Source organism: Streptosporangium jomthongense (assembly GCF_042650425.1).
Classification (GTDB): Bacteria; Actinomycetota; Actinomycetes; order Streptosporangiales; family Streptosporangiaceae; genus Streptosporangium.
Window position 1 is genome coordinate 144,136 of sequence record NZ_JBHSBC010000048.1, and the last position, 57,671, is coordinate 201,806.

Below are 57,671 nucleotides of genomic sequence, written 5' to 3' on the forward strand. Positions count from 1 at the left end.
GCACCCGGCCCGTGTTGACCATGAAGTAGTGCAGCAGCTTGAACTCCGTCGGCGAGAGCCGTACGGCCTTGCCCGCGCGCCAGACCTGGTGCGCCTCCTCGTCCAGCTCCAGGTCGGCGACCTTCAACCGGACAGGAAGGTCCAGATCCCCCCTCGTACGGCGCAGCACGGCCCGGATGCGGGCCAGGACCTCCTCAAGACTGAACGGCTTGGTCACGTAGTCGTCGGCGACCCGCAGGCCGGTGACCTTGTCGTCGGTCGCGTCCCTGGCGGTCAGGAAGAGGACGGGGATCTGCCCGCCCATCGCCCGCAGCCGCCCGGCGACCGTGAACCCGTCCATGTCCGGCAGCATCACGTCCAGCACGACCAGGTCGGGGCGGATCCGCTCGGCGAAGTGCACGGCCTCCCTGCCGTCCGCCGCCGTCACCACCTCGAAGCCGGATCTGCGCAGGCTGACGGAGAGCAGCTCGCGGATGTTCGGCTCGTCGTCGACGATCAGCAACCTGGCTTCGACCTTGTCCAGCACATCACGAGGCTTGCTCACCCCCCTGGAACGCAGCTCAGGTCCGGCTGAACGTTTCCTGAGAGAGGAGATCGTCATCGTCGGACCCCGCCCTCGTTGATCGCGGTCGCGGTCACGGAGCCGTCCGCGCCCTTGGCGCCCTGCACGACGACCGTGCCGCCCGTGGTCAGGTCGCCTACCTTGCCCTGCTTGGAGATCCGCACGTTCGTCTGGTCGGTGGTGTTCACGGTGACGACGGTCCCGTCCTGCTGCTGAAGGTAGACCTTGCCGCCCTCGACCTTCTGCACGGTGCCGACGGTCACACCCCCCTGACCGCCCCGCTGTCCGTTGCCGAACCCGCCCTGGCCGTTCCCCTGGCCACTGCTTTGGCCGCTGCCTTGGCCGCCGAACCCACCGCGTCCGCCGTAACCGCCGGGAACCCCGTAACCACCGGGGCCCTGCCGCATCGCGGCGGTCCGGTCGCCGGTCGGCCCGCCGAACGCCTTCTGCGCCTGGATGCCCACGATCACCCCGACGACGAGCGCGAGGGCCGCGCCGAGCACCAGCGTGAGTCTGGAGATCCCGCGCTTACGCCCGGCCGCGAGCTCACCGTCCAGGTCGCCCTTGAACGGGGAGGTCTCAAGCAACTCCCGCGCCGGGGTCCTGTCGTCCGCGCCGTCGCCCATCTCTTCTCCTCGCGTAGGTCGTACAGGTCGTCTGTGGCTCACTCGTGGCGCAGTGCCTCGATGGGCCTGAGCTTGGCCGCCCGGTTCGCCGGATAACCGCCGAAGAACAGCCCGATGCCCACGGAGACACCCAGGGCCAGCACGATCGACGACGGCACGAGCACCGGTTCGATGCCGGCGATCGTGAAGCGGGTGCCGACGAAGGCGATCGCGACACCCGTCAGCCCGCCGAGCAGGCTCAGCACCGTCGCCTCAAGCAGGAACTGGCCGAGGATGGCGCTCCTGGGCGCGCCGATCGCCTTCCTGATGCCGATCTCCCTGGTCCGCTCGGTCACGGTGACCAGCATGATGTTCGTGATGCCGATGCCGCCGACGAGCAGCGAGATCGCGGCGACCGCGCCGAGCAGGCTGGTGAAGATCCCCACGGTCGAACTGACCGTCTCCTGCAGGGTCGCCTGGTTCAGGATGCGGTAGTCCGCGCTACCCGTCGGGGTGATGCCGTGGCGCTGGTTGAGCACCGCGGTCACCTCGTTCTGCGCCGAGGTGGTCGTGTCGGACCCGGTCGCCTGCACCACGATCGAGCTGAGCGCGCCGAAGCCCGTCAGGCTCTGCTGTACGGCGGGCAGCGGCACGATGGCCACGTCGTCGGCGTCCTGGAAGCCGAAGCCGGAGGAACCCGACGTCTTCAGCACCCCGATCACCGTGAACGGCACCCCGGAGACGCTGACCTGCTCGCCGACCGGGCTGGTCGTGCCGAACAGCTCGTCGGCGACCGTCTTGCCGATCACCATGACCTTCCGCGCCGCGAGCACGTCGTCGTTGACGAAGTAGGAGCCGGTCTCGACGGGCTTGTTCATCGCCTCGAAGTAGCTGGGGTAGGTGCCGACGAGCTGGGAGATCGTGTGACTGGCCCCGTCCCGTACGGCGGTCGCCGAACCGGTGCTCACCACCGGGGAGACGCTCCTGGCCGAGGGCACCTGCTCGGGGTCGGCCAGCGCCTTGGCGTCGTCGAGGGTGAGCTGCCTGGCCTGGGTACGGGGGCCGTTGCCCTGCCGGGAGGACCCGACCCCGACGGGGCCGCCGATCCCGCCCCCGGCGAAGGAGGCGGAGACGGTCAGGGTGTTGGCCCCGAGCCGCTGGATGCTCTTCTGGATGCTCTGCGAGGCGCCCTCGCCGAAGGCGACCAGCAGGATCACCGCGGCGACCCCGATCAGGATGCCCAGGGTGGTCAGGAAGCTGCGCAGCTTGTTGGCGGCGAGGCCGCGCAGCGCGAAGCGCAGGATCTCCAGCCTGCTCACGAGGCGCCTCCCGGCGTGGACTGGAGCCTGACGGCCGAACGGGGCGGGGGGCCGCCGACCGGCGCCTGGCGGCGGTCGTCCACGATCAGCCCGTCCACCAGGCGGATGACCCGCTTGGCGTGTGCGGCGACGTCGTCCTCGTGGGTGATGAGCACGATCGTACGGCCGGACTCGCTCAGCCCGTCGAGGATCTCCAGCACGTCCCCGGTCGCCTTGGTGTCGAGGTTGCCGGTCGGCTCGTCGGCGAGCAGCAGGGCCGGGGAGGTGACCAGCGCCCTGGCCACGGCGACGCGCTGCTGCTGGCCGCCGGACAGTTCGTTGGGCTCGTGCCGTACCCGGTCGGACAGGCCGACCTGCTCCAGGGCGGCCAGCGCGCGGGCCCGGCGCTCCTGGGCGGTGACCCCGCCGTAGGCCATGGGCAGTTCGACGTTGGCCAGCGCGCTCATCCTCGGGATGAGGTTGAACGACTGGAAGACGAACCCGATCTTGCGGTTGCGCAGGATGGCGAGCCTGCGTTCGTCGAGGCTCCCGACGTCCACGCCGTCGATGAGGTAGCTGCCGGAGGAGGGGACGTCCAGGCAGCCCAGGATGTTCATGAGCGTGGACTTACCCGAGCCCGAGGCGCCCATGACGGCCACGTAGTCACCCCGCTCGACGGTGAGCGAGACCCCGCGCAGGGCCCTGACCTCGGCGTCGCCCCTGCCGTACACCTTGGTGATGTCGGTGAGCGCCAGGACGGGGGCGGTCATCTGACGCCCCCGAGCCCACCGCCACCGCGGTTGCCACCGCCGAGGCCGGGGAAGCCGCCCTGCTGGTTGGTCCCGGTCGCGGCCGGGCGGACGACCTGGTCGCCCTCGGCGAGTCCGGAGGTGATCTCGGTGAGCGTGTCGCCCCTGACCCCGACCTCAACCTGTACGGGGGTCTGGGCGCCGTTGCGCAGGACGGTCACGGTGCTGCGTCCGCCTGTCGTGGTGACCACGGTCGAGGGGACGGCCAGCACGTTCTCCGCCTGTCCCACGGCGACCTTGACCGTGGCCGTCTGGCCGAGCCTGATCTCGGTGGGCACCTGGACGAAGGAGATCGTCACCGGATACTGGACGACGTTGTTGCTGGTCGCGGCGGTCGGCTGGATCTGGGTGACCTTGCCGGTCGCGGTGACGCCGGGCAGCGCGTCGAACGTGACGGCGGCGCTCTGACCGATCTTGAGCTTGGTGATGTCCGACTCGGTGAAGGTGCCGACGAGCTGGAGTTTTCGGGTGTCGGCCAGCTCGACGAACCCGGTCGAGCTTGATCCGGTCGAGCCGCTCGCCGTCCTCGACGAGCCTCCCGAGGAGCCCGTCGAGGAGCCCGAGGAGCCGGAGGAACCCGAGGAACTCGCGGAGCCGCCGCTCGCGGGGCCGCCGACCGTGCCGTTGACGGCGGTGACCGTACCGGCGAACGGCGCCTTGATGACGGTCGCCGCCACCGTGCGTTCGGCCGCCCGGTAGGTGTTCCTGGCGTTGACGTACTGGGCGTAGAGGGCGGCGGTCGAGGTGTCGTCGTCCGCGGAGTCGAGTGCCGCGGCGGCGGCGTCCAGGCTCTCCCGCGCCGCGCTGTCGTCCAGCCTGGCCAGGATCTGCCCCTTCCTGACCTTGTCCCCCACCTCGACGTAGATCTTCTTGACGGTGCCGTTCGTCCCGAAGCCCAGCGAGCGGGCCTGGGCGCTCTCCACGGCGCCCGACGCGGAGACCGAGGCGGTCACCGTACTCCGGGTCACCGTGACGGCCCGCGCCGCACCGCCCGCGGCCGAGGTGGCGTCCGCGGAGGAGGAGGTGGATCCCCCGAGAGAGGAGAAGGCGATTCCCACGCCGCCCAGCAACAGGACCGCCAGGGTCCCGTTCACGAGCAGCGTCCTACGCCTGGTCGACAGCTTCACAGCGCTCGACCCTGGCGTATCAGTCTTGGGCTAAACCCAACTCTTGCTGAGTGTTTCCTGCAAGCCTTCCACCGATATGGACATACAGGAAATATTCAGGTTTTTGTGAGCAGGTAGTGAATCGGGCACGCCAAGATGGTCCGCCATGAGACCGACCAACCTCCCGAAACCCGCGCGCGTAGGAGGACTCGCCCTGGCCGCCCTCGTCCTCGTGGGCGCGGGCGTGTTCTACGCCCTCGACGACGGCGCCGAGCGGGCTCCCCGGGTCGAACTCGTCGCCACCCGGCGCGGAACCGTGACCGCCGCGGTCTCGGCGGCGGGCAACACCGTGGACGAACGGACCAGGGAACTGGCCTTCGGCGGTTCGGGAACGGTCAGGAAGGTCTACGTCAAGGCCGGGGACAAGGTACGCAGGGGCGAGGTGCTCGCCGCCATCGGCTCGGCACCGGCCCGCGAACGGTACAGCGCGGCCAAGGCACAGCTCGCGGCGGCCCAGGAGGCCCTGGACGCCGCCGAGGATAGAGCCGCCTCCCCCACCCCGGCCCAGCCCCAAGGGCAGTCCCAGGGCCAGGGCCAGTCCCAAGGGCAGTCCCAGGGCCAAAGTCAGGGTCAGGGCCAGGCCGGTTCCGGCACGGCCGGTGGAGCGCAGTGTCCACCGGCCTCCCCAGCCCCGTCCCCGACCGGTACGGCCACGCCGAACCCCTCACCCGGGCGCAGCCGTACGGCCGAGCCCGGCCGGACACTGGTGCCGGGCGGCACCCCCTCCCCCACTGTGCCCTCCACCGTGACCCCCACCGTGACCCCCACCGAGGCCCCGGCCGTCACCCCGACCGCCCTGCCCAGTGGCGGAGCGGGCCGGGCCGGGGCGGGTGCGGTCGTACCCGCCGGATACCTCGTCAAGACCGGGCCCACCGCCGTACCGACACCGACATCGACGCCGACCACCAGGGCGAGGCGGCACGGCGGGGGGTCGGGCCACCCCGCGCCCGCCCTCACCGTCACCGTCACCGTGACCGCGACGGTCACGGTCACCGCGATCCCCGAGGTCACCCCGACCCGCTCCGGCCCCTCGAACCCGGCCCCCACGGCCCCGGAGGCGACCCCCACCGCGAAGCCCACCCCGAGGCCCACCACCAAGCCCGGTGAGAAGCCCGGTGGAAAGCCCACCGCGAGGCCCACAGGAAAGCCCACCCCCGGCCCCACCACGTGCACCGGCACAGGCACAGGAAACGGCAACGGAAACGGCCAGGGCACCGGGCAGGGCGCCAAGCGCGGCACCGGTCAGAACGCCCAGGGCCAGGACGCCTCCCGCCTTCGGAACGGCGGCGCAAAAGGCACGGACGGCATCGGCGGCGGGCAGGGGGCGCTCAGCGTCGACCAGGCACAGGCCCAGGTCAAGCGGGCGCAGGCCGAGCTGACCGACGCCCGCGAGGAGCTGAACGGGGTCCGGATCACCGCCCCCGCCGCCGGAACCGTGATGTCCGTCGCGGGCGCCGTCGGGGACGAGGCGGGCACCGGCGCCTTCGTCACCCTCGGCGACCTCGACGAACTCCAGATCGAGGCACTGTTCACCGAGTCGGACATCGGCAGCCTCAAGCTGGGGCAGCGCGCCACGATCACCCTGGCCACCCGGGACGGCAAGAAGTACGACGGCACGGTCACCCACATCGCGCCGACCGCGACGACCACCGGCCAGCTCGTGAGGTACGGCGTCACGATCGCCTTCGACGAGGCCCCCGCCGACCTTCTGGTGGGCCAGACCGCCACGGTCACCGTCACCGTCGCCCAGTCCCAGGCCGCCCTCTACCTGCCCGCGCAGGCCGTACGGACCAAGGACGGCGTCTCGCGGGTCACCGTGCAGGGCGGCGGCGAGCGTGTGGTGACGACGGGCGTGCGGAGCGACCAGTACGTCGAGATCACCTCGGGCCTCGCGGAGAACGACCGGGTGGTCCTGCCCACCGGAGCCACCGCCGACGGCTTCCCCGACGGCACCTGGCCCGGCGGCCTCTCGTAACCCGCCCCGGCCGGGCGGAGGGACCGTGCTGTCTCACCGTCCGGCCGCCGGCTCATCCCGTACCGCCCCGTCCAGCCCGACGTGTCCGGCTTTCCGTCCGGCCGTCGGGGTGGTCAGGCCGAGTCGGGGGCGAGGGGGAGGGTCACCCGGAAGGTCGAGCCCTTGCCGAGGTCGGAGTCCACGGCGACGGCGCCACCGTGGGCGTCCACGATGGCGGCCACGATGGCCAGGCCGAGGCCGCTGCCGCCGTCCTCCGGGGCGCGACGGCCCCGGGAGGAGTCGACCCGGTAGAACCGTTCGAAGACCCGCTCGCACTGCTCCGCGCTGAGCCCGGGCCCCTCGTCGGTCACCTCGACGACCGCCATGGAACCCTGTGCCGACAGCGTCATGCGGACCGGGGTGCCGTCCGGGGTGTGGGTCAGGGCGTTGTTCATCAGGTTGCCGACGACCTGGCGCAGCCGTACCTCGTCGCCGGAGACGATGAGGGCGGCGCCGTCCACGGTGAGCGTGACCTCACGGGAGGGCGCGAGGATGCGGGCGTCGTGGGTGGCGTCGGCGGCGATGGCGAGCAGGTCGACGGGGCGCATGGCCATGGGCCGCTGCTGGTCGAGTCTGGCCAGCATCAACAGGTCGTCCACGAGCAGGCCCATCCTGACCGCCTCCGACTCGACCCGGCGCATCAGCGGCGCGGGATCGACCTCGGGGGCCTGCCGGTAGAACTCGGCGAACCCCCTGATCGACGTCAGCGGCGTGCGGAGCTCGTGGGAGGCGTCGGCGACGAACCTGCGCATGCGCTCCTCCGAGCGGCGGGCCGACAGCTCCGACTCCGACCTGGCCTCGAAGGCGGACTCGATCTGGGCGAGCATGCTGTTCAGTGACTGGCCGAGCCTGCCGACCTCGGTCGCCGGGTTGGCCGCGGGGACACGACGGCTCAGGTCACCGGCCGCGATGGCCTGGGCGGTGCGCTCGATCTCCTCAAGCGGGCGCATGCTCCGCCTGATGATCACCACGCCGACCCCGGCGAGCATCAGCATGAGGCCGCCCCCGCCGAGCAGTTCGACCAGGGCGAGCTGGCCGACGATCTGCCTGACCTCGGACATGTCCACGGCCACCACGACGCTTCCGCCGTCGTCGAGGGGGAAGCGGTGGACCCGCCACTCGTCGATCTCGAACGGGTAGCTCCTCACGAAGGCCGGCAGGTGGGGGCCCCGTTTGTTCTCCACGTCGGTGCCCTGGAGCAGCAGGTCGATCTCACCGTGCGGGTCGCGGATCTCCACCCGGGTGTCGGACGGCACCGGCCTGCCGACCAGTGTGGAGGGGCCGTTGCGGTGCAGACGGCGTATCACGCTGTCCGCGTTCAGCTGCGCCTGGCTGTCCACCCGGTCGATGAGATAGCCCCGCATGATCGAGACACTGCCGAAGCCGATCAACGCCAGCGCGATGGTGAGCAGGACGAGGACGACGGCGATCAGTTTGACCCTGAGCGGAGCGGCTCCGATCATCGGCCTCATCAGTGTCCCGGGGGCAGCCGGAGCACGTACCCGACGCCGCGCAGGGTGTGGATCAACCGGGGATCGGCGTTGTCGATCTTCCTGCGGAGCACCGAGACGTAGGACTCGACGATTCCGACGTCCCCCCGGAAGTCGTAGTCCCACACGTGGTCCAGGATCTGCGCCTTCGACAGCACCCGTCCCGCGTTGACCATGAAGTAGCGCAGCAGTTTGAACTCCGTCGGCGACAGCGAGACCGGCTTGCCTCCGCGCCACACCTCGTGGCTCTCCTCGTCGAGCTCGATGTCGGCGAAGGTGAGCCGGGGCGGCCTGGCGAACAGGTCCCCCGCCCCCGTACGGCGCAGCACCGCCCTGATGCGCGCCACGACCTCCTCAAGGCTGAACGGCTTGGTCACGTAGTCGTCCCCGCCCGCCGTCAGCCCACGGATCTTGTCCTCGGTGGCGTCGCGAGCGGTCAGGAAGAGCACGGGCGTGTCGCTGCCGCCGCCGCGCAACCGCCGTACGACGTCGAAGCCGTCCATGTCGGGAAGCATGACGTCGAGCACGATGAGATCGGGACGATAACGCTGAACCGCGGCGACGGCCTCGGTGCCGCTGCCCGCCGTGTTCACCCCGAATCCGGCGAACCGCAGGCTGGCGGCCAGCAGTTCGAGGATGTTGGGCTCGTCCTCGACGATCAGGAGGCGAGCCTCGGGAGAATCGGTCACGGGTTTATCTTCACTCGCCCACATGAAAAAGGAGTTAATTGGTCAATACTGAGGTTAACCCCACGATGTGCCTGGCGATCGCAAGACTGGAGGTCGCGGCCGGTGAGGGGGCGTTTCTCACCAGCGCCACCCGGCCGTGCACGTCGACGGCGAAGTCGTCCAGCATGCTCCCGTCCCCTGCCACGGCCTGGGCCCGTACGCCGCCGGTCGTCCTGACCAGGTCGGAACCGGTCAGTTCGGGGACGTAGCGGCGCGCCGCCGTCAGGAACGAGCCCTTGAACATCGAGCCGGTCACCTCCCGGACCCCGGTGCGCCAGTGGCGGGCGGCCAGTTTCCTGGTGCCCTTCCAGGTCAGGATCCTGCGCAGGTCGGTGAGATCGATGTCACGCCAGGAGTAACCCTCAAGCGCCAGCGCCATGACCGCGTTGGGGCCGACCAGCACCTCACCGTCGATCCTGCGGGTCAGGTGCACGCCCAAGAAGGGGTAGCGGGGGTCGGGAACCGGATAGATCAGGCCCCTGACCAGGTCCTTCGAGGCCCCGGCCAGCGCGTAGTACTCACCGCGGAAGGGCACGATCCGCACGTTCCCCGTCGCCTTCGCCATCCTGGCGACGTTGTCGGTGCCGAGCCCGGCGCAGACGACCAGGCGGTCGAAGGCGAGTCTGCGCCGTCCCGCGATCACCTCGACGCCCCGGGCGGTCTCCCGCAGCGCGCGCACCGGGTGGGACAGCAGCACCGAGCCGCCCGTCTCCTCCACGTCCTTGGCCAAGCGGCGGGCGACCGCGGGGAAGTCGGCGATGGCGGTGCGCGGGGAGTGCACCGCGGCCACCCCGACGGCGTGCGGCTCGATCTCGCGCAGCCCGAGCGCGTCCAGTTCGGCGATTCCGGGGACCCCGTTCTCGCGGGCCCGTTCGGCGATGGCGTTCAGCCCGGCGCGTTCCGAGGGGGTCGAGGCGATCACGAGCTTGCCGACCTCGTCGTAGGCGATGGCGTGCTCGGCGCAGTACTCCCTGAGCAGGGCCATCCCGTCCCGGCAGAGTTCGGCCTTGAGCGAGCCCGGCTTGTAGTAGATGCCCGCGTGGACCACTCCGCTGTTGTGGCCGGTCTGGTGCGCCCCGACGCGGTCCTCCTTTTCGAGGACGGTCACCGTGGCCCCGTGCGTCAGCGCCAGCTCCCTGGCGACGGCCAGGCCAACGATCCCCGCACCGACGACCCCGACCTTCACGTCCCTACCTCCCTGATCGCCGCCGGAACGCCCATGTGCGAAAGCTAGCGCCATCCTTCTCCTGACGTGAAGGACTTACCGCGCCTTATTGGGCCTTGCTGGGGATCGTAACCATACGTTCGCGGCGCTCCAGTCGGGGCACCGCGACCCGCGCGTCCCTCAGTGGGAGGCCGCGATGATCGCTGTAGCATTTTCCCCGCTCAGCGCCTGATCCCCCCGGCCAGGTGTCCTTCGGATCGGGGGAGAACAGATGGAGAGACCGCGTTCCCGGGCGTGCCTGAGTGCCGCCCTCCTCTGCGTGACCACATGGACCTGTGCGACCGCCTGGGCCGCCGTCGACGTCCCCCCGGCCTCGGCGTCCCCGGCGCCCGTCCCGACTCCGGCCTCGGTCCCCGCCTCGGATTCGGCCTCAGGGTCGGTCTCGGGCTCGGCGGTCTCGACTCCGGCCGCAGGCCCGGTTCCGGGACCGGGCTCAGCGGCTCCGGCCCCGGAACCGGGGTCCGCTCCCGCGTGCAAGCTGGTCAACGGTGGGTTCGAGGAGCCCGGCAGTCTGCACGGACAGGGCAACCTGCGCTCCGGTCTGCCCGGGTGGAGCACCTCGGCCGATGACGGTCTCATCGAGATCTGGGGCCCGGACGTGCCCTCCGTACGGCCCGACACGGGCAGGCAGTTCGCCGAGGTCAACGGTACGGCGACCGCCACCCTCTCCCAGGACGTCAGGACCGTGCCCGGCGCGACGCTGACCTGGCACCTCGCGCACCGGGGGCGTTCCGCGGGCGAGGACGTCCTCCAGCTCAGGATCGGCGGGGTCACCCAGGTCCCCATGGGCCAGAACACCTCGGACATAGCCGACGACAACGCGGGGTGGGGCCACTACACGGGCAGGTACTCGGTCCCGCCGGGCCAGACCGTCACCCGGTTCGAGTTCGTCTCCATCTCCACGGCCGGCGACCAGCCGGACCAGGGCAATCTTCTCGACTCGGTGGAGATCTCGTGCGAGCCCCCGTGCGTGCGAAACGTGCCGCCGACCTCGCCCTACCTGTTGCTGACCGGCCCGGCGAACAGCGAACTGACCGGCGGCCTCTCCTCCTCCGACCCGGAGGGCGGCGAGATCACCTACCTCCTGGACGGCGCCGCGAGCCCCCAGGTGTCGATCACCTCGGAGGGCCGGGTGACGCTCAGGCCGATGGCCCCGGCGATCTGGGAGGTCCCGGTCAAAGCCTGTGACCGGGACGGTTCGTGCACGAAGGGCCGGATCGTCGCGGTCATCTCCGCCCCGGCCACCCCCGCCGTCTCCGCTCCGGCCGTCTCCACCCCGACCGGCCCGGCCGTCTCCACTCCCGCCTCCACGACCTCGACCACTCCGGCCACCACTGGCACCGCCACGACTCCGGCCTCCACGGCCCCGGCCGCTTCGGCCCCCGAGACCACCGGCGATCCAGCCGAGCGCGCTGAGACCACCGAGACCACCGGAATCACCCAGGCCGCCACCGCTGACACCGTCACGACCCCGGCCACGCTCGCCGTACCCCCCGCCGGAGGGTGATCGACGGTCGGCCGGGTCAACGCATCCGGCCGACCATCGCCCGCAGCCTGCGCACGTCCCGTAGCCGTGCCTCGTAGGTCGCGCCGACCACCACGAGCAGCAGCCCGCCCAGCGCCATCGGCACCCAGCGCGGCACGGTCACCATGGCCCGCGCGATCCACGGCGAGAGTTCGTGCAGGACGACGACGGCCAGGGTGAGGCCGCCGAGCAGCGCGGGAGCCTGCAGCCGTGCCCGCGCCCCGACCAGCAGAACGACCAGGCAGACCGTGCCGAGCAGCAACGGCCTGACCCATCCCGTCCCGTTGAGCGTCGCGACCGCGCTGGGCAGCAGGCTTGAGCCGAGGGCCGGGCCGTACGAGAGCCAGGAGGAACGGGCCCTCCCACGCGCCCGCCACCAGCCGAACCCCAGCAGGACCAGCGAGAACGGCACCGTGTAGGCCTCGACCACCGTGATGTCCGAGGCCAGCAGCCGCAGCCAGGAGGCCGTGAGCAGCAGGGCCGTCCCCGCGTATCCCGCCCGGCGCCGGTCGGGACGCAACGCCGTACCGGTCATCATCACCCCGGCGACGGCGCAGGCCAGCGAGGCCGTCGCGAGGCCGTCGGCGGCGAGCGCCAGACCGGCCAGGGCCAGGGCGTATCCGGCCGCCTCCGTCCCGGCCGCGAACGTCTCCTTTCTGAAGCGGCCCGCGACGGCCGCCGCGACGCAGGCCACGGCGAGCACGCCGAACGCCGCCGTCCGCGCGGGCCAGTCGAGCGCCAGGCCCACGGCCAGCGCCTGCGCCCCGGCGAGCAGCGTCGCCGTACAGGCGCCCCCTGCCCGCACCCACCGCTCCCGCCCGAGGAACGCGGTCGCCGCCGCGACCAGTGCCACGACCGGCAGCGTGACCAGCGTGGCGGTCTGGGCGACGAGCGACCAGGAGAGCGCCAGCGACGCCGTCCACAGTCCGGTCACCGCGCCGAACCTCCACCCGGTACGGCCACGCGCCGCCGCCCACGCCGCGGGCCCCAGCCCCACGACGAACAGCCCGACCTCCACCGGGTACGGCAGACCGACCGAGAGCGGCAGCGTCGCCAGGAGCACCGGCAGTGCGACCAGGGCCGCCTTGGACGCCGTCCCGCGCCCCGCCACCTGCCAGGAGACCGTGACCGCCGTGACCGTGAGCAGGGCCGCGACCACCACGAGGATCGGAAGGTGAGCCGACAGGAACCGCTGCCCCGTCCACGGGAAGAACAACGGGCGGTAGAAGCCGACGATCCCGGCGAGGGGAACGGCGATCGACGACACCGCGCACGCGCCGAGTGTCGCCCCCAGCCCCAGCCCGGCCCCCCACCTGGGGTCACGCCGGACCACCGGACTCCCGCCCTTGGGCTCCTCCTTGGCGCCGTCCTCCTCGGAGTCGGAAGGCGCCTCCTCGACGGCTTCCGAAGTGGCGGCCTCCGGGATGACAGCCTCCGGAGTGACGGCGGCGCCGTACACCAGGCAGGCGGCCACCGCGAGCACGGAGCCGGTCGCCAGGGCGAGCGCGAGGCCCTCGGCCGCCGGCTGCAGGCCCGTCCCCGCCGCGACCGCCCAGATCAGGCCGGTCGCCGAGAGCACCGCCATGACCAGCGCGACAGCCCGTACCCCCGGCTCCCGGCCCGCGACCGTCGCCACGGCCCACGCCACCAGCGCCACGGCCAGCGCGGCGTACGTCTCGGTCCGCCCGGCGAGCGCGGTGACGACACCGATCAGCGTCACCGGTACGGCTGTCGCCGCGAGGGCCCGCGCCCACCACACCCCGCCCGTCAGGGTCATGCGGGCCACGAGCGCCACGGCCAGGACCGACGGGACGACGAGGGCGGCCGAACGGCCGAGCGCGAAGGCACCGGGAACGGCGAGCACCGCGACCGCACCCGTCACCACGGCGCACAGGCCCAGCGACCGCCGGGTGCTCTCCCCGCGAGGACCGGTGACCGGCCACCGCACGGCCGCCACCGCCAGGGCCGTGGCCAGCAGGGCGGGAACGACCGCGGCGGAGGCGAGCGGTCCGGCCCACCCGTCGTCGAGGACGGCGGGCCACGCCCACACCCGCTCCAGCAGCCCGAACGGCATGAGCACCTCGGCGGCGACCCAGGGCACGACGGGCAGCGCCGTGAGCCCTGCCACGGCCCCCGCCGAGACGGCTCCGGCCCGGCGGATCCGCGCGTTCAGGCCCGGCAGGTACAGCGCGACCGCGACGGCCACGAGCGCCCCCAGGGTGTACGGCACACCCCGCCACCCGGAGGGCAGCGACGGCCAGACCGGGGCGGCCAGGCCCATGGTCAGCGCGAGCGCCGACCCGGCGGTGAGGAACCCGAGCGCGACCCGCCCGGCCCGTCCGGCGACGACGAGTCCGAGGGCGGCCAGGCCGACGAGCAACACGCCCCTGACCAGGGCGACGGCCGGTCCCCCACCGGTGAACTCCAGCACCGAGTCCAGGAGTCCGTAGAGCACGCCCAGCGTCCACGTCACTCCGAAGCAGACCCTGGCCGTCGCCCACCCGTTCTTCGTCTTCCCCTCCGATGTCCTGAGCAGCAGCAGGAGGGCGGCGTCGAGTGCGGCGTCCGCCGCCAGGGAGGCGGTGAACCACGGCGCCGTCGTGTCGAACGCGAGCAACGGCAGCGGGATCTGGGCGAACACGACGGCCACGGGGAGCGGCAGCCGCAACGGCAGCAGCCGGGAGTATCCGGCCATGGACAACGCGACCAGTCCGACCAGCGCGGCGGCGTAGTGGCGCGCCTGCGGGCCGTCCGCGCCGAACAGCCCCGCCTGCCGGGCCGCGTAGCCGTCCAGCAGGAGCAGCGCGACGCCGAACATCGCGATCGTCTCCGCGGTCGCGTCCAGTTTCCTGCTCGTGAGGAACCTCGGCGCGGCGAGGGTGAGGGCGGTGACCCCGGCCAGGATGGCGGCTCGTCCGCCGATGCCGATGTGCCCCCAGCTGACCACGGTGAACACCACGGCCGCGACGATCAGCAGCAGCCCGCCGAGGGTGAGCAGCAGGTTCTGCACCGCCTTGGGGGAGAAGTCCCTGCGGGGAGCGGCCTCCCCCGCGAACCCCGCAGGAGCCGCGGGCCCCGCCGGGACCCCGGGTCCCACCGGAGCCGCGGGGCGGGCGCTCTCCGCGCGCAGCAGGGTGAGCAGGTGGTTCCTGCGGGCCAGCAGGGTCGTCTGCCTGGCCCGCAGCCCGGCCAACTCCACGTCGAGCCGCCACAGTTCGGCCGCCGCGGGCCCTTTCAGCGTCAGCGCGCAGCGCGGGCAGCGCTCGAAGGCTCCCGTGACGGGCAGGCCGCACCCGGGGCAGCCGGGCCTTGTCTGGTCGTGCATGACACGAAGGATGCCCAGCCCAGGTTGCGAACCGCTTGCGGAGCCGTACTCAATCTCGTTTAGGTACTTATCGGACGCGGCGCGCGATGAAGGTGATCAGACCGGTCGCGCCGGCCGCCGCCGCCAGCCAGAGCGCCACGGCCGTGCCCGGCACCCCCGCCTCACGGTCGTCGGCCTCCCGCGTGTCGGCGACGAGCGTGGGCTTCACAGCCTGAGCGGCCTGACCGGTCGGGGTCGGCGCCGGGGAGGGTGCCGTCTCCCGCAGGACACGTTCGGGCAGCGGCACCCGGTAGACGGGGCTGTTCCTGCCCTCGCTGCCGGTCAGCACCGCCTTGCCGTCCGGCGTGTAGGTGATCGACTCGGCCTGTTCGAGCTGCGGCATCGACAACCGGGCGATCTGGTCCCCCGACGGGCGGTACACGGTCGCCGAGAAGTAGGTGCGGATCACGTAGCTCGACCCGTCGGGCGCGTAGGCGGCGTCGGTGGCCATGATGGGGGCGGAGCCGACCTTGCGCAGCACGTTGGTCCTGTCGGTGCGCAGCCGTTTCGGCGCCGCGTAGACCGCCCCGACGAACGCCTTGCTCACCACGTACAGGCGGCCGGTGGTCGGATTGACCATGATCCCTTCCGCGTTGTGGCCGCCGTCCTCGTACTTGAACCGGTAGCGCGTCGCGGGGATCACCGCGTCGCGCATCGTGGCCGGCTCGGGGACCCGGTACACCGAGACGTCGGGCCACGCCCCGTCGAAGTTGTCGCCGATGTCGGCGAACCAGAGCACCCCCCGCCCGGTCTTCGGGTCCTTGGAGGCCGCCATCGCCTCCCAGTCACGGGCCGACCCGCCCTGGAGGGTGAACTTCGCCCTGGTGCGCCCGTCCGCGCCGACCGCGAAGAAGATCGGCCCGTCGGAGCTGTCGTTGTGGGTGTAGTAGATGTCCGGGTGCGTCGGCGAGACGGCCAGCCCGCTCGACTCGGTGATCCGGCTGTCCTTGAAGGTGAACAGCCGGTGCCCCTCCTCGTCCGTGTCCGCCGCCGCGAGTCCCGGCGCCAGCGTCGCCCCGGCCAGGACGGCGGCGGCCAGCACGCGAATCACGACATACCCCGGTCTACTCCCCATCCCGCCATCATGCCCTGTGGGGCACCGGATCGGGGGGAGACACGGATCAAGGTCTCGCCTGGAGCGCACTCCAGGTGCCTAGGGTGGACATATGGAATACACGCAGCTTGGCCGTACCGGCCTGAAGGTCAGCCGCCTCTGCCTGGGCACCATGAACTTCGGTCCCCTGACCTCGGAGGAAGACTCCTTCGCGATCATGGATCACGCCCACGAGCTGGGTGTCAACTTCTTCGACACAGCCAACGTCTACGGCTGGAAGCAGGGCGAGGGCATCACCGAGAACATCATCGGCCGGTGGTTCGCCCGGGGAGGTGGCCGTCGTGAGAAGACGGTCATCGCCACCAAGCTCTACGGCGCGATGGGCGACTGGCCCAACGAGAACCTGCTCTCCGCGCTGAACATCCGCCGCGCGGCCGAGGCGTCGCTGAAGCGGCTCCAGACCGACTACATCGACGTCTACCAGGCCCACCACATCGACAGGAACACCCCCTTCGAGGAGTTCTGGGAGGCGATGGACGTCCTGAAGCAGCAGGGCAAGATCCTGTATGTCGGGTCGTCCAACTTCGCGGGCTGGCACATCGCCAAGGCCCAGGAGGCCGCCGCCCGCCGTAACACGCTCGGCCTCGTCTCCGAGCAGTCGCACTACAACCTGATCGTCCGCGCCCCCGAGCTTGAGGTCATCCCCGCGTGCGAGGACTACGGCCTGGGCCTGATCCCGTGGAGCCCGCTGGCGGGCGGCCTGCTCGGCGGCATCCTCAAGAAGATCGACAAGGGACGTTCCGCGTCGGAGCGCATGGTCGAGGAGCTGAACAAGCACCGCGCCAAGATCGAGCGCTACGAGGCGTTCTGCGAGGAGCTCGGCGAGGACCCGGCCAACGTCGGCCTGGCCTGGCTGCTCCACCAGAAGGTCGTCACCGCCCCGATCATCGGCCCGCGCACCCACGAGCAGCTCGACGGCACCACGAGGGCCCTGGAGATCAACCTCGACGACAAGGCCCTGGCCACCCTCAACGAGATCTTCCCCGGCCACAAGACGGCCCCGGAGGACTACGCCTGGTAGAAACCCCTGACCCCGGGCGAGGGGTTTTTCTCACCCCTCCCCGGCAGTCGGCGCCCGCCCCTCAAGAGGCACCCAGAGCGACGATCCGTTCGCTCCAGATCTTCACCTGGTCGTGCCGACCATGACGGGTGGCGACCGAGACGGCGAGATCGGCAACTTCTCGACATACGTTCTTCGTGTGCTCCAACGCCCAGGAGAACCCGTCCAGGCGCCATATGTTTCCGCACCTCGGTGGGCATGCCCTTACCGAGTCCCAGCTGTTCGCCGCCAAGGAAAGCGCGGCTTGATGCCGTCCAAGCGAAACCAGGCAGCACATCTGGTTGTAGATGTTGAGGGGCTTGAAGAAGTACCCCAGCGCCTGCGCCTCGATGAGCAGCTTCAGCGCTCTGTGCGGCTCCACCGGGATAAGACAGAAACCCCAGTCGTTGTACAGTTCGGCGTTGTCAGGTGCTCCCTTCACGCCGAACTCGAACAGCGCCGCCGCCTCTTTCGTCCGCCCCTGGCGCAGTAGACCCACGGCGTGCCTTCTCATCTCCCCCGCGAGGCTCCCCATCACCAGGGCGGCCGCCTCCTTGCCGCGCGCCGGTGACGCTCTCCGGAGCGACACCTTATGAGATCCGCGATCATCCCTGGAAGCGGCACGATCGGCGATCTCGAACGCCAGAGTCCCGGGATCGATCCGCCGATCGTCCATCAGCTCAGGGGAGCACGGCGGTCCTTCGAATCCCTGCAGCCAGCGATGCGTCAGGTGGAGCGACTCCGTCGTCCACTCACGGTAGAACGTCTTGGAGAAGTAGTCGATCATCCACCGATAGGGAGTGTGGAGCTCGAAGAACTGATTTATCTCGTTGTCCGAGATCTCCCGTATGGTTTCGGGCGCCCTCAGCTCGACCATGTCCCGCAGCGAGGCGGTTGAGATCCAGGAGATGATCTGAGGGAAAAGCGGGGCGATCACGTGTCCGAAGGCGTCGGCCGCTTCGCTCGGGCTCTGTCCCGCGATGGTCGGGATGCGGTTCGGCAGCCTCAGGACTTCCGCCCAGGACTCATGATCGAAGCCCTCGTACCGCTCCGAGGCCAGGCTCGTCGCGGCGATACCCGCGATCAGGGCACCGGCCACCTCCCTGTACAGCCCATGGCGGACCAGGGCGACAGCATCCAGGCCTCGTCGGGTGAGTTCTCGTGCGGCCCCTTCGAAGACCTCGGCCCTCTCCACGGTTGCCACGCCCCTGAACCGGTCGTCCTTCAGCATCTCGCGCAGGGCCACGACAAGGCTGACCGTCCGCCATCCACCTGTTTCCTTGGATCGGTCGGAAAGATAGATCTCCTGAGCGTCGAAAGGCCATCGGTCGGGCACTCGAAGTTCCCCCATGCTTTACCTCAGACCACCACTTCCGAGGCGACATCCTAGTAGGATCGTAGGTACGATCGTGGGCATGAATGCAGGTACGCAAAAGGCAGGTGCATCACGATGAGCGAGATCATCTACCAGGCGACCGACCTGACAGGCAGCAAACGAGTGGAATTCCTCAACGAGGCGCGGCGCGATCGCGCCCGTCTACGGGCCACGGACGGCACAAGTCTGGTGATGCTGCCGGAGCGTACGCTGTCCCGCCTCGAAGCCCTCGCCAAATGGGGCGGAGCCTACGCCAAACTCAGCACTCTTCTACGGAGAAGCACAGGCATCCCCAGCACGTCCGAGCTCGGCGAACTGGCATGGCTACGGTCGCTCGACCGGGAGGACATGGAGGAGTTCCTGACCGAACTACAGGACGCCATCGTCGCGGCCAAGGCCGATGAGGACACAGCGATCCTGGATGAGTGCGTTCGCGCATGGAAGGCGACAGCGCGTCAGCTCTCGGACCCCCTACGCCGATCAGTTCTCCTGGGAGCGCACCATTCCGATGAGTACGTTCCAGCCGAGAGCCCGGACGCCATGAACGGTTCAGAGACCGGGACAGGTGGATGACAGGCAGCGGTAGCGCCTACCGGCCGTACACACCCGCCAGGCGGCCAGGCGGCAGACCAGAAGCGCGTCCTGTGTACAGGGTCCTGGTCCATCGCAAGTTCCTCGGCCACTGGGAACAACTCGTGGCGAACGTGGGCCTCAAAGCCGCTCAGCAGTTCTGGGACCACGTGAGCCGGACCCCTGGCGAGTCCGACCCGATCGCCTCGACCTGTTTCCTGCGAGGCAAGGCCGGGAAGCCGCAGGGTGAAGGGTGGTCCAGGACCGTGCACTACGAGATAAGCGGCGCCGGTCGCATCGACTATCAGTATTCGGACAGCTACAAGACATCGTCCGACGGCGACGAGCACAGGGTGGTGGCCATCCTCACCATCAACTACGGCAGCCATTAGCGGCCCTCATGTAGGAGGGCACGAGGTCAGGTGACGAGGGCGCCGATCACCACGAGGAGTACGAGCAGGGTGAGCACCACGGGCAGGAGCCAGCGACGGGGACGGTCCACGCTCTGGAGCTTAGCTCCGCCCACCGGGTGCCGACGCCGCCAGGGCGTACCTCACGCGTCTCGTAGCGGACCACGGGCCCGGGATTCCGGTGGAGAAGGCGGCGAAGCGCGGCGGGAGGTCGACGCCCGGAGTGCCGGAAGGATCACCGGTCCGGGATCCCTTGACGTGCGCGACTGGTCAGGTATGTTCCAGACAGGAAAGTTTCCTAAATAAAAGCCCTGGCCAGGCTCTCTTTTTCGGAACCCCGGAGGCTCTCACCTTGCGCACCGCGATGATCTCCACCCCGAAGCGGATCGCCCTCACTCTCGCGGCCGCCGTCGCCGCGGCCACCCTGGTCGGCGTCACACCGGCGCACGCGCAGATGCTCTGCCACGTGCAGCAGGACACGTGGGTCTACTCAGCCCCCGGACGAACGGCCCTCTACCTGGTCCCCGCGGGCGGAGGCTTCTACCTGGACTACTGGTGGAACGCCGGCGGCTGGGCCGCCGGTCACGGCGTCGGCCAGGCGGACGGCTTCATTCAGGGCCTGAGCTGTTAGTCATGGCGGGCCGAGCACCCCTTTCCCAGGGGTGCTGAGCCGGGCACGCGGGGACCTCAGAAGAGCGGGGTCCCGAGAAGCACGAGCACCACGGGCAGGAGCCGGCGACGGGAACGAGCCAGGCTCCGGCGCTCAGCTCCGCTCACCGAGTGCCGGGGATGCCAGGGCGTACTCCGCGAGCGTCTCGTAGCGGACCGGGGATCCCAGGTGGCTTCTCACCAGGTGCACGGTGCCCACCTCCCACGGGGTTCCGGCGAAGGGTCCGAGTGCCTCGACCAGGTCGCTCACGTCGGTCTCCGCGCGTGTCCTGGCCAGGGTCAGGTGCGCTCTGAAGCGCTTGCGGTCGTCGACCCGTACGGCTCCCGCCCGCCGCGCCCCCGCCGCCACGGAGTCGGCCAGGCGGGTGAGCGGGAGGTGGGCGCCGGACAGTCCGGACCAGAGGATCCTGGCCCGGCGGACGGAGGGAAAGGCGCCCGCGCCGGTCAGCGCCAGCGTCATCGACGCGTGGCGCGAGGCGGCGCGGGCGAGCCTCGTCTCCAGCTCCGGCAGCACCTCCGGCGGCACCTCGCCCAGGAACGCCAGGGTCAGGTGCCAGTTGGCGGGGTCGACCCAGCGCAGCTCGGGCCACGCCCCCCTGAGGGGACGCAGCGCGCGGGCCAGTTCGTCACACGCCCGCCGGGGCGGCAGCACCCCCACGAACAACCGCACGGGACCTCCTGCCGATCGCCTTGGTCAGCATTATCGCCGCGCCGACACCGAGCATCGTGAGGACCCCGCCGACCGCGACGCCCGTGCGGGGGCCGCCCAGTTCGGCGATCCAGCCGAGCACGGGGGCGCCGATCGGGGCGCCTCCGGTGAACACCAGTACGTAGATGCCCATCACCCGGCCGCGCATCTCGGGAGAGGCCGCGAGCTGCACGCTGGTGTTCGCGGTCGTGTTGACCGAGATCAGCGCGACGCCCGCGGGGACGAGCAGGAGCAGGTAGAGCGGGTACCACGGGGCCAGTCCGGTGACGACCTGGAACAGGCCGAACGACAGCGCGCCGCCGATCAGCAGTTTCCTGCTCGGCCGTACGCGCCGGGCCGCCATGAGGGCGCCGACGAGCGCGCCGACGGCGAACATGCTGGAGGCCAGTCCGAAGGACGAGGCACCGGCGCCGAAGGCCTCGCGGGCCATCAGCGCTATCGACATCGAGAACGACTGCGCGCACAGCGAGACGAACCCGACGAGCAGGACGGGCAACAGCAGGTCAGGGCGTTCCATGACGTAGCGCAGCCCCTCACGGAGTTGCCCCTTGGCCCTGGCCACCGGTTCCGGCGTGGTCAGCTCCGAGGTCCGCATCAGCGCCAGCCCGCCGAGCACGGCGAGGAAGGACAGGGCGTTGAGCACGAAGATCGGGCCGGTGCCGCCGAGCGCGTAGATCAGCACACCCGCGAGGGCGGGGCCGACCACGCGGGCCAGGTTGAAGCTGGAGGCGTTCAGCGCGATGGCGTTCGGCAGGTCCTTGCGGCCGACCATCTCGACCACGAACGACTGCCTGGTCGGCACCTCGACGCACAGCACGAGACCGAGCGCGAAGGCCATCACGTAGACGTGCCAGACCTGCGCGTTCCCCGTCAGGGTCAGCACGCCCAGCGTGAGCGCGAGCAGACCCATGATCGACTGGGCGGCGATCAGCACCGGCCGCTTCGGGTAGCGGTCGGCGATCATCCCGCCCCACAGCCCGAACAGCAGCTGCGGCAGGAACTGCAGCGCGGTGGTCACGCCGAGCGCGGTGGCACTGCCCTTCGTCAGGTCGAGCACCAGCCAGTCCTGCGCGGTGCGCTGCATCCAGCCGCCGACGTTGGAGACCACGCCGCCCATGGCGAAGAGCCGGTAGTTGTAGACGCGCAGCGAGCGGAACATCCCGCCCCGCGTCTCGGGGACCTCCTGCGCGGACCCGGTCTCGACGGCCTGCACCTCGCTGGCCGCCGCCGCCCGCGCGATCCGCCCGCGGCGGGCCCGCGTGCCGAGCTTCCGCACAGGTACGGCGAGCACCCCGACGAGGCGCCTGCGGGGAGAGGGCCTGGAGACCGTCCCGGCGGCCTCTTCCTGAGTGGTCTCAGCGGCGACCTCGGGGGCCGCCGCGGGGGCTGCCTCGGCGTCCTGCCGGACGGCCGAGGCCCTGGGTTCCTCGGGGTCGCCTAGTTCCGGCTGAGCTTCTCCAGAATCGGAGCCGCCTGCCTGAGCACGGCCCTCTCCTCCGGTGACAGCTCCTTCAGCCGCTGCGTCAGCCACGCCTCCTTGCGGCGGCGTTCCTCCCTCAGCAGGGCCGAGCCCCGCTCGGTCACGCTCACGCTCACCTGCCGCCGGTCGGACGGGTGCGGTGTGCGTGACACCAGCCCCCGCTCTTCCAGCGCGGCGATCACGCGCGTCATCGAGGGCGGTTGCACCTTCTCGTGCTCGGCCAACTCGCCGGGGGTTATCCCGGAATGCCGTTCCACCGCGACGAGCGTCGCGACCTGGGTGGGGGTCAACGAGTGTCCCCCTGCCTGCCTGCGAAGGCGTCTGTTCAAGCGTGCCAGTGACACGCGCAGTGCCGAAGCCAGACCGGCGTCGCTGCGCAGGCTCGCGACGGGGTCCTTCCTGGGAGGGTTCGTTAGCATAAGTCATTACCTTTGCTAACTATATACCCGCTCATGCGATTCCCTCCGCGCGAACTTTTCTCGATGTGAGCCGTACAGAGCCTGCCAGGCCGTCTCACGATCCCCAGCCCCTTCACACCATCACCACATGTACATCATCGAACACGGAGTGTTATCAAAAGGAAGTGTTGGAGCCGGGGACCGCATCCGTGGCCGACCGCCGATATTCCCGACGGTGGCCACCGGAGACAGAACTCATCACGATATCCCGGCCGACCCCGGGTCCTTTTCGCGGGAGAGAAACCGCACCGGCGAAGGGCCCTCCAGCGCCTCACGCGCAGTGACAGATCGGAAATCCCGAAGGGTGTGTTCGGTCACGTGCGCGACACGGGAATGCGAACAGCCGCAGAAAACCCTCCTGCCACAGGAAAGGTGGAATTCACCAGACCCCAGAGTCTAAGGTCCACATCAGAGCATGATCCTTTTCATGAAGGCTTTCACGAAAGCCGCACGCCGAATGATGTGGAGTCGAGATGAGCGGTCCGGTTGGGGCTCAACAGGTGAATGCTCGTTGGAGGACTTTCGCAATCGCGTTCGCCTGGCTCCTCGTCGTCCTCCTGGTCGTTGGCGGGCTCGTATGGCAACGCACGTACGAAAGGGTCTCAAGCCAGGAGCGCGTCACGCTGGCGCACGGGCTCGCGCTGCACGCCGCGGAGTTACGCGACACCGACTTCGACGCGGCCAGGAAGCTCGGCACGGCCGCGGTCGGGATCCACTCCGACGAGCAGACCCGGGCGGGGCTGGTCGACACGCTGGTCGACACATACGGCAGAGCTCTCTCGCCTCTCATTCAGGAGCCATCTCACGAGGTGACGGTGAGCGGCGACGGGCGGGTCGCCCTGAGCAACGACGGAGGCGAGGCGAACGTCTGGGACCTCAAGTCCTGGACCGACCCGAAGGCCATCAGAAAGCCTGACCAGGTTCCCCCATTGAAGGGGCGCGAAGGAGCATCCGTGAACACGACCGCGCTGTCCTTCGACGGGAGGACCGCGCTCACCGGTGACGACGGCAACACCACGACCGTGTGGGATCTCACCGACCTGGCCAAACCGGTCCGGCTGGCGACGATGGAGGCCGACCGGACCGCCCAGTCCACCAACGGGGTGAAAAAGGCGGCGTTGTCGCGCGACGGCCGTACGGCGGTGATCGTCGATCACGACGGCGTCATGACCGTGTGGGACCTGGCCGACCGGTCCCATCCGAAACGCCTGTCAGCAACAGGATCGGACACCGTCCCCATCCGCGACTTCGCGCTCAGCGCGGACGGCCGGACCGTCGTCGCCGTGGACGATCACAACAAGGTGGCGGTCTGGGACGCCTCCGCCGCCGAGCACCCGGTCAAGGCGGCGGATCTGGACCTGTCCATGAAGTTCTCGCAGAACGGGACGAGGACGGCGATGAGCGCGGACGGGCACGTCGTCCTCGTACAAAGGGCGGGGCAGATCGAGATCTGGAATCTCAACGACCGAGCGCGCCCGGTGCGCCACACCACGCTCGACCTGTCCTTCGACAAGCTGTACGGCACATACGACATGTCCCTGACTTCCGACGGGAAGCGCGTCCTGGTCGCCGGGCCGAGCGGTTCCGGCACCCTCTGGGACCTCTCCGACCCGGCCAAACCGGCCCGGCTGGCCACGCTGAACGGGCACATGCCGGAGGTCGAATCGGTGGCCCTCGGCACCGACGGCCACCTCGCCCTGATGGCCGGTTCCAGCGGGGTCTACTTCTGGAACCTCACCGGCCTCGATGAGATCGTCGCCGACCCGAAGCAGGCGTCCTGCGACCGTTACAGCGCGGAGATCAGCAAGGCCGAGTGGGCTCGTTACGCGGGCGGCGCGGACTGGTCGGAGTACAAGTCGGAAGACTCGGACAGCGTCAGCGTCTGCCTCATCGATTGGTGGTCATGACAGACCGGCGACGGCGGCGCCGAGTTGGAGGACCGTGACGTCCACCTGGCCGTGGCCGTCCTTCCAGCCCGCGACCACCGAGCAGCCGCCCTCCTCAAGGAGAGGACCGAGGGGGGCGTCGGCGCCCAGGTAGGTCAGGCCCTCGGCCTCGGCCACGTCGCAACAGCCCAGGCTGAGGTGGGCGCGCAACCGGGGGTCGGCCACGGCGTCGAGGGCCGGGGTCCACGTCTCGTCGGCGTTGCCCTCGAAGGGGATCAGACTGCCGGGGCCGTCGCCGATGCCGGTCGCGACCCGCATCGCGTCCAGGAGCGAGCCGTCCGAGGCGATCCTGGCGTAGCAGACGTGCCAGTTCTCCGCCAGGATCGGGTCGGCGAGGTCGAGGTCGTGACGCCACAGCACCGGTGCCAGGTCGGCGCCCCGTACGACGTCGGGGGCGAGGCAGGCCCGTGCCAGGTCCGCGGCGAAGGCGTCGGTCAGGCCGTGACTGGAGAACTGGAAGAGCGAACGGCCCGCGTCGAAACGCAGGGGTGGCTCCCCCATGTCGTACAGGTAGAGGTCTCCGACCTCGATCGGCTCGCCTCCGGTCAGGATCGCCGGGTTCAGCCAGATCGGGTCCCTGTCGATGCGTGTCTCGTGGAAGAAGTGCCCGTGGTAGTAGGCGGCGTACTCGGCACCGCGGTCGTACCCGGCGAGCGGACGGCCGAGAAGGGCCCCGAAGGCGGCGGACAGCGACGCCTTCCAGGCCACGGCGCCACCGGTGACAGAGGTGTAGCGGGTCATGCCTTGAACTCCTGGGGGGAAACTACGCCGGCCGATGGTCAGGTGGACGGCAGAGCGCCAAGCTTGCAGGCCTTTCGACTCTTGTATGGCAGATTCGCATGGTCTCATGGAGCGGACAGCCGTACGACATGAGAATTCACCGCATGTTCCCGCACGTGCCCCACGGTGGCCGGATACGGCTGCGCCCCACGGGGTAGCCGTGCGCCGAACCTCACGCCGGTGGCGCCTTATCGTGAGGAAGTGATCACAGTTGGGGTGGACCTCGCCGCTGAAGCCGTCCGTACGGCGGTCGCGTGGCTCGACTGGTCCGATGGCGGAGCCCGGGTCCGTGAGGTCGTGGTCGGCGCGGACGACGATCTGATCGTCGAGGCTCTCATGGGCGCGGACAAGGCCGGGGTGGACTGCCCGTTCGGCTGGCCGGACAGGTTCGTCGACTTCGTCACGGCCCACAGGAACGGACACGTCGAGGTGCCCGCCGAGGTGGCGGGCCGTACCTGGCGCGGGGACCTCACCTACCGGGTCACCGACCGGGTGGTCGTCGAGTCGACCGGCCAGAGGCCGTTGAGCGTCTCGGCCGACCGTATCGGGCACACCGCCATGCGCTGCGCGGCCCTGCTCGCCGAACTGGCCCGGAGGGGACGGCCGGTCGACCGCGCCGGGAACGGTGTGGTCGTCGAGGTCTACCCGGCGGCGTCGCTCAGGTGCTGGGGACTGACGTCCAACGGCTACAAGCGGGCGGCGAACCTCGGCACGCTCGGACTGCTGGTCGACCAGCTCCAGGAGACGGCCTCCTGGCTGGATCTGGGGACGCACGAACAGTTGTGCCGACGTTCCGACGACGCCACGGACGCCGTCGTCGCCGCGATCACCGCCCGCGCCGCGGCTCTGGGCCGCGTGACGGCCCCCACTCAGGAGCAGGCTCCCACAGCGCGTTCCGAGGGGTGGATCGCGCTTCCCACCGGCGCCCTGCGGGACCTCGGTCGAGGATGACCCCGTACGGCTTTGCCTGGGGGAAGGGCTCGTCGCCTACGCTGGAGCCGTGAACCAGCCTCGCCCGCAGGACCTGCGACCGCTGCGGACCAACGACACGGCCACGATCCTCGTGGGGACCGTCCTGTGGGCGGTCGCCCTGGTCGTGCTCCTGGTCGTACGGCCCGCCCCCGAGCAACAGTGGTGGATGTGGACCTGCGTGTCCGGCATCTGCGGCGGCTTCTTCGGCCTGTGGTTCGTACGGCGCCGCGACCGGCGGGCCTCCAAGGCGTCCCGGGAGGAGGACGAACCCGCCCCCCTCCCCTGAAACCCTGAACGCCCCTGAACACTCCTGGACGACCCTGAGCGGCCCGGACGACCGGCCTGAAAAGGGGTCAGGTCGAGGCGGTCCAGCTATCGAGGTCGGCCTCGGCCAGCAGCAGCGGGACGGCGGCCGGGTCGCGGAGCAGGGCCGCCACGGCGAGCCGGTCACCCCACTGGCCGGACGCCCACGCCAGCCCGCGTGCCAGGCCCTCGACCCCCGAGGCGTGCACGGTGCCCTCGTGGAAGCGCCAGGTGGCGGCGACCCCGTCCACGAGCAGCTTCTCGTGCTCCACGTAGGTCGTCGGCGCCGTGGGCAGCAGCGACCGCACGGCGGCGGGCACCTCGCGGACCGCGCCCTCCGAGGTCACCTCCCCGGCGGCCTCCTCCCCGGCCAGCGGCAGGTCGAGCAGCTCGGACAGCGCCTCGGCCAGGTCGAACGGCGCCAGCACCAACGGCCGGTCGGCCACCAGGGGCAGCAGGTCGGGCGCCTCGACGACCACCGGCTCCCCCGCCGCCGGATCCGATTCGGAGTCCGATTCTGACCCGGACGACAGCAGGTGACCGTCCTCGACATCGGCGACGACGATCTCCCCGTCAAGCACGGCCCGCACCGCCCGAGGCGGGGCGACGCGAACCGGGTCAACCCCCGCCAGAGCCACCCACAGGGCACGAAGCTGGGCCCGGTCCACCTCGACGGAGGGGTCGCCGAGCAGTTCGAGCAGCTCGTCGGGGCCGCCGTGCGAGGCCAGCAGGTCGGTCAGGGTCGTCCGGACGCCGATCATGGACAGCGCCGCCTCGTCCACGACCGCCGGGGCGTCGCCGTACAGGCCGAACAGCAGCGGGTCGGCGTTGGGCAGCCGCAGCTGGGTGGGACGGCGCCCGCCGAGGACCGGGTGGGTGGACAGCCACCACGCCGTGTAGGAAGGCACCTCGACGACCTCGCCGGCGACCAGCAGCCGCAGCGGGTTCAGTACGGCGCGCAGCGGCGGGCGGGAGAGCAGGGCCAGCGCGGAGGGCCAGTCGGCGACGTACTCCAGGTCGCGGACCGCGGAGAACTCCCTGGCGACCGGCGGCACGTCCACCTCGGGCAGCAGGTCGAGCACGGCTTCGAGCCACTCGTCCTCGCGGTCCAGGTCGTGGTCGCAGTCGTCGGGGTCGATCATCACGTCGGTGTCGTTGACCACGGCGAAGCCGTCGAGCACCCCGGCCGCGGCCAGGACCCGCGGGCCGTACCGGTCGACGAGTTCGGGGGCGGCCGTGCCGAAGTGGGTCTCCTGGTCGAGCAGCCCGGCCAGCGAGCCGTCGGCCAGCAGCAGCTCACCGGCGGGGTACAGCTCGCCGTCGGTGCCGCGCAGCGCCAGGTTGGACAGCCAGGGGGCCTCACCGGCGACCAGCCCGGCCGCGTCGACCAGGGCGAGCACCGCCTGGGCGACCGGCTCGGCGTCCGCGCTGTCCAGGGACTCGGCGACGGCCGTACGGGTCAGCGGGTCCTCAAGGACCGTCCTCGGCGTGGCCTCGGCGGCGCCGAGCCGCAGCAGCAGCGGGTGGGCGGCGTCCGGGTGGACGACGCGCAGCCCGAGGGGGGCGAGCACGGCCGGGTCGAGGGAGGAGCCCTCGGTCAGCAGCAGCGTGCCGCGCGGCCCCCTGACCAGGCGGCCGTCGGCCAGCGGCACCGGCAGCGCGCCGAGCGCCTCGGGGTCGTCGGCGGGCAGGACCTCGTACAGCGACCGCCACCAGGACGGCTCCCGGTCGGCGACGACGTCGCCGGACAGCATGTCCACCACGTCGGCCAGCTCGACCCGCCGTACCCCGAGCGAGGTGATCGCCGGGTGCCTGGACGGCCATCCCGCGGGCAGCAGGCCGGGGACCATGGGGGCGACCTTGCGCAGCAGCTCGCCGGGGGCGGAGACCACGGACGCCTGCCGCCCGGTCACGACCCACTCCTCACCCGTGTCCTGCCGGTTCTCCGCGTCGGCGGGCGGAGAGAGGGCGGGCAGCAGCGCGGCGTCGGGCAGCCTGCGCAGGATGGCCCTGCGGATGTGGGCGTCCAGCTCGCCCTTGCCCATCAGGCCGGGGACGAGGTCGAGCAGCTTGGAGGTACGGGCGAGGCCGGACAGCAGTTCGACGTAGGCGTCGGCGGCGCGCTCGACCAGGAAGTCCGTCAGCGGCCCCATGGCCACGTGCCGCCGGTCGGTGGCCATCGGGAACGAGGCGATCAGCAGCGCGGGCAGGTCGAGCGGCTCGTCGCTGGGCGTCGGCGCGTGCACGACGGGCGGCACCCGGGCGGGCAGCGGCCTGGGCTCCTCCTGCCCCGTCGCCGTGCCGACGACAGGAACCGCCCAGCGGACCAGCCAGTACGGCCTGGCCCGCTCCTCGGTCGGCCGGTCGGCGAACAGTTCGGCGGCCTCCTCGGGGGAGAACCGTCCCGAGGTGGAGACCACCTTCCAGCCGTCGGGCAGGATCGTCCGCGTCTCGCCCTCAAGGTCGATCTCGATGGACTCAAGGGCGGGCAGGCCGAGCAGCAGCGCGGCGCTGGTCTCCTGGAGCATGCGGCGCACGGCGTCGACGGCGGCCTTGTCACGCAGCGGCAGCCGTACGAGGGTGTCGAAGCCGCTGGGCACCTCGACCGGCCCCGCGGGGAAGGGCAGGCGCAGCAGCGGCACGTGCCCGCCACGCTCGGCGAACTCCTTGGAGAGGGCGACCTCGGCGGCCACGAGCACGGCGGTCTGGTCACGGGACCAGCGCACGACGCCGGAGCCGAGTGAGCCGATCACCGGTTCGTCGCAGACGGAGACCACGGCCGCGAAACCGACGCCGAACCGCCCGGCGGCGCCGGAGTCGTCGCGCTTGTTGGAGACGCGCAGCGTGGACAGGCTCTCGATCCCGGCGGCGTCGACCGGGGCGCCGGTGTTGGCGGCCGAGAGCACCCCCTCGCGCAGCGAGAGGCGCAGCCGTCCGGGCACCCCGGCGCGCAGCGCCGCGTCGGCGGCGTTCTGGGCGAGCTCGACGATCAGCCGGTCCCGATAACCGCCGAGCGCGAAGTCCTCCTCCGCGTTGGCGTCCTCGCGGAACCTCGCGGGCGAGGCGGTCCAGGCCGCGAGTACGGCGGAGCGCATTCGGTCGGTGCCGAAGATGTCAGTCACAGCGATGAGTCCAAAGGTCGGGGGCCCCACAGGTCACGTCGCATCGGGGCACGCCGGGGTCTTCCGGCGTGCCTGTGATGACGTCGGATCAGGAGTGACCCAGCGGCTCGGCGGCGGTGTCGTCCACGGAGCCGGCGAGGTCCGTCTCCGAGGACTCCTCTGCGATGTCGTAGGCGAGGTCGTCGAGGATCGGCGACGTCGGCTCGACCTGGTGCGGAAGCACGGCGGCCTCGGAGTGCGCGCCGCAGCCGTGGTCGGCGGCGACGACACGGCCGTCGTCGGGGGCGTACTCGTTGGTGCACGCCCCGAAACCGATGCCCAGCGCACCGGCGAGCGGCCAGTAGAAGCCGCAGGTCGAGCACTGGGCGGGCGCGGCGTGCGCGAGCGGGGTGTGCGGCCCCGACTCACCCGAGTGCCAGCGGCGCACGGCGCGGTCCCTGCCCGTCGGGGAGAGCACCCTGGCCCTGCCGAGGCCGTACTCGAAGATCATCTGTCGGTCGACGTCGTCCTCGGTCTGGGTGAAGCCGGGCGCGAGGCGTACGTCGTCCGCGGAGGTCGGCAGCAGGTCGCCGACGCCGAGGTCGCCGGGGAGCAGCCGTTCGCTCCACGGCACCCACTCCGGCGGCAGCAGCGCTCCGGTGCCGGGCAGCAGCACGACCTCACTGACCGTCACCTTGCGCGCCCTGGAGGCCCTGACGACGGTGACGGCCCAGCGCCACCCCCGGTAGGCACGGTCGAGGCAGGTGAAGTAGTGGGTGACGACGCGGTCGCCCTCGGGTTCGACGCCGAGGTGGTCGCCGATCTCCTCCGGTCTGACGTTCTCCTCGATCGCGGAGCGGGCCAGGTCGACGGCGGCGGCGCAGGCCTCGTCGACGACGACGGCACGGGTTCTCGGACGGGTCACGAGTCCTCCTCCGCAGGCCTCGCGACCTGACGGCCGCTGTCCCCACTGCCTAGCTCGCTACGCTGACTCACAGTTCATTCTCACCCATGCCCGGAGCGAACAGCACCTTCACCGGCCCCGGGCGGGGTCGCGCCGGGTCGCCGCCAACGGACCGTAACGCGCTCTCCCCTCGACCGGCAACCTGTCCCGTTGTTCACTGACCATTCAAGGCTTAGATAGGACGGACCGCCACATACATCCCATCCGCCCTATGGGTAAGACTGGATGCGTGGCAGGTGGCTGGGAACAAGCACGCAGGACGGCAGGCGACGTCTCCCGCCGGATCGGACGCTCCGCGGTGGGCGCCGGCCGGGCGACGGCGCGCGCGGGCCGGGGGGCGGGCCGGATGACCGTCCGCGCCGGGCGGGGGGCGGCGAGCGGGACCCGCCGGGTCGGCGCGGCCTCCCGGCGGCTGACCCACGCCCAGGGCGCGGGCCGTACCGGGCTCGGCCAGCTGATCGAGCTGACCGCGCTGGAGAGCGCCGGTGACGCGCTGGTCACCGCCGCCCTGGCCGGGACGCTGTTCAAACTGCCGGTCAACGAGGCCAGGGGGCAGGTCGCCCTCTACCTGCTGATCACGATGATCCCCTTCGTGGTGGTCGCGCCGTTCGTCGGGCCGGTCCTCGACCGGTTCCGTTCGGGCAGGCGCTTCGTGATGGCGGGCACCCTGTTCGGCCGGGGCCTGCTCTGTTTCGCGATGGCCGCCGCGATCGTCCCCGGTGACGTGTTCACGATCTTCCCGGCGGCGCTGGCGGTGCTGGTGTTGTCCAAGGCCTACAGCGTCTCCCGGGCGGCGATCATGCCGAACGTGCTGCCCGCCGACATCGCGCTGGTCACGGCCAACGCGAGGGTCGCCCTGTTCGCCCTGGTCACGGCGGGTGTGGCAGTGCCGGTCGGCGCGGGTGTCAGCGCCTGGCTCGGCGCCGAGTGGACCCTGCGCGCCGCCCTGGTCCTCTTCCTGCTGCTGGGCGTGCTGGCCGTACGGCTGCCGCGGCACGTCGACTCCCCCGACCTCGACGTGCTCGACGGGGACCCCGACGAGGAGGGTCAGGAGCGGCCCGCACGCTGGCGCACGCTGCTGAACGTCGGGCCGGTGGTGACCGAGGCGATGGCGGCCAACGTGGCCGTCCGTCTCTACTCGGGGTTCCTGCTGTTCTATCTGCTCTTCCTGGTGCAGGACAGGAACCTGCCGGGGCTCGCCCCTCCGGTCACGATCGGCCTGCTGGCCGTGGCGGCGGGCGTCGGAGGCCTGACGGGTACGGCCGTCGCCTCGTGGACGCGCGGACGCTCCCCGCAGGTGATCGTGCTGCTCACGCTGGCGCTCTCACTGGTGACCACGGTCGTGGCGGCCGTCTTCTTCACCCTGTGGGCCGCGGTCGCCGTGGCGCTGGTCGCCGCGTTCGCCCAGGGGCTCGGCAAGCTGGCGCTCGACGCGATCGTGCAGCGGGAGATCGGCGAGGAGGTGCGTTCGTCCACCTTCGGAGTGGTCGAGGCGTTCCTCCAGGTCTCCTGGGTGGGCGGCGGCCTGGTCGGACTGCTGCTTTCGCTGTTCACCGAAGGCTCGGCCGGGCTGACCGTGATGGCCGTCGTGCTCGCCGGCTCACTGGGCTGGCTCCTCGTACGGCGCCGCAGGAGGGTGGACGCCCGGGACGCCAGGGTCGAGGCGGCCAGGGCGGCCCGGCCCCGCCCCGAACAGGACCCCGGGAAAGACCCCGAGGAACACACCGAACGGCGACCGGAGGAGCGGCCGGCCTCCCCTGTGGGGAACGGCTCGGGTCACACGACGACCACCGTCGTCCGGCGTGACGCCCCTCCGCCGGACAGGCGTACCAAGCCGCTGACCAACCCGCACGGCTGACCCCCGCCGGATGGACCGCCGCCCGCCCCTCCACACGCGGGAGAGGCGGTTCTCACGCGGGGAGAGGCGGGCGGAACGGGCCTGCGGGAGGCGGTCAGTCCTCCAGGTCGTCGGCCACGGCGCGCAGCACCGCGGCGATCTTCTTCGCGTGCACGGCCTCGGGGTGCTTGCCCTTCTGGTAGGACATCGACACCGAGTCCAGCAGCTTGATCAGGTCTTCCACGATGACCACCATCTCGTCGGGCTTCTTGCGCTTGCCCTTGGGCTTGGCGGTCTTGGCGAGAGTCGGGGGCTGGTCGATCACACGCACCGAGAGCGCCTGTTGTCCACGGCGCCCCTCGGCCACGCCGAACTCGACCTTCTGTCCCGGCTTGAGGGATTCCACGCCACCGGGGAGCGCGGAAGAATGCACGAACACCTCACCGCCGTCGTCGCGGGTGAGGAAGCCGAAACCCTTGTCGGCGTCGTACCACTTGACCTTGCCACTCGGCACAGGGGTGACCTCGTTCAGACTGTCGTGAAAAGGAATGGATGTAGGTTATGCCCAGCGCGGGCTGGGAGCGACCGTGTATTCAGCCCTGAATTACACGAATACGGTTGGGCTGCGCCAACCGCCGTACCACTCGGCGAACTCGGTCAGATCGGCGAGCACCACATCCGCCCCATGGCCTCGTAGTTCCTCCACCGGATGGTGCCCGGTCGCGACCCCGACGCTGAACGCCCCGCCCGCCTTCGCCGCCTCGATGTCGGCCACGTGGTCCCCCACGTACGCGGCGGCGCCGAAGGCCACCAGCGCGGGCCCCTTCGCGGGGCCGAAGACCGATCCGGCGACCTCGTCGACGTCGAGTCCCAGGGCTCTGACCGTCCGCTGGGCGTCCGGGAGGTTCTTGCCCGTCACCACGATGACCCTGCCGCCCGCGCGCCGTACGGCCTCGACGGCCTGGGCGGCTCCGGGCATCGGGGTGGTCACCGGGACGGCGATCGAGGGGTAGAGCGCCCGGTAGAGCGCGACGGCCTCGGGGATGCGTTCGGCGGGCAGCCAGTTGGCCAGCTCCCACTCCAGGGGCGGCCCGAGCCTGGAGACCACGACGGCGCTGTCGATGGGCACCCCGACGCGCGACGCCAGTTCGTCGTAGACCGCGGCGATGCCCGCGCGCGTGTCGGCCAGTGTCATGTCCAGGTCGAACCCGACCGCGTCCATCGCCCCGCCCACGCCCTTTCCTCTCCCGCCCGCGAAAACCCCCGCGAAGCCTCACAGAGCTCCCACAGAGCCCCACGGAGCCACGAAACCCTCGTGAGAGCTCTCACGAAAAGGCCTTCTCCTGCCGAAGACCCTCGCGGAAAGACCCTATGGAGTCCTCCGTGCGGCGCTCCCGGCAGGATGCCAAATCCCCGCCCGGCAGAACCCACACTTCGTATTTTCGCTGGATAGGGTCGCGGTGGAGGTGTCTGCACAGAGATGACCAGATCGACGCGTGAGCGCATCCTCGAAGAGGCCCTGCGCCTGTTCGCTGAGCGAGGCTACGCGGCGACCTCGGTGGCCGAGATCGAGTCAGCCGCGGGGCTGTCCCCCGGCGCGGGCGGGCTCTACCGGCACTTCAGGTCCAAGTACGAGGTGCTGGCCGCCTCGGTGAACGAACGTGTCGTGCGGGTCGAGGCCAGGGTCGCCGCGATGGGCGCCGCCGACCCCGCGGCCCCCGTCACGGAACGGCTGACGGGCCTGTGCGAGGCGGGGCTGGCCGTGATCCGTGAGGAGGACGAGCTGGTCCGCGTCTTCTTCCGCGACCTCGGGCGCTTCCCCGAGCTGGTCGAGGTCGTGCGGGCGAGGCTGCTGCAGCCGATGTTCGACGCGATCGGCTCCTGGCTGTGCGCCCAGCCCGAGTACGCCGGAGCCGACCTCGACCGGTCCTCCGTCGGCGCGGTGCTCGGCGGCTCCCTCGTCCACTGTCTCCTCTTCGAGGAGACAGTCGGCGAACCCCCCGGCCGGACGGAACGCGAGCGTTTCGTCACCTCCTGGGTGTCCCTCGCACTCGGCCTGCTGCCCGTGGCCCAAGGATGTCCACGTGAACCCGAACTTTCCCAAACCTAGCTTTGTCGGTCAGGGCTCCTACCATTGACGGAATGAGCACGGAGTTCACCGAGTGGCTGCGCGACCGGAGCGACGAGCAGCTGCGGGCGCTGGTCACGGTGCGCCCCGAACTCATCACGCCGGTCCCCGCCCACGTCGAGGGCCTGGCGGGGCGGGCGAGCAGTCCCTCCGCCGTCGGGCGCGTGCTCGACCGGCTCGACCGGTTCACGCTCTCGGTCGTCGAGACGCTCGTCGTGCTGCCCTCCCCGGCCGACCAGCGGGCGCTGCGCGAGCAGATGGCCCGCGCGCTGCCCGAGGGGGTCACCGCCACGGCGCTGCGGGCCGCCCTGAAGGAGACGGTCGAGCGGCTGCGGACCCTCGCCCTGGTGTACGGCCCGCAGAACGCCCTGCTGCCCGCCCCCGGGGTGCGGGAGATCCTGGAGACACCCGCCGGGCTCGGCCCGCCCGCGGTCGAGGCGTTCAGGCACCATCCCGCCGAGCGGCTGGCCGAGCTGATCCGGGACGCCGGTGGTGAGAGCGGCGACACCAGGCAGGCCCTGGCCGAGCTGCTCGGTGACCGTGAGGTCGTCGCGCGGCTCGTCGAGGGCGTCTCGCCGCAGGCCAGGTCCGCGCTCAACGAGCTGGCCTGGGGGCCGCCGAGCGGCCGGGTGCCCAACGCCCGCAGGCAGGTGCGCGCCGCGAACGCCCACTCCCCGATCGAGGAGCTTCTCTCCCGCGCGCTGCTGGCCGCCACCGGCGACGAGAGCGTCACCCTGCCCCGCGAGGTGGGCCTGTTCCTGCGCGGCGGCCGGATACACCGTGACCTCTCACCCGTCCCGCCCCCGCTCGACGGCGCAGGCCGTGACCAGGCGCTGGTCGACCGCACCGCGGCGGGGCAGGCCTTCACCTTCGTGCGGGCGGTCGAGGAGCTGTGCGAGCGCTGGAGCGCCGACCCGCCCGGCGTGCTGCGCGGCGGAGGGCTGGCCGTACGCGACCTGAAGCGGACCTCCGGCCTGCTCGACCTGCCCGAGTGGGCGACGGGGCTGGTCATCGAGGTGGCCCACACGGTCGGGCTGATCGCCGCGAGCGGCTCGGTCGACGGTGACTGGCTGCCGACCCCGCTCTACGACGCCTGGCGGATCAAGAGCACCGAGGACCGCTGGGTGGCGCTGGCGTCCGGCTGGCTGTCCACGGACCGGGTTCCCGGGGTGATCGGCGAGCGTGACGAGCGTGACCGGCTGCTCAACGCCCTCCACCCCGACCTGCGGCGTTCCTCGGCCCCCGAGGTGCGCGCGACCACGCTCGGCCTCCTCGCCGCAGCGGGCCCCGGGGTCGCGCCCGGCCTTGAGTCGGTGCTCGGGCGTCTGACGTGGGAGCAGCCGCGCCGTCGCGGCGGCAGGCGCGACCAGCTGGTCGAGTTCACGCTGCGTGAGGCGGAGCAGATCGGGGTGACCGGTCTCGGTGCGCTCGCGGGCCACGGCCGCGCCCTGCTGTCCTGCGGCGGCCGTTCCGGGGCGGTCGCCCTGGCCCTGGCGCCGTTGCTGCCCGAGCCGCTCGACCACGTGCTCCTGCAGGCCGACCTGACCGCCGTGGCGCCCGGTCCCCTCACCGGTGACCTGAGGCGCTGGCTGGCGCTGGCCGCCGACGTCGAGTCGACCGGCGGCGCGACGGTCTACCGGTTCTGCGAGCAGTCCATCAGGCGGGCTCTCGACGCCGGGCAGGGCGCCGACGAGATGCTGTCCATGCTGGAGCGCCACTCGACGACGCCCGTGCCGCAGCCCCTGAGTTACCTGGTCACCGACGTGGCCCGCAGGCACGGCCGCATGCGCGTCGGTACGGCAAGCGCGTACATCAGGTGTGACGACTCCTCCCTGCTCGACGAGGTGATGGCCGACCGGCGGGCCGTCCCGCTGCGGCTGCGCAGGCTCGCCCCCACCGTGATCGCCTCCAAGACCTCGCGGGGGACGCTGGTCGACTCGCTGCGCGCGATGGGATACGCCCCGGCCGCCGAGTCGCTCGACGGTGACGTGATCATCGCGCAGCTCGACGTCCGCAGGACCGAGGGGCAGCCCCTCCCGCGTCAGGTCGTCACGTTCACCGGCCCGGAGGCCGAGGTCGTCGCGGCGGCCGTACGGGCGGTCAGGGCGGGTGACGCGGCGCACCTGGCCCGCAGGGCGCCCGTCGACGCCCCGACCGGGCAGGTCCCGCGCTCCCCGGCGACCGCGACGATCAACGCCCTGCGGGAGGCCATCCGGCAGGGGTCCCAGGTCTGGATCGGCTATCTCGACTCCCAGGGCAACGCGACCAGCAGGATTCTCGAACCCGCCCGGATGGAGGGGGGTTACCTCACCGCCTACGACGAGACCCGGGCGGCGGTGCACCGCTTCGCCCTGCACCGCATCACCGGGATCACCGGGATCTCCGACGTCGAGTGAACGCCCGGATTTCCGGGTTTCCCCTACGGTGGGATCGTTGGCGCACGAAAGAAGGAAGTGAGAGGCTCCCGTGAGCAGTGGTCCCCCCGAAGGCCCCAGCGCGAACCCCGACGACTGGAAGAGCCCCTACAGCACCGGCCCCGGGCAGACCCCCGGCTACGACGCCCCCACGTACAACCAGCCTCCCGCCTACGGCCAGCCTCCCGCGTACGGCCTGCAGAACACCCAGCCGAGCCAGGGGTCGGGTCAGCAGCAGCCCTCCTACGACCAGGGCTACGGCCAGCAGCCCGGCTACGACCAGGGCTACGGGCAGGGCTACGGCCAGCCCGGCTACGGCCCCGTCCAGGGTTACGGCGAGTCGCCGTACGGGCAGTACCCCCCGGCCTACGGCCCCGGCCCCTACCCGGGTCCCCCGCAGAACGTCGACGGCGTCAGGACGCACGCGATCATCGCGCTGGTCGTCGGCATCCTCATGGGCCTGACCTGCTACGTCAGCATCGGCGGCATCACCGGAGCCGTCCTGGCCGGCGTCGCGCTCGGCAAGGTCGAGCGCGACCCCCAGGGGGCGAAGGGACTGCTCAAATGGACCTGGATCAGCATCGGCATCAACGTCGGGCTGGTCGTTCTGGGGGTCGGCGCCATCATCCTCGCCGGAGTGAACGGCGCCTTCGACTGAACCCTCCGGGATTGTCCCGGGCCTCGGCGCCGTTGGACATACGAGGTCGGGGAGGCGGTGGGCGAGTTCCCCGGGGGAGTGCGACCATGGGCTCGCCCGCCGTACAACGAGGGAGAAGCCGTGAGTGACGGACCGCTGATCGTCCAGTCGGACAAGACCCTGCTGCTTGAGGTCGACCACGACAGGGCCGACGAGTGCCGCAAGGCGATCGCGCCGTTCGCCGAGCTCGAACGCGCCCCCGAGCACGTGCACACCTACCGGGTGACCCCGCTGGCGCTGTGGAACGCGCGGGCGGCCGGGCACGACGCCGAGCAGGTCGTCGACGCGCTGATCGGCTACAGCCGCTACCCGGTGCCGCACGCCCTGCTGGTGGACATCGCCGAGACCATGGCGAGGTACGGCAGGCTCAGGCTCGACAAGCACCCCGTCCACGGGCTCGTCCTGACCAGCACCGACAGGGCCGTCCTTGAGGAGGTCCTGCGCTCAAGGAAGATCCAGCCGCTGCTCGGTGAGCGCATCGACGCCGACGCCGTCGCGGTCCACCCGAGTGAGCGCGGCAACATCAAGCAGCATCTGCTCAAGCTGGGCTGGCCCGCCGAGGACCTCGCCGGATACGTGGACGGCGAGCACCACCCGATCACGCTTCGGGAGGACGGCTGGCTGCTGCGCGACTACCAGCGGGAGGCCGCGCAGGCGTTCTGGCACGGCGGTTCCGGCGTGGTCGTGCTCCCCTGCGGCGCGGGCAAGACGATCGTGGGCGCGGCGGCGATGGCCCACGCGAAGGCGACGACGCTGATCCTGGTGACCAACACCGTCTCGGCCCACCAGTGGAAGCAGGAGCTGATCAGGCGGACCTCGCTGACCGAGGACGAGATCGGCGAGTACACCGGGACGAAGAAGGAGATCCGCCCGGTCACCATCGCCACCTACCAGGTGATGACGACCCGCAGGCAGGGGGTCTACCGCCATCTGGAGCTGTTCGACGCCCGTGACTGGGGTCTGATCGTCTACGACGAGGTTCACCTGCTGCCCGCCCCGATCTTCCGGATGACCGCGGATCTGCAGGCCAGGCGGCGGGTCGGGCTGACCGCGACGCTCGTGCGCGAGGACGGCAGGGAGGGCGACGTGTTCTCCCTGATCGGCCCCAAGCGCTACGACGCGCCGTGGAAGGAGATGGAGAACCAGGGCTGGATCGCCCCGGCCGACTGCGTCGAGGTGCGGGTCACCCTGAGCGACGAGGAACGGCTCGCCTACGCGATGGCCGAGGCCGAGGAGCGCTACCGGTTCTGCGCGACCACCCCGTCGAAGACCCGGGTGACCGAGGCGCTCGTCCGGCGCCATCCCGACGAGCAGGTGCTGATCATCGGTCAGTACATCGACCAGCTCGACGAGCTCGGCGAGCACCTGGGCGCTCCGGTGATCAAGGGGGAGACCAAGGTCAAGGAGCGGGAGCGGCTGTTCCAGGCGTTCCGCGACCGGGAGATCCAGGTGCTGGTCGTCTCCAAGGTGGCGAACTTCTCCATCGACCTGCCCGAGGCGGCGGTGGCCGTACAGGTGTCGGGAACCTTCGGGTCACGGCAGGAGGAGGCCCAGCGGCTTGGCCGGGTGCTGCGCCCGAAGGCCGACGGTGGCGGGGCACGGTTCTACTCCGTGGTCAGCCGTGACACGGTGGACCAGGACTTCGCCGCGCACCGGCAGCGTTTCCTGGCTGAACAGGGATACGCCTACCAGATCATCGACGCTGACGACGTGCTCGCTGACGACTAGCGTTCCCATGGCGAACACGCCGTCGTTCGTGTCAGGTCCACGAGATTCCGCAGGCTTTCTCCAAAGCGACCACCCCCTCGCTAGGCCTCGACGGCCACTGGCGACATACCCCCATGATCTGCGCGCGTCACTGGATTTTCCCGCCTTTTTAGCGATTTGGACGCACAAACACGGACGGTGGTAACGCGCTCACGCAAGGGATGCGGCCGTTAATCGGTTTGAGCCGTCGAAGCGCGTCGCTAGGCTGGTGGATTCGCTGCCTGATGGCCACCACCGCTTACCGAACAGGAGGCGCTTTCCCGTGTCCGGACATCCATTGTCCCCCGACATATCCCTGGACCCCCTCACAGAGCCCACAGACCTCACAGAATCCTCGGGGTCCTCAGGGTCCGCGGAACCCACGGACCCCGACGAGATCCTCGCCGCCGAGCGCGAGCACCTGGCCCTCTCCCGGACCGCCCTGCGCGCCATGCGCGAGCACGCCCAGTCCCTGTCCTCCGACGCCGCGGGCGACTGGGTGTCCCAGCAGATCCTCCAGGCGCTGCTCGACCAGCGGGTCGCGGCGCTGGCCGACCACGCGGGCACCCCGCTGTTCTTCGGCCGCCTGGACCGCGCGACGGACGACGACCTGCCCGCGACCGTCCACGTCGGCCGCAGGCACGTCCACGACGACCGCAGCCGCCCCCTGGTCATCGACTGGCGGGCGCCGATCTCCCGTGCGTTCTACCAGGCCAGCCCGGCCGAGCCGATGGGCGTCAGACGTCGCCGCAGGTTCGGCTACCACGGCGGGGAGCTGACCGCCTACGAGGACGAACGTCTGGACCAGGGCGACTCCCCCGGCGGCGGCGCCGGACACAGCAGGATCCTCACCGAGGAGATCGAACGGCCCCGCTCGGGGCCGATGCGCGACATCGTCGCGACCATCCAGCCCGACCAGGACGAGATCGTCCGCTCCGAACTGGGCACGACCGTGTGCGTCCAGGGGGCGCCGGGCACCGGCAAGACCGCGGTCGGCCTGCACCGGGCCGCCTACCTGCTCTTCACCCACCGGGAACGGCTGGCCAGGTCCGGTGTGATGATCGTCGGCCCCAACCGGGCCTTCCTGTCCTACATCTCCTCGGTGCTTCCTGCGCTCGGCGAGGTCAAGGTCGACCAGACCACCGTCGCAGACATCCTGGGCGACCACGCGACGCCCGAGGACCCCGCGGTCAGCGCGATCAAGGGCGACGCCCGGATGGTGCCCGTGCTCAACCGCGCGTTGTGGGCGTACATCGTCAAGCCGACCGAGGGCGTGCTGTTCACCAAGGGGGTCAACCGCTACCGGGTTGCCGACTACGAGGTCCGCGAGATCGTCGCCTCCCTGCGCGGCACCACCCGCTACGCCCCGGGCCGCGCGGCCCTGGCCCAGCGGCTGGCCCACGCGGTCCTCGTCCGGATGGAACAGCGCGGCGAGTCCCCCGACGACCGGGTGCAGGACGCCGTCGCCAGGTCCAAGCCGGTCAAGCAGCTGGTGGACACGGTGTGGCCGAAGGTGACCCCGCAGCAGGTCCTCCACCGGCTGTTCAGCGACCCCGCCTTCCTCGCCGACTCGGCCAGGGACGACCTGACCGCCGAGGAACAGGCCGTGCTGCTGTGGGCCAAGCCGTCGAAGACCTTCCGCTCCGCGAAGTGGTCGGCCGCCGACGGGGCGTTGATGGACGAGCTCGGCGACATGATCGAGCGGACCGCCCCGCTGGGTCACCTGGTCGTCGACGAGGCCCAGGACCTGTCGGCCATGCAGTTGCGGGCGCTGGGACGGCGGTGCCGTACGGGGTCGGCAACGGTCCTGGGTGACCTCGCGCAGGGCACGACCCCCTGGTCGGCCCGCTCGTGGAAGGAGGTCCTGGCCCACCTGGGGTTCGAGGAGGGCGTGGTCACCGAACTGACCCTCGGCTTCCGCGTTCCCCGTGAGGTCCTCGACTACGCGGCCAGGCTGCTGCCCTCCGTCGCCCCCGACCTCGCCCCGCCCCGCTCGCTGCGACCCGGCGTCGGCTCCCTCACCGTACGGCCCGCCGCGGACCTGGCCGCGTCCCTGAGGGAGGTGGTGGGCGCGACGCTCTCCCGCGAGGGCTCGATCGGCGTGATCGCCCCCGACGCCGCGGTGGCCGAGGTCTCCGCCATCCTGGAGGCCGTGGAGCACCGGGTGCTGAGCCAGGACGCGACCGAGGAGCACCGGCTCCTGGTGATCCCCGCGAGCCTGGCCAAGGGCCTGGAGTACGACCACGTCATCGTGGTCGAGCCCGCCGACATCGTGGCCGCGGAACCACGCGGCCTCGCCCGTCTCTACGTGGTTCTGACCAGGGCGGTGACCTCGCTGACCGTCCTGCACACCGGCGACCTGCCCGCCCAGCTCCGCTGACCGGTTCCCCCGGCGTGCCGTGAAAGTCCGTCCGGCCGAAAAGGCCACCCCTCCCGAAGGCCCTGGCGGCCGGAAACGTCCGGTCTCCGAACGCGGCGGCCGTGAAACGCACGCCCGGCCCGGGTAAAACACCTGGCCGACCGGAAAGGCCCGCCTTACGGGCCGGTGAGAAATCGGGTGGAAAACAAAAAGGGGCGACCCCGACACCTCGGGGTCGCCTCTTTTGGGAAAGCTCCGGACTAGAAGTCCATGTCGCCGCCGCCGGGAACGGCGGGAGCGGCACCGGCCTTCTCGGGCTTCTCGGCGATGACGGCCTCGGTCGTCAGGAACAGCGCCGCGATCGAGGCGGCGTTCTGCAGCGCCGAACGGGTCACCTTCGCCGGGTCGATGATGCCCGACTCGAACAGGTTGACGTACTCGCCCGTGGCGGCGTTCAGGCCCTCGCCGGGGGTCAGGTTGCGCACCTTCTCCACCACGACGCCGCCCTCAAGACCGGCGTTGACCGCGATCTGCTTCAGCGGCTCCTCAAGAGCCTTGCGCACGATCGCAGCACCGGTGGCCTCGTCCCCGGCCAGTTCGAGCTTGTCGAACGCCTTGGCGCCGGCCTGCAGCAGCGCCACGCCACCGCCGGGCACGATGCCCTCCTCGACGGCCGCCTTGGCGTTACGCACGGCGTCCTCGATGCGGTGCTTGCGCTCCTTGAGCTCGACCTCGGTCGCCGCACCGGCCTTGATGACCGCCACGCCACCGGCCAGCTTGGCCAGGCGCTCCTGCAGCTTCTCGCGGTCGTAGTCGGAGTCGGTGTTGTCGATCTCGGCACGGATCTGGTTGACCCGGCCCGCGATCTGCTCGGCGTCACCGGCACCGTCGACGATCGTCGTCTCGTCCTTGGTGACGATGACCTGACGAGCGCGGCCGAGCTGGTCGAGCGTGGTGGACTCCAGCTTCAGACCGAGGTCCTCGCTGATGACCTGGGCACCGGTCAGGATGCCGATGTCGCCCAGCATGGCCTTGCGGCGGTCGCCGAAGCCCGGAGCCTTGACGGCGACCGAGCGGAACAGGCCGCGGATCTTGTTGACGACCAGGGTCGCCAGCGCCTCGCCCTCGATGTCCTCGGCGATGATCAGCAGCGGCTTGCCGGCCTGCACGACCTTGTCGAGGACCGGGAGCAGGTCCTTGTTCGCGGAGATCTTGGAGTTGACGACGAGGACGTAGGGGTCGTCGAGGACGGCCTCCATGCGCTCCGGGTCGGTCACGAAGTAGGGCGAGATGTAACCCTTGTCGAAGCGCATGCCCTCGGTGAGCTCAAGCTCAAGGCCGAAGGTGTTGCTCTCCTCGACGGTGATGACGCCTTCCTTGCCGACCTTGTCCATCGCCTCGGCGATCATCTCGCCGATCTGCGGGTCACCCGCGGAGATGGAGGCCGTGGAGGCGATCTGCGCCTTCGTCTCCACGTCCTTGGCCAGCTTGGAGAGCTCCTCGGAGACACGCTCGACGGCGGCCTCGATGCCCTTCTTCAGGGACATGGGGTTGGCGCCCGCGGCTACGTTGCGCAGGCCCTCGCGGACCAGCGCCTGAGCAAGCACGGTGGCCGTGGTGGTGCCGTCACCCGCGACATCGTCGGTCTTCTTGGCGACTTCCTTTACGAGCTCGGCCCCGATCTTCTCCCACGGGTCCTCAAGCTCGATCTCCTTGGCGATGGAGACACCGTCGTTGGTGATCGTGGGGGCGCCCCACTTCTTCTCCAGCACGACGTTGCGGCCCTTGGGGCCGAGGGTCACCTTGACAGCGTCCGCGAGCTGGTTCATGCCACGCTCGAGACCGCGCCTGGCGTCCTCGTCAAACGAGATCATCTTGGCTGCCATACGGCTAGACCTCCCAAACACAGGGTGGCTTGCACCAGACCGAGGCGACGCCCGCGACGGCATACGGGCCCGCGACTCCGTTCGGCGGGCCCCATCGTCTCGATCCAGGTTTGGCACTCTCCAATGAGGAGTGCTAACCACTGTTTAGCACTCTCCCCCGACGAGTGCAAGCCAAGGACCTTTGACCTGAGTGTCAGCTTAGGCGAAGGCCCGGCCCGCCGATGGGAGCGACGAGCCGGGCCGACATGCCGAGGGCGATCCGCGCGAACTGCGCTGCCGCGGGATGCGCCAGCGGGTTCCCGACGAGCTGACGGAGGACGAGATCAGACCGTCCGGACCGATTCCGCCTGAGGTCCCTTCTGTCCCTGCGTGATCTCGAACTCGACCCTCTGGCCCTGTTCGAGCGCACGGTAGCCATCCATCATGATCGCGGAGTAATGGACGAAAACATCCTTACCACCGTCTACCGCGATGAAGCCGTAGCCCTTGTCCGCGTTGAACCATTTGACGGTGCCTTGCGCCACTTCCGACTCCTCTTACTGGGCTTGAGGACGTCGCCCATTCCTCTCGCGAGGTCCTCAATCTCCGAGGCGGAGACATCGCCTACGTCGATCGCCCTCGACCATACCTGTGAGAGCCCGTGGGGCAACAGAGTCAACCAGCAAACTACCGCTTTACGGACGCATTCAACACGCCAACATAGTTTTGCTATCACTACTAGTTAGTTAAATATTACATTATGTCTTCGCACAAAAATGTGAGCTTGCATCACAAAAGACGACACCCGCACGCGGCCAGGCCGGTGCGGGTGTCGTGAGGGTGTTCTAGGGGCGCCGTTCCATGACAGTGGACGACATCGGGCCCCGGGAGGCCGCCCAGGGCCCGCCCAGGGCCCCGCGCGGCCTCCGCCGGGATCAGCCTCCGGCGACCGCCGGAATGATGGAGACCTGAACGCCGGACGGCGTCACCGTGTCGAGGTTGTCGGCGAAACGGACATCCTCATCACCGACATAGACGTTCACAAAACGGCGAATCTTGCCCGTTTCATCGAGAATACGGGCACCGATCCCGGGGAAGTCGGCGTCGAGCTTCTGCAGAACCTCACGCAGGGTCCCGCCCTCGCCGTTCACCTCGGCCGCGCCGCCGGTGTACGTACGGAGAATCGTCGGAATCCGTACAGAAACACTCATAATTCAGTACCTTTCAGAGCTCTAGGCGACGACAGCGCGGAACGCGTCGAGTGAGGGCCGGATGACAGCGGTGGGACGTGCCTGGTCAGCGACCGCGTCAAGGGTCTTCAGGCCGTCACCTGTGTTGAGGACCACGGTCTCCGCGTCGGGGTCGAGCCGACCCGACTCGACCAGCTTGCGCAGCACCCCGACGGTGACACCGCCCGCCGTCTCGGCGAAGATGCCCTCCGTCCTGGCGAGCAGGCGGATGGCGTCCACGATCTCGGGGTCGGTGACGTCCTCGACCCCGCCGCCGGTGCGCCTGGCGATGTCGAGCACGTAGGGCCCGTCAGCCGGGTTGCCGATGGCCAGCGACTTGGCGATCGTGTCGGGCTTGACGGGGCGGATCACGTCGTGGCCCGCCTTGTAGGCCGCGGAGACCGGGGAGCACCCCTCGGCCTGGGCGCCGAAGATCTTGTACGGCGTGTCCTCGACGAGACCGAGGGCGATCAGCTCCTTGAACGCCTTGTCGATCTTCGTGAGCTGGGAGCCGGAGGCGACCGGGATGACGATCTGGTCGGGGATCCGCCAGCCGAGCTGCTCGGCGATCTCGTAGGCCAGGGTCTTGGAGCCCTCGGCGTAGTAGGGCCTGAGGTTGACGTTGACGAAGCCCCACTTGTCGCCGAGCTCGTCACCGATGAGCTCGGAGCAGAAGCGGTTGACGTCGTCGTAGGTGCCGTCGATGCCGATCAGCTTGCCGCCGTACACGGAGGCCATGACGATCTTGCCCTGTTCGAGGTCGGCGGGGATGAACACGCAGGCGTCGAGCCCGGTCCTGGCGGCGGCGGAGGTCACCGCGCCCGCCAGGTTGCCGGTCGAGGAGCAGGACAGGGTGTGGAAGCCGAAGTTCCTGGCCGCCTCGACGGCGATGGCGACCACGCGGTCCTTGAAGGAGTGCGTGGGGTTGCCCGAGTCGTCCTTCACGTGCAGCGAGCGCAGGCCCAGCTCACGCGCCAGGTTGTCGGCCTTGACGAGCCTGGTCCAGCCGGGCTCGGTGTTGGGCTTGGAGGCGACGTCCGCCGGGACGGGCAGGAGGGAGCGGTAGCGCCAGATGTTGGCCGGCCCCTGCGAGATCTGTTCCCGGGTGACGTTCCCGAAGTCGTAGGCGATCTCAAGGGGCCCGAAACACTCGATACAGGCGAAGCTGGGACCGAGGTCGTAGCGGGCACCACACTCACGACAGGAGAGAGCGACGGCGGGACCGAAGTCAAGAGCGGTGGTGGTTGCGGTGTTCGCGAGCGCCATGAAGCGAGGCCTTTCCCTCATCTTCGTCTGCGACCACCCTGGTCACAGACCGGAATTGGCACCTGTCCCGGTCGACCCCTCGCCAGATCGCGAGTCTTGAACCGGGAGGGTTGCCGGGGCTTCGCAGGGCCGGTCCCTCCACCCCTCTGGATGAGCAATGTTCAGTTGTGGACCTGACATGCAGGTCTCAAGCACTCTACCTCGCCTTGTGCCCCTCCTGACCAGTTGTCTCACCAAACGAGATGAAGTGTGTCATTAACCGGACAAACCTCAGAAGCCGTAGGCGTCGCCGAGCGCTCCCTGGACGTACTTGCGGGCCTGGTGGATGCGCGACTTGGCGGTGCCGAGGGGGATGCCGAGCTGCTCGGCGACCTCGTTGTAGTCGAGCTGGCAGATGTCGCGCAGCACCAGCGCCTGGGCCAGGTCGGGCTTGTCCGCCTCAAGGGCCTCCATCGCGTCGAGCAGGTCGAGGCGGGAGCCCGCGATCACACTCACCCTGGCGACGTCGGGCTTGTTGTGCAGCGGCAACTCCTCCGAGCTCTGCTCGGCGGAACGCCGTTTGAGCGAGCGGTAGGTGGTGCGCGCGCAGTTGGCGGTCACGATGTGCAGCCACGTGCTGAACCGCGCCCGCCCCTCGAACCTGGCGATGTTGCGGGCCACGGCGAGCAGGGTGTCCTGACAGGCCTCCTCGGCGTCCTGCCGGTAGGGGAGGATCCGCCCGCAGTGCCGTAGCACCTCGGGCTCGATCCGCTTCAGCAGTTCGCCCAGTGCCCGGTGGTCGCCTCCGGCGGCCGCACGGGCAAGTTCCTCGGTCGTCTCGTCCAGCGCCATCACGGGTTCCCATCAACGGTCACGGTCGCTCGACATCCTATGGTCGCCGGTTATCGTTTGGTTAACCTTCGGGACAAGCCACGTCCTCCCGGGCGAGGAGGTCAGATGAGTGGGATTTTGGTGGCCTCGAACCGCGGCCCGGTCTCCTTCACCATGTCGGAGGGCGGCGCGCTGAGCATGCGCAGGGGTGGCGGCGGCCTGGTCTCCGGCCTGTCCGAGGTGTCCAAGGAGCTCGACGTCCTGTGGGTCTGCGCCGCCCTGTCCGACGGCGACCGCGGTGCCGTACGGCTCGCTCCCGGGGGGCGGCTCGACCAGGCGGGATACGAGACCGGGGCGCTGCGGATGCTCGACATCCCCCCGGCGACCTTCCAGCGGGCCTACAACGCGGTCGCCAACTCGACCCTGTGGTTCGTCCACCACCTGCTCTACGACACCCCGAACAGGCCGCACTTCGACGCCAGGTTCGGCAGGGAGTGGGAGTCCTACCAGGCCTACAACGAGGCGTTCGCGATGGCGCTGGCCGAGGAGGCCTCGCACGGCGCCAAGGTCATGGTGCAGGACTACCACCTGGCCCTGGTCCCGGCGATGCTCAGGAGCGAACGGCCCGACCTGCGCGTCTCCCACTTCTCCCACACGCCCTGGGCCCCTCCCGAGTACTTCGGTCTGCTGCCCGACGAGGTCGCCGCCGAGTTGCTTGAGGGCATCCTGGGCGCCGACCAGGCGGGTTTCCTGACCGACCGCTGGGCCGGGGCCTTCATGGACTGCTGCGAGAGCGTCCTGGACGCGCGGGTCGAGCGCGCGGGCCGTACGGTGACCCACGCGGGCCGGACCACCCGGATCGGCGTGCACGGCCTGGGTGTGGACGGCCGGGCGCTGTGGGAACGCGCCCGCGAGCCCGACGTCGAGTCCCACATGGCCGCCCTGCGCGAGCTGGTCGGCGACCGCAGGCTGATCGTGCGCATCGACAGGACCGAGCTGTCGAAGAACATCGTCAGGGGCCTGATCGCCTACCGGGAGTTCCTCGCGGCGCACCCCGAGTGGCACGGCAGGGTCGTGCACCTGGCCTTCGCCTACCCCTCCCGCCACGACCTGCCCGAATACCGTGAGTACACCGCGGCGGTGCAGCGTTGCGCCTCGGAGATCGAGGACGAGTACGCCACCGAGGACTGGGATCCGCTGATCCTCAACGTCCAGGACGACTATCCCCGGTCGCTGGCCGCCTACCGGCTGGCCGACGTGATGCTGGTCAACCCGATCCGCGACGGGATGAACCTGGTGGCCAAGGAGGGGCCGGTGCTGTCCCCGAACAGCGCTCTGGTCCTGTCGCGCGAGGCGGGGGCCGCGGCCGAGCTGGGCGCGGACGCGCTGCTGGTGAACCCCTACGACGTCTCGGCCACGGCGCGGGCCATCCACGAGGGCCTCGTCATGCCCGAGCACGAGCGCGCCGTCCGGGGGGACAGGCTGGCCCGTCTGGCGACCGCCCTTCCCCCGCAGCGCTGGTTCGCTGACCAGCTCGCCGCACTCGGCTGAGATTTTGCCCTGATATGAGATAGTTCAGGGGACTTCGCGCTTCATTGACGTTCGGGGGAACCCGTGACCGCCAGGCTCACCCGTGACCGTCCGACCTGGCTCGTCTACCTGCAGCTCGGTGTCTTCGCCACCTACCTGTACGGCCTCAGCGCCGCCCTGCCCATGCTCCGCGCCGAACTGGGCCTCTCGCAGACGGTCGCCGGGCTGCACGGCACCATGATGGCCGTCGGCGGCGTCCTGACCGGCCTCGCGCTGCCCCGGCTGACCCGCCGCCTCGGCACGCGCGTCACCGTCTGGACGGGCCTGACCGGGATGAACGTGGGGGTGCTGCTGGTCGTCCTCGGCCACACACCGCAGGTCACGCTCCTCGCGTACTGCCTGGCGGGCGGGATGGGCTCGATCAGTCTCTACACGAGCATGTCCGTCCTCGGCCGGCACCACGGTCCCGCGGGGCCGTCGGCGATCAGTGAGGCCAACGCGGTCGGCGGGACCATCGGCCTGTTCGCCCCGTTCGTCGTCAGTCTCGCGGCGCAGAGCGCGCTCGGCTGGCGGACCGCGCTGCTGCTCACCCCGCTGCTGACCGTGCTGCTCGCGCTCGCCATGGGCCGCGTGTGGGTTCCCACGCCCGCCCGGGAGGAGCAGGCGGCGCCCTCCGGGAGCGCGGGTTCCCCGGGGCTCGGCATGCGCTTCCACCTGGCGGGGACGGTGCTGTTCTGCTGCGTCGGGCTTGAGTTCTCGTTCAACCTCTGGGCGGCCAAGCTGGTCAGCGACAACACGGGCCTGTCCGCGGCGGTCGCAGCGAGCGCGCTGACCGCCTTCACCGCCGGGCTGGCGCTCGGGCGCTTCGGCGGGGCCAGGCTGGCGTTGCGGATCCCGCCCGCATCGCTGCTCATCGGCGCGCTGGGGCTCACCTTCGTCGGCTGGCTGCTGTTCTGGACGAGTACGGCCCCGCCGGCGGCCTACGCGGGGCTGCTCGTCTCAGGAGTGGGGGTCTCGCTGCACTTCCCGCTCGCGCTCTCACGGGTGCTGACGGCCACGGCCGGACGTCCCGAGCGGGCGACGGGCGTCGCCTCCCTCTATTCGAGTTCGGCGACAGGTGTCGGGCCCTTCCTGCTGGGAGCGCTCGCCGACGTGTCCGGCACCCAGCAGGCCTTCCTCATGGTGCCCGTGATGATCGTGCTGGCCGTCGGCGGCATCCTGGTCAGCTCCAGGTAGCCGCCGCGAGCACCGACGCCAGGCGCGGGTTGTCCCACACGTCCACGACGAGGATCTTCGAGGTGGGCAGGAACCACTCACGCTGGTGGAAGGTCCCGGTCCGCTTGCTGCCGTTGTAGCTGTAGCACTCGCCGCGCCAGCCCTTGAAGGCGGCCTTGTGCCCGCGTCCCACCTGCCGCAGCCCCGAGGCGTACGCGTTGCCGAACGTCTGGCCGCTCTTGGCGTCGAACGGGCAGCGCTGCACGTCGGTGGCGGGGTAGTACGGCTGGTCCCCCCGGTAGGCGGAGAACAGCTCACGCCCGTACTTGATCTGCTTGGGGCCGAAGACCCAGAACGCCTCACAGTTCGGGGTGAAATACGCCGAGTGCGGCTTCGCGCACCTTCCCGTGACCACCTTGACGCCGTCAGCGCCGCCGTATACCCGCCAGCCCGAGGGAAGCTTGAGGGTCATGCCGCGGAAGGTGAGGGTTCCCGAGGCCTGCGCGGTCGAGGCCGAGGCCGCCTGGGGAACGGTGAACAGGGTGGCGCCGGCGAGCACGGCGGCGGCGAAGGCGAGTTTTCTCATGCCGGGGACGTTAACCGTCCCCACTTGTCGGTCACTTAACGTTCAATGGCATCGGCGATCGACGCCAGCAGGTCCATCACCCCCTCCGGGCCGTCCACGACGATGTCGGCCTGGGCGGCGACCTCCGCGCTCGCCTCGGCCGAACCACTGAACACCGTCACGCCGGGCAGCCCCGAGGCCCGTACGGCGGCGAAGGCCGCCAAATCCCCCAGGTCGTCACCGGCGAACAGCACCGAGCGCGCCCCGCGTTCGGCGAGGAAGGCACCGAGCGCCGCCCCCTTGTCCGTCCCCGGAGGCCGCAGCTCCAGCACGAACTTGCCCGGCTCGACCGCCAGCCCCACCTCGGCCGCGAGCTTGGCGACCGGGTCGCGCAGCGCCTCAAGCGTGGCCTGCGGTTCGGCGGTCCCCCGGGTGTGCACGGCGACCGAGCGCTCCTTGTCCTCGAACCTGGCGCCCGCGACGCCCTCGATCAGCCGGGGCAGCTCGGCCCTGGCCCTGTCCAGGCCGGGGTGGACGGGCGGGGCGGTGAGCGTGCCCGCCTCCCAGCGTTCGAGACCGTAGTGGCCGAGCACAACCACCCCGGGCACCTCGGCCAGCGAGCCGTACTCGACGGCCGTCGCGGCGGGACGGCCCGTCACGACCGCCACGGCGCGGACCCGTCCGCCCAGCCTGGCCAGCAGCTCCGGGCCGCGCGGGTGGATCCTGGCCGCGTCGGGGTCGGGCACGATCGGGGAGAGCGTGCCGTCGAAGTCGAGGCCGATCACCGCTCCGGCGGGGTCGGCCAGGATCGCGCGCAGTCCTTCGGGGGTCTCCATGGGGTGTTCTCCCGCTCGTCGTCAGGCCAGGATCGTACGGCGCGGCGTCAGGCGCGCATGACCGGCTCTACCCCGGACGTCAGGGACGTAGTCCCCGCCTCCTGGCCGCGCGCTCGCGTCTGCGCGTCTCGCGGAGCCTGCGCAGGCGCTTGATCAGCATCGGGTCGTGGGCGAGCGCCTCCGGCCGGTCGATCAGCTCGGCGAGCAGCTGGTAGTAGCGGGTCGCCGAGATGCCGAAGGCCTCCCGCACCGCCTGCTCCTTGGCCCCGGGACGGCGCCACCAGCGGCGCTCGAAGGCCAGCAGTTCCCGTTCCTTCTCGGTGAGGGGCCTGGGAGCGTTCTCCGGTCCCGTCCCCTCGCCGGGAGGTGGCACATCGTCCATCGCTGTCGCCTCCCGTCGCGCCCCCGCAGGCCGTACGGCTCCGCGCGATGCCAGGATAGTCGGGAATTTCCTGCTGTTCATGGCCGGTTCGGAGACGTACAGTCACCAGATGTGACTCCAGTGATCACCCTTCTCACCGACTACGGGCTGGCGGACGGCTACGTCGCCGCCTGCCACGGTGTGATCGTCCTGACGGCGCCGCAGGCCCGGATCATCGACGTGTGCCACCTGGTCCCCACCGGAGACGTACGGCGCGCCGCGGCGATCCTGGCCCAGACGATCCCCCATCTCCCGCCCGGCGTCCACGTCGCCGCGGTGAGCCCGGTCGGCGCCTCGCGCAGAGCCGTGGCGATCGAGGCCGGCGAACACGTCTTCCTCGGCCCCGACAACGGGGTGCTCTCATGGGCGGTCTCCGCCGCGGGCGGGGCGCGGACGGCCTACGAGCTCACCAACGAGGACCTGTTCAGGAAGCCGGTCTCCCCGACCTTCCACGGCCGTGACGTCTTCGCCCCCGTGGCGGCGCGGGTGGCGACCGGACTGCCCCTCGCGGAGCTGGGGCCGCCGATCCCGCCGGAGCGGCTGGTCGCGCTGCGCGCGCCGACGTCGCTGGTGCGTGACGACGAGGTCGAGGGCGAGGTCCTCTCTGTCGACGGCCACGGCAACGTCCAGCTGTCGGTCAGCGCGGCCGACCTGGCGGTCGTGGGCGTACGGCCCGGCGGCTCCCTGGTGGTCTGGCTGGGCAGGAGGCACGCCGCCGTGCCGTTCAGGGAGACCTTCGCCGCGGTGTCTCCCGGCGAATTGGTCGCCTTCACCGACTCGGCGGGGCTGGTCGCGCTCGCGGTCAACGCCGGGGACGCCTCCCAGCGGCTCGCGCTGCCGCCGGGCGCGCACGTGCGCCTGTCCTCGGGCCCCCGCCGTGCCCCTCTCGAATCCCTCTGAGGAGGGGTCAGACGAAGTGACAGGCGACGGCGTGCCCGGTGCTGAACCGCGCCTGCAGCGGCGGCTCCTGCTCCGCGCACACGTCCCTGGCCTTCCAGCACCGGGTGCGGAAGCGGCAGCCCGACGGCGGGTTCGCGGGTGAGGGCGGGTCGCCCTGCAGGACGATCCGCCCCCGTGTCTCGCGGCCCCGGGGGTCGGGCACCGGCACCGCCGACAGCAGCGCCTGGGTGTAGGGGTGGGCCGGCCGCTCGCAGACGTCGGCCTCCGCGCCGAGTTCGACCAGTTTGCCGAGATACATCACGCCGATCCGGTCGGAGACGTGACGGACGACCGACAGGTCGTGGGCGATGAAGACGTAGGCCAGGCCGAACTCGTCCTGCAACCGTTCGAGCAGGTTGACGACCTGGGCCTGGATCGAGACGTCGAGTGCGGAGACCGGCTCGTCACAGATGATGATCTCCGGCCTGAGCGCCAGCCCTCTGGCGATGCCGACGCGCTGCCGCTGACCGCCGGAGAACTGGTGCGGGTAGCGGTCCACGTGGTCGGGGTTGAGACCGACCACCTCAAGCAGTTCCTGCACCATGCGGCGCCGCTCACGCTTGGGGACGACCTTCCTGTGGACCTCGTACGGCTCTCCCACGATGTCGCCGACGGTCATCCTGGGGTTGAGCGAGGTGTAGGGGTCCTGCATGACCATCTGGATGTTGCGGCGGACCTGCCTGAGCTCGGAGCCCCTGGCCCGGGTGATCTCGCGTCCGTTGATCCGCACCGAGCCCGAGGTCGGCCTCTCCAGGGCCATCAGGAGCCTGGCCAGGGTGGACTTGCCGCAGCCCGACTCACCGACGATGCCGAGCGTCTCGCCGCGCCTGAGCGTGAAGGACACCCCGTCGACCGCCCTGATCTCCCCGATCCGCCGCCGCATGACGACGCCCTGGTACATCGGGAAGTGCTTGACCAGGCCGCCGACCTCCAGGATCGGTTCACCCGTGGCTGCCATCGAGGACCTCTCTCCAGTAGTGGCAGGCGCTGTCGCGTGTCGGCCCGATCCGGTAGCGCGGCGGCGCGTCGGTGACGCAGTTGTCCTGACGGTAGGAGCACCGGGGGTGGAAGGCGCAGCCGGAGGGCATGGCCAGCGGGTCCGGCGGGGTGCCCTCGATCGCCGGCAACGCCCTGCCCTTGCGGGCGAGGCGGGGGATCGACTCCAGCAGGCCCCTGGTGTAGGGGTGCGCGGGCGCCTGGTAGACCTCGTGCACGGGAGCGGTCTCGACGACGCGACCGCCGTACATGACGACGATCCTGTCGGCGGTGTCGGCGACCACGCCGAGGTCGTGGGTGATCAGGATCATCGCCATGCCGCTCTCCCGCCGCAGCTCGGCCAGCAGGTCCATGATCTGGGCCTGGACCGTCACGTCGAGCGCCGTGGTCGGCTCGTCGGCGATGAGCAGTTCGGGACCGAGCGCGATCGCCATCGCGATCATGATGCGCTGGCGCATGCCTCCGGAGAACTGGTGCGGGTAGTCGTGCACCCGCTGCGCGGCGGCGGGGATGCGGACCCGGTCCATCAGTTCGACGGCCCTGCGCTCCGACTCCCGCCACGACACGCCCTCGTGCACCCGGAACATCTCCCCGATCTGCGCGCCCACGGTGAAGACCGGGTTCAGCGCGGACAGGGCGTCCTGGAAGACCATCGCGATCCGCCGCCCCCTGATCCTGGCCCGGTCGTCCTCCCGCAGCGCGAGCAGGTCGGTGCCGTGGAAACGGATCGTTCCGGCCGGGACACGGACGGACGGCGTGTCGAGAAGCCCCATGATCGCGTGCGCGGTGACCGACTTGCCCGAGCCCGACTCACCGAGTACGGCGAGCGTCTCCCCCGCATCGATCCGGTAGCTGACGCCGTTGACCGCCTTGACCACGCCCTGCCTGGTGACGAACTCCACCTGCAGGCCGTCCACGGCCAGCAGCGCCTCCCCGCCGGGGACGTGCCCGTCCCGCTCGGCCGTCGAGGACCTCCACACGGCTTTCCCTACCTCAGTTTCGGATCGAGGGCGTCGCGTACGGCGTCGCCCAGCATGACGAAGGCCAGCACGGTCAGGCTCAGGAACAGTGCCGGGAACAGCAACGGCTCCGGGGCCTCAAGGAAGCGCCTCCTGGCGTCGGAGATCATGAGCCCCCAGGAGATGTCGGGCGACTGGAGCCCGACCCCGATGAAGGAGAGCCCGGCCTCGGCCGCGACGAACGTCCCGAGGTTGATCGTGGCGACCACGATCACGGGGGCGATCGCGTTGGGCATGATGTGCCGGAACATGATCCGCCCCGCGGAGGCGCCGAGCGCCCGCGCGGCGAGCACGTACTCCTGCCCCTTCACCGTGATCACCGCCGCCCTGGTGATGCGGAACGTCATCGGCCAGGCCAGTACGGCCAGCGCCAGGACGACCGTCCAGACGCTTCCCGTGCGGAAGACCGACAGGATGAGCAGGGCGCCGAGGACCGAGGGGATCGCGAAGAAGATCTCGGTGACCCGGGACAGCAGGGCGTCGAGCGCCCCTCCCGCGAACCCGGCCAGCAGGCCGAGCAGGCCGCCGACCAGCGCGGTCAGGGCGGCGGTCGTCGCGCCGATCACCACCGAGTTGCGGGCGCCGTACACACTGCGGGCGTAGACGTCGCAGCCCTGGTTGTCGGTGCCGAACCAGTGCAGGTCGCCCACCCCCTGCCTGGCGTCCGACAGGTGGCAGGTCGCGGCGTTGTGCGGGTCGATCGAGGTGAACAGCCAGGGGAAGGCCGCCATCAGGAGGAAGACGGCGATGACGAAGGCCGCGCCGACGAACATCGGCCGCCGCCGCAGGTCCTGCCAGGCGTCGCTCCACAGGCTCGCGGGCTTGGACGGCCCGCCCGCCGGCCCCGTGGGTGTGTCCCTGGCGTGCCTGCCGCCGGTCGACCCGCCTCGCCCCCGGCGCCCGGCCGCGGTCTCACTCATAGCGGATCCTCGGGTCGAGCACGGCGTAGAGCAGGTCGACGACCAGGTTCGCCAGGACGTAGATCAGCACCAGGAGCGTCACCACGCCCACGACGACGGGCTGTTCGCGCAGGGAGACCGAGGTGAACAGCTGCTGACCGATGCCGGGCAGGTTGAAGACCGTCTCGGTGATCACCGCGCCGCCCATCAGCGTGCCGAAGTCGGCGCCGAGATAGGTGATCAGCGGGATCAGCGCGTTGCGCAGCGCGTGCCTGCCGACGACCCGGCGCCGGGGCAGCCCCTTGGCGGTCGCGGTGCGGATGTAGTCGGCGCGCAGCGTCTCCACGAGGCTGGTCCTGGTGAGCCTGGTCAGGTAGGCGATCGAGGTCCCGGCGAGCACGAGGCCGGGCAGCAGGTAGCCGCGCCACCCCTCGGCCAGGCCCGCGACGGGGAAGAGGTCGAGCCCGGCCTGCTTGAGCCTGACGCCCAGCAGCAGTTGCAGCACGAAGCCGGTGACCAGGGGCGGGATGGAGATCAGTATCAGCGTGGCGGCCAGGACCAGCGAGTCCTGCGCCCTGCCGTGGCGCAGCGCGGCGTACAGGCCGAGGCCCACCCCGGCGAGCGCCTCCATGACCAGGGCCGTCATCGCCAGGTTGGCGGTCACCTGGAACCGGCCCGCCAGGATGTCGGAGACCGACCCGCCGGAGACCGTGACGCCCAGGTCGCCGTGGAACAGGCCGGTGAGGTAGTGCCAGTACTGCAGCAGGAACGGGTCGTCCAGGTGGTACCTCTCCCGCAGGACGGCGGCGATGTGCGGGTCCATCCGCTTGTCCCCGGCGAGCACCTCCACGGGGTCACCGGGCAGCGCGAAGACCACGGCGTAGACGAGCAGGGTCGCGCCAAGCAGGACAGGGATCGCCTGGACCAGGCGCCTGATGATGTAGCGGCCCATTCAGCCTCCGGTACGTACCACGTCGGGGACGCTCTTCCCGGGCCGGTCGCTCACACGGCGCCGGGACCCGTCAGGGCCGCTCCCGGCGCCGGGGAACGGCCCCGCCCTCTCTCAGCCGACCTTCTCGATCTTGTTCCACTCGACCAGGTTGATCAGGTTGATCTTCAGTCCCCTGATGCGCTGGGAGTAGGCCGCGTTGGTGCGGTAGTAGAAGATCGGGATGTACGGCAGTTCCCTGACCAGGATGTCGTCGGCCTGCTGGTAGTACCTCAGGCCGTCCTTCAGCGAGGTCGCGCCGTCGCCCTGGGTCAGCAGGTCGTCGAACTCCTTGTTCGACCAGCCCGCGTAGTTGGAACCGGTCTTGATGGCGTTGGTGGAGAAGACCGGGGTCAGGTAGTTCTCGACCGAGGGGTAGTCGATGAACCAGCCCATCCGGAACATGCCGCCGTAGTCCTTCTTGACCAGGCCGTCGAGGAGGATGGCGAACTTCTCGAACGTCTTGACCTTGACCTCGACGTCGAGGTTGGCGCGGAGGTTGTTGGCGATGGCCTCGATCCACTCCTTGTGCGCGCCGTCGGTGTTGTAGCCCAGCTCGATCAGCTTGGGGCCGTTGTTCTCCTCGTACTGGATCTTGGCCCTGGCGGGGTCGTAGGTGCAGGCCGCGCAGATGCCGGGGCGGTAGCCGTCCAGGAGGGGGTTGATGAAGTCGTCGGCCGGGGAGCGCGTCCCGGCGAAGACCGTCTCGGTGATCGTCTTGCGGTCGATCGCCATCGAGATGGCCTCGCGGACCTTGATGTTGGAGTAGGTGCTGTTGAACTGCAGCGGGAAGCCGATGTAGCCGATACCGGCGTCCGCCTGGTCGATGTAGCGCTCACCCAGCTCGGCCTTGGCGCTGGCGATCGCCGCGGGCGGCAGCGCGTCGTGGATGTCCAGCCCGCCGGAGCGCAGGTCGTTGAAGGCCGTCTCCGAGTCCGCGTAGATCTTGAACTGGAGCTTGTCGAACTTGGGCTTCGTGCCGGGGAAGCTGTCGTAGCGGGTCAGGTCGATCGTCTGGTCGACGCCCTTGTTGTACGGCCGGTCCATCTTGAAGTAGCCCTGGCCGATCGGCTGCTTGGCGTAGGTCTCGGTGACCTTGCCCTTGTCGTCGAAGGCGGCCTTGGGCAGCGGGTAGAAGGCGACGTAGCCGAGCATCGTCTTGAACTGGGAGAACGGCTTGCTCAGCGTGACCTGGAGGGTGTGCTCGTCAAGGGCCTTGAGGCCCCGCATCGCCTT

50 protein-coding genes and 1 riboswitch (2 of these 51 only partly in view) are annotated in these 57,671 nt (G+C 70.5%); of the genes, 18 read left to right on the forward strand and 32 right to left on the reverse strand.

Annotation, left to right across the window (positions count from 1 at the left end):
- The 5 genes in view from ACFOYY_RS36515 to ACFOYY_RS36535 are tightly spaced (at most 53 nt apart) and all read right to left on the reverse strand, a layout consistent with a single transcriptional unit that may run on beyond the window.
- Positions 1-544, reverse strand: the 5' portion of a protein-coding gene (locus ACFOYY_RS36515; protein ID WP_352014282.1) for a response regulator transcription factor. 173 nt of this gene lie to the left of the window's left edge; the window shows 544 of its 717 coding nt (coding positions 1-544); it begins with the start codon at positions 542-544; the stop codon falls past the left edge of the window.
- A gap of 53 nt (positions 545-597) precedes the next feature.
- Entirely contained in the window at positions 598-1,188 is a 591-nt protein-coding gene (locus tag ACFOYY_RS36520) for a hypothetical protein (RefSeq protein WP_386195824.1), read from the reverse strand.
- A 38-nt stretch (positions 1,189-1,226) separates the two neighbouring features.
- Positions 1,227-2,486 carry an ABC transporter permease gene (locus tag ACFOYY_RS36525; protein WP_386195826.1) on the reverse strand — a complete coding sequence of 420 codons (1,260 nt, stop codon included), beginning with the start codon at positions 2,484-2,486 and terminating at the stop codon, positions 1,227-1,229.
- The gene (locus ACFOYY_RS36530) at positions 2,483-3,235 is read right to left on the reverse strand and encodes an ABC transporter ATP-binding protein (RefSeq protein WP_352014285.1); all 753 of its coding nucleotides are present in this window, start codon (positions 3,233-3,235) and stop codon (positions 2,483-2,485) included. Before ACFOYY_RS36530 ends, ACFOYY_RS36525 begins: the two co-directional genes overlap by 4 nt.
- Positions 3,232-4,368, reverse strand: a complete 1,137-nt coding sequence (locus tag ACFOYY_RS36535; RefSeq protein ID WP_386195828.1) for an efflux RND transporter periplasmic adaptor subunit — start codon at positions 4,366-4,368, stop codon at positions 3,232-3,234. Before ACFOYY_RS36535 ends, ACFOYY_RS36530 begins: the two co-directional genes overlap by 4 nt.
- A gap of 178 nt (positions 4,369-4,546) precedes the next feature.
- Here ACFOYY_RS36535 and ACFOYY_RS36540 point away from each other — a divergent pair, with 178 nt between their 5' ends.
- Positions 4,547-6,415: an efflux RND transporter periplasmic adaptor subunit gene (locus ACFOYY_RS36540; RefSeq protein WP_386195830.1), complete on the forward strand. Its 1,869-nt coding sequence runs from the start codon at positions 4,547-4,549 to the stop codon at positions 6,413-6,415.
- A 113-nt stretch (positions 6,416-6,528) separates the two neighbouring features.
- Here the strand turns inward: ACFOYY_RS36540 and ACFOYY_RS36545 are convergent, their stop codons facing one another.
- From ACFOYY_RS36545 to lhgO, 3 genes are read right to left on the reverse strand one after another with little or no spacing between them, the layout of a single operon-like run.
- Positions 6,529-7,917: a sensor histidine kinase gene (locus tag ACFOYY_RS36545; protein ID WP_362779253.1), complete on the reverse strand. Its 1,389-nt coding sequence runs from the start codon at positions 7,915-7,917 to the stop codon at positions 6,529-6,531.
- An 8-nt stretch (positions 7,918-7,925) separates the two neighbouring features.
- Complete coding sequence (locus ACFOYY_RS36550) at positions 7,926-8,633, reverse strand: response regulator transcription factor (RefSeq protein ID WP_352014289.1); 708 nt, start codon at positions 8,631-8,633, stop codon at positions 7,926-7,928.
- A 34-nt stretch (positions 8,634-8,667) separates the two neighbouring features.
- Positions 8,668-9,858 carry an L-2-hydroxyglutarate oxidase gene (gene lhgO / locus ACFOYY_RS36555; RefSeq protein WP_386195832.1) on the reverse strand — a complete coding sequence of 397 codons (1,191 nt, stop codon included), beginning with the start codon at positions 9,856-9,858 and terminating at the stop codon, positions 8,668-8,670.
- A 298-nt stretch (positions 9,859-10,156) separates the two neighbouring features.
- On the opposite strand from lhgO, the gene ACFOYY_RS36560 reads away from it, so the two are divergent.
- Positions 10,157-11,404, forward strand: a complete 1,248-nt coding sequence (locus ACFOYY_RS36560) for a hypothetical protein (RefSeq protein ID WP_386195834.1) — start codon at positions 10,157-10,159, stop codon at positions 11,402-11,404.
- A gap of 16 nt (positions 11,405-11,420) precedes the next feature.
- On the opposite strand, the gene ACFOYY_RS36565 is transcribed toward ACFOYY_RS36560, so the two are convergent.
- Entirely contained in the window at positions 11,421-14,747 is a 3,327-nt protein-coding gene (locus tag ACFOYY_RS36565) for an SCO7613 C-terminal domain-containing membrane protein (protein ID WP_386195836.1), read from the reverse strand.
- Between the two features lie 67 nt (positions 14,748-14,814).
- Positions 14,815-15,861, reverse strand: a complete 1,047-nt coding sequence (locus tag ACFOYY_RS36570) for a hypothetical protein (RefSeq protein WP_386195837.1) — start codon at positions 15,859-15,861, stop codon at positions 14,815-14,817.
- Between the two features lie 91 nt (positions 15,862-15,952).
- On the opposite strand from ACFOYY_RS36570, the gene ACFOYY_RS36575 reads away from it, so the two are divergent.
- Entirely contained in the window at positions 15,953-16,921 is a 969-nt protein-coding gene (locus tag ACFOYY_RS36575) for an aldo/keto reductase (protein ID WP_352014294.1), read from the forward strand.
- A gap of 61 nt (positions 16,922-16,982) precedes the next feature.
- Here ACFOYY_RS36575 and ACFOYY_RS36580 read toward each other — a convergent pair whose 3' ends face one another.
- Positions 16,983-18,275: a tetratricopeptide repeat protein gene (locus ACFOYY_RS36580; protein ID WP_386195839.1), complete on the reverse strand. Its 1,293-nt coding sequence runs from the start codon at positions 18,273-18,275 to the stop codon at positions 16,983-16,985.
- Positions 18,276-18,389: 114 nt separating this feature from the next.
- On the opposite strand from ACFOYY_RS36580, the gene ACFOYY_RS36585 reads away from it, so the two are divergent.
- The 3 genes from ACFOYY_RS36585 (at position 18,390) to ACFOYY_RS36595 (ending at position 19,925) form a co-directional block, all read left to right on the forward strand.
- Positions 18,390-18,887 carry a hypothetical protein gene (locus ACFOYY_RS36585; RefSeq protein ID WP_362917578.1) on the forward strand — a complete coding sequence of 166 codons (498 nt, stop codon included), beginning with the start codon at positions 18,390-18,392 and terminating at the stop codon, positions 18,885-18,887.
- Positions 18,884-19,276 (forward strand): hypothetical protein, encoded by a 393-nt coding sequence (locus ACFOYY_RS36590; RefSeq protein WP_386195841.1) that lies wholly within the window; start codon positions 18,884-18,886, stop codon positions 19,274-19,276. Before ACFOYY_RS36585 ends, ACFOYY_RS36590 begins: the two co-directional genes overlap by 4 nt.
- A gap of 370 nt (positions 19,277-19,646) precedes the next feature.
- Entirely contained in the window at positions 19,647-19,925 is a 279-nt protein-coding gene (locus ACFOYY_RS36595) for a hypothetical protein (RefSeq protein ID WP_352014298.1), read from the forward strand.
- Positions 19,926-20,057: 132 nt separating this feature from the next.
- Here the strand turns inward: ACFOYY_RS36595 and thpR are convergent, their stop codons facing one another.
- Genes thpR through ACFOYY_RS36610 form a run of 3 tightly spaced genes read right to left on the reverse strand, consistent with a single transcriptional unit; the run spans position 20,058 to position 22,571 of the window.
- Positions 20,058-20,633, reverse strand: coding sequence for an RNA 2',3'-cyclic phosphodiesterase (thpR, locus tag ACFOYY_RS36600; RefSeq protein WP_386195843.1), 576 nt, complete (start codon positions 20,631-20,633; stop codon positions 20,058-20,060).
- Positions 20,590-22,203 (reverse strand): MFS transporter, encoded by a 1,614-nt coding sequence (locus ACFOYY_RS36605; protein ID WP_386195845.1) that lies wholly within the window; start codon positions 22,201-22,203, stop codon positions 20,590-20,592. The genes thpR and ACFOYY_RS36605 overlap by 44 nt, the downstream gene beginning before the upstream one ends.
- The gene (locus ACFOYY_RS36610; RefSeq protein ID WP_352014301.1) at positions 22,110-22,571 is read right to left on the reverse strand and encodes a MarR family winged helix-turn-helix transcriptional regulator; all 462 of its coding nucleotides are present in this window, start codon (positions 22,569-22,571) and stop codon (positions 22,110-22,112) included. The genes ACFOYY_RS36605 and ACFOYY_RS36610 overlap by 94 nt, the downstream gene beginning before the upstream one ends.
- A gap of 539 nt (positions 22,572-23,110) precedes the next feature.
- On the opposite strand from ACFOYY_RS36610, the gene ACFOYY_RS36615 reads away from it, so the two are divergent.
- Positions 23,111-24,517 carry a WD40 repeat domain-containing protein gene (locus ACFOYY_RS36615; RefSeq protein ID WP_386195848.1) on the forward strand — a complete coding sequence of 469 codons (1,407 nt, stop codon included), beginning with the start codon at positions 23,111-23,113 and terminating at the stop codon, positions 24,515-24,517.
- On the opposite strand, the gene ACFOYY_RS36620 is transcribed toward ACFOYY_RS36615, so the two are convergent.
- A complete protein-coding gene (locus tag ACFOYY_RS36620; RefSeq protein WP_352014305.1) occupies positions 24,512-25,297 on the reverse strand; it encodes a hypothetical protein in 786 nt (261 codons plus the stop codon). The two genes, ACFOYY_RS36615 and ACFOYY_RS36620, sit on opposite strands and share 6 nt — an antisense overlap.
- A gap of 240 nt (positions 25,298-25,537) precedes the next feature.
- On the opposite strand from ACFOYY_RS36620, the gene ACFOYY_RS36625 reads away from it, so the two are divergent.
- Positions 25,538-26,287 carry a DUF429 domain-containing protein gene (locus ACFOYY_RS36625; protein WP_352014306.1) on the forward strand — a complete coding sequence of 250 codons (750 nt, stop codon included), beginning with the start codon at positions 25,538-25,540 and terminating at the stop codon, positions 26,285-26,287.
- Between the two features lie 49 nt (positions 26,288-26,336).
- Positions 26,337-26,594, forward strand: a complete 258-nt coding sequence (locus ACFOYY_RS36630) for a DUF2530 domain-containing protein (protein WP_352014307.1) — start codon at positions 26,337-26,339, stop codon at positions 26,592-26,594.
- A gap of 67 nt (positions 26,595-26,661) precedes the next feature.
- Here ACFOYY_RS36630 and ACFOYY_RS36635 read toward each other — a convergent pair whose 3' ends face one another.
- Both ACFOYY_RS36635 and ACFOYY_RS36640 read right to left on the reverse strand, forming a co-directional pair.
- Entirely contained in the window at positions 26,662-29,733 is a 3,072-nt protein-coding gene (locus ACFOYY_RS36635; protein WP_386195850.1) for a sacsin N-terminal ATP-binding-like domain-containing protein, read from the reverse strand.
- Positions 29,734-29,821: 88 nt separating this feature from the next.
- Positions 29,822-30,637, reverse strand: coding sequence for a DUF3027 domain-containing protein (locus ACFOYY_RS36640; protein WP_352014309.1), 816 nt, complete (start codon positions 30,635-30,637; stop codon positions 29,822-29,824).
- Positions 30,638-30,905: 268 nt separating this feature from the next.
- On the opposite strand from ACFOYY_RS36640, the gene ACFOYY_RS36645 reads away from it, so the two are divergent.
- Entirely contained in the window at positions 30,906-32,534 is a 1,629-nt protein-coding gene (locus tag ACFOYY_RS36645; protein ID WP_386195852.1) for an MFS transporter, read from the forward strand.
- Positions 32,535-32,628: 94 nt separating this feature from the next.
- Here the strand turns inward: ACFOYY_RS36645 and ACFOYY_RS36650 are convergent, their stop codons facing one another.
- Together ACFOYY_RS36650 and ACFOYY_RS36655 are read right to left on the reverse strand one after the other, a co-directional pair.
- Positions 32,629-33,027 carry a cold-shock protein gene (locus ACFOYY_RS36650; protein ID WP_362917559.1) on the reverse strand — a complete coding sequence of 133 codons (399 nt, stop codon included), beginning with the start codon at positions 33,025-33,027 and terminating at the stop codon, positions 32,629-32,631.
- A 90-nt stretch (positions 33,028-33,117) separates the two neighbouring features.
- Positions 33,118-33,747 (reverse strand): HAD family hydrolase, encoded by a 630-nt coding sequence (locus ACFOYY_RS36655; RefSeq protein WP_352014312.1) that lies wholly within the window; start codon positions 33,745-33,747, stop codon positions 33,118-33,120.
- Positions 33,748-33,993: 246 nt separating this feature from the next.
- On the opposite strand from ACFOYY_RS36655, the gene ACFOYY_RS36660 reads away from it, so the two are divergent.
- The 5 genes from ACFOYY_RS36660 to ACFOYY_RS36680 all read left to right on the forward strand — a co-directional run bounded on the left by ACFOYY_RS36660 (position 33,994) and on the right by ACFOYY_RS36680 (position 41,878).
- A complete protein-coding gene (locus tag ACFOYY_RS36660) occupies positions 33,994-34,623 on the forward strand; it encodes a TetR/AcrR family transcriptional regulator (protein ID WP_386195854.1) in 630 nt (209 codons plus the stop codon).
- 32 nt (positions 34,624-34,655) lie between these two features.
- Complete coding sequence (locus ACFOYY_RS36665) at positions 34,656-37,037, forward strand: helicase C-terminal domain-containing protein (protein WP_362779214.1); 2,382 nt, start codon at positions 34,656-34,658, stop codon at positions 37,035-37,037.
- Positions 37,038-37,107: 70 nt separating this feature from the next.
- A complete protein-coding gene (locus tag ACFOYY_RS36670) occupies positions 37,108-37,713 on the forward strand; it encodes a DUF4190 domain-containing protein (RefSeq protein ID WP_362779211.1) in 606 nt (201 codons plus the stop codon).
- 120 nt (positions 37,714-37,833) lie between these two features.
- Positions 37,834-39,480 (forward strand): DNA repair helicase XPB, encoded by a 1,647-nt coding sequence (locus tag ACFOYY_RS36675; RefSeq protein ID WP_352014316.1) that lies wholly within the window; start codon positions 37,834-37,836, stop codon positions 39,478-39,480.
- Positions 39,481-39,895: 415 nt separating this feature from the next.
- A complete protein-coding gene (locus ACFOYY_RS36680) occupies positions 39,896-41,878 on the forward strand; it encodes a HelD family protein (protein WP_386195882.1) in 1,983 nt (660 codons plus the stop codon).
- 239 nt (positions 41,879-42,117) lie between these two features.
- Here ACFOYY_RS36680 and groL read toward each other — a convergent pair whose 3' ends face one another.
- The 5 genes from groL to ACFOYY_RS36705 all read right to left on the reverse strand — a co-directional run bounded on the left by groL (position 42,118) and on the right by ACFOYY_RS36705 (position 47,048).
- Entirely contained in the window at positions 42,118-43,743 is a 1,626-nt protein-coding gene (gene groL / locus ACFOYY_RS36685) for a chaperonin GroEL (protein WP_352014317.1), read from the reverse strand.
- A 323-nt stretch (positions 43,744-44,066) separates the two neighbouring features.
- Positions 44,067-44,267, reverse strand: a complete 201-nt coding sequence (locus tag ACFOYY_RS36690; RefSeq protein ID WP_113704857.1) for a cold-shock protein — start codon at positions 44,265-44,267, stop codon at positions 44,067-44,069.
- 390 nt (positions 44,268-44,657) lie between these two features.
- On the reverse strand, positions 44,658-44,933 hold the full coding sequence (locus tag ACFOYY_RS36695) for a MoaD/ThiS family protein (protein WP_362917555.1): 276 nt from the start codon (positions 44,931-44,933) through the stop codon (positions 44,658-44,660).
- 21 nt (positions 44,934-44,954) lie between these two features.
- Positions 44,955-46,217: a threonine synthase gene (thrC, locus tag ACFOYY_RS36700; RefSeq protein WP_352014319.1), complete on the reverse strand. Its 1,263-nt coding sequence runs from the start codon at positions 46,215-46,217 to the stop codon at positions 44,955-44,957.
- 14 nt (positions 46,218-46,231) lie between these two features.
- Positions 46,232-46,374: riboswitch (SAM riboswitch) on the reverse strand.
- Positions 46,375-46,487: 113 nt separating this feature from the next.
- Entirely contained in the window at positions 46,488-47,048 is a 561-nt protein-coding gene (locus tag ACFOYY_RS36705; RefSeq protein ID WP_352014320.1) for an RNA polymerase sigma factor, read from the reverse strand.
- Between the two features lie 105 nt (positions 47,049-47,153).
- Here ACFOYY_RS36705 and ACFOYY_RS36710 point away from each other — a divergent pair, with 105 nt between their 5' ends.
- Complete coding sequence (locus tag ACFOYY_RS36710; RefSeq protein WP_362779206.1) at positions 47,154-48,578, forward strand: alpha,alpha-trehalose-phosphate synthase (UDP-forming); 1,425 nt, start codon at positions 47,154-47,156, stop codon at positions 48,576-48,578.
- Between the two features lie 63 nt (positions 48,579-48,641).
- A complete protein-coding gene (locus tag ACFOYY_RS36715) occupies positions 48,642-49,793 on the forward strand; it encodes an MFS transporter (RefSeq protein ID WP_386195859.1) in 1,152 nt (383 codons plus the stop codon).
- Here the strand turns inward: ACFOYY_RS36715 and ACFOYY_RS36720 are convergent.
- The 3 genes from ACFOYY_RS36720 to ACFOYY_RS36730 form a co-directional block, all read right to left on the reverse strand.
- Positions 49,780-50,358 carry a hypothetical protein gene (locus ACFOYY_RS36720; protein WP_352014323.1) on the reverse strand — a complete coding sequence of 193 codons (579 nt, stop codon included), beginning with the start codon at positions 50,356-50,358 and terminating at the stop codon, positions 49,780-49,782. The two genes, ACFOYY_RS36715 and ACFOYY_RS36720, sit on opposite strands and share 14 nt — an antisense overlap.
- Positions 50,359-50,393: 35 nt before the next feature.
- Complete coding sequence (otsB, locus tag ACFOYY_RS36725) at positions 50,394-51,173, reverse strand: trehalose-phosphatase (protein WP_352014324.1); 780 nt, start codon at positions 51,171-51,173, stop codon at positions 50,394-50,396.
- A 79-nt stretch (positions 51,174-51,252) separates the two neighbouring features.
- Complete coding sequence (locus tag ACFOYY_RS36730; protein WP_362779199.1) at positions 51,253-51,555, reverse strand: DUF3263 domain-containing protein; 303 nt, start codon at positions 51,553-51,555, stop codon at positions 51,253-51,255.
- A 111-nt stretch (positions 51,556-51,666) separates the two neighbouring features.
- On the opposite strand from ACFOYY_RS36730, the gene ACFOYY_RS36735 reads away from it, so the two are divergent.
- Positions 51,667-52,494 (forward strand): SAM hydrolase/SAM-dependent halogenase family protein, encoded by an 828-nt coding sequence (locus ACFOYY_RS36735; RefSeq protein WP_352014326.1) that lies wholly within the window; start codon positions 51,667-51,669, stop codon positions 52,492-52,494.
- A gap of 7 nt (positions 52,495-52,501) precedes the next feature.
- Here the strand turns inward: ACFOYY_RS36735 and ACFOYY_RS36740 are convergent, their stop codons facing one another.
- From ACFOYY_RS36740 to ACFOYY_RS36760, 5 genes are all read right to left on the reverse strand, one after another.
- Entirely contained in the window at positions 52,502-53,491 is a 990-nt protein-coding gene (locus ACFOYY_RS36740) for an ABC transporter ATP-binding protein (RefSeq protein WP_352014327.1), read from the reverse strand.
- On the reverse strand, positions 53,475-54,509 hold the full coding sequence (locus ACFOYY_RS36745; protein WP_362917546.1) for an ABC transporter ATP-binding protein: 1,035 nt from the start codon (positions 54,507-54,509) through the stop codon (positions 53,475-53,477). Before ACFOYY_RS36745 ends, ACFOYY_RS36740 begins: the two co-directional genes overlap by 17 nt.
- A gap of 8 nt (positions 54,510-54,517) precedes the next feature.
- On the reverse strand, positions 54,518-55,468 hold the full coding sequence (locus ACFOYY_RS36750; protein WP_352014329.1) for an ABC transporter permease: 951 nt from the start codon (positions 55,466-55,468) through the stop codon (positions 54,518-54,520).
- Positions 55,461-56,399, reverse strand: coding sequence for an ABC transporter permease (locus ACFOYY_RS36755; protein WP_362917542.1), 939 nt, complete (start codon positions 56,397-56,399; stop codon positions 55,461-55,463). The genes ACFOYY_RS36750 and ACFOYY_RS36755 overlap by 8 nt, the downstream gene beginning before the upstream one ends.
- A gap of 111 nt (positions 56,400-56,510) precedes the next feature.
- A protein-coding gene (locus ACFOYY_RS36760; protein ID WP_352014331.1) for a peptide ABC transporter substrate-binding protein crosses the window boundary here: on the reverse strand, positions 56,511-57,671 show its 3' portion. It continues 465 nt past the right edge of the window; 1,161 of the gene's 1,626 nt are visible here — the last part of the coding sequence; its start codon lies off the right edge, out of view — the gene reads right to left on this strand; its stop codon occupies positions 56,511-56,513.

Coding starts and splice junctions, on each gene's coding strand:
- ACFOYY_RS36660 (WP_386195854.1), top strand. CDS start 33,994: ATGACCAGATCGACGCGTGAGCGCATCCTCGAAGAGGCCCTGCGCCTG.
- ACFOYY_RS36755 (WP_362917542.1), bottom strand. CDS start 56,399: ATGGGCCGCTACATCATCAGGCGCCTGGTCCAGGCGATCCCTGTCCTG.
- ACFOYY_RS36585 (WP_362917578.1), top strand. CDS start 18,390: ATGAGCGAGATCATCTACCAGGCGACCGACCTGACAGGCAGCAAACGA.
- otsB (WP_352014324.1), bottom strand. CDS start 51,173: ATGGAGACCCCCGAAGGACTGCGCGCGATCCTGGCCGACCCCGCCGGA.
- ACFOYY_RS36565 (WP_386195836.1), bottom strand. CDS start 14,747: ATGCACGACCAGACAAGGCCCGGCTGCCCCGGGTGCGGCCTGCCCGTC.
- ACFOYY_RS36610 (WP_352014301.1), bottom strand. CDS start 22,571: ATGCTAACGAACCCTCCCAGGAAGGACCCCGTCGCGAGCCTGCGCAGC.
- ACFOYY_RS36545 (WP_362779253.1), bottom strand. CDS start 7,917: ATGATCGGAGCCGCTCCGCTCAGGGTCAAACTGATCGCCGTCGTCCTC.
- ACFOYY_RS36520 (WP_386195824.1), bottom strand. CDS start 1,188: ATGGGCGACGGCGCGGACGACAGGACCCCGGCGCGGGAGTTGCTTGAG.
- ACFOYY_RS36570 (WP_386195837.1), bottom strand. CDS start 15,861: ATGGGGAGTAGACCGGGGTATGTCGTGATTCGCGTGCTGGCCGCCGCC.
- ACFOYY_RS36575 (WP_352014294.1), top strand. CDS start 15,953: ATGGAATACACGCAGCTTGGCCGTACCGGCCTGAAGGTCAGCCGCCTC.
- ACFOYY_RS36710 (WP_362779206.1), top strand. CDS start 47,154: ATGAGTGGGATTTTGGTGGCCTCGAACCGCGGCCCGGTCTCCTTCACC.
- ACFOYY_RS36750 (WP_352014329.1), bottom strand. CDS start 55,468: ATGAGTGAGACCGCGGCCGGGCGCCGGGGGCGAGGCGGGTCGACCGGC.
- ACFOYY_RS36665 (WP_362779214.1), top strand. CDS start 34,656: ATGAGCACGGAGTTCACCGAGTGGCTGCGCGACCGGAGCGACGAGCAG.
- groL (WP_352014317.1), bottom strand. CDS start 43,743: ATGGCAGCCAAGATGATCTCGTTTGACGAGGACGCCAGGCGCGGTCTC.
- ACFOYY_RS36540 (WP_386195830.1), top strand. CDS start 4,547: ATGAGACCGACCAACCTCCCGAAACCCGCGCGCGTAGGAGGACTCGCC.
- thrC (WP_352014319.1), bottom strand. CDS start 46,217: ATGGCGCTCGCGAACACCGCAACCACCACCGCTCTTGACTTCGGTCCC.
- ACFOYY_RS36705 (WP_352014320.1), bottom strand. CDS start 47,048: ATGGCGCTGGACGAGACGACCGAGGAACTTGCCCGTGCGGCCGCCGGA.
- ACFOYY_RS36530 (WP_352014285.1), bottom strand. CDS start 3,235: ATGACCGCCCCCGTCCTGGCGCTCACCGACATCACCAAGGTGTACGGC.
- ACFOYY_RS36620 (WP_352014305.1), bottom strand. CDS start 25,297: ATGACCCGCTACACCTCTGTCACCGGTGGCGCCGTGGCCTGGAAGGCG.
- ACFOYY_RS36740 (WP_352014327.1), bottom strand. CDS start 53,491: ATGGCAGCCACGGGTGAACCGATCCTGGAGGTCGGCGGCCTGGTCAAG.
- ACFOYY_RS36720 (WP_352014323.1), bottom strand. CDS start 50,358: ATGAGAAAACTCGCCTTCGCCGCCGCCGTGCTCGCCGGCGCCACCCTG.
- ACFOYY_RS36695 (WP_362917555.1), bottom strand. CDS start 44,933: ATGAGTGTTTCTGTACGGATTCCGACGATTCTCCGTACGTACACCGGC.
- ACFOYY_RS36590 (WP_386195841.1), top strand. CDS start 18,884: ATGACAGGCAGCGGTAGCGCCTACCGGCCGTACACACCCGCCAGGCGG.
- ACFOYY_RS36730 (WP_362779199.1), bottom strand. CDS start 51,555: ATGGACGATGTGCCACCTCCCGGCGAGGGGACGGGACCGGAGAACGCT.